Source organism: Streptomyces sp. NPDC058239, from assembly GCF_042882185.1.
Lineage (GTDB): Bacteria > Actinomycetota > Actinomycetes > Streptomycetales > Streptomycetaceae > Streptomyces.
This window is the reverse complement of the sequence record NZ_JBHVWS010000002.1, coordinates 293,400-351,070: the sequence shown is the minus strand read 5'-3', so window position 1 is coordinate 351,070 and position 57,671 is coordinate 293,400. Positions and strand designations below refer to the sequence as shown.

At 69.7% G+C, this 57,671-nt stretch carries 44 protein-coding genes (2 of these 44 cut by a window edge); 14 read left to right on the top strand and 30 right to left on the bottom strand.

Going from position 1 to position 57,671, the window contains the following annotated elements; translation table 11 throughout:
- From ACFVYE_RS04125 to ACFVYE_RS04100, 6 genes are all read right to left on the bottom strand, one after another.
- On the bottom strand, positions 1-2,581 hold the 5' portion of the coding sequence (locus tag ACFVYE_RS04125) for a S8 family serine peptidase (protein ID WP_389603965.1). It extends 1,181 nt beyond the left edge of the window; the window shows 2,581 of its 3,762 coding nt (coding positions 1-2,581); the start codon lies at positions 2,579-2,581; its stop codon lies beyond the left edge, outside the window.
- A 105-nt stretch (positions 2,582-2,686) separates the two neighbouring features.
- Positions 2,687-3,838 carry an XdhC family protein gene (locus tag ACFVYE_RS04120; protein ID WP_383968993.1) on the bottom strand — a complete coding sequence of 384 codons (1,152 nt, stop codon included), beginning with the start codon at positions 3,836-3,838 and terminating at the stop codon, positions 2,687-2,689.
- 56 nt (positions 3,839-3,894) lie between these two features.
- A complete protein-coding gene (locus tag ACFVYE_RS04115) occupies positions 3,895-5,346 on the bottom strand; it encodes an NCS2 family permease (RefSeq protein ID WP_389603963.1) in 1,452 nt (483 codons plus the stop codon).
- Positions 5,347-5,698: 352 nt separating this feature from the next.
- Positions 5,699-8,083 (bottom strand): xanthine dehydrogenase family protein molybdopterin-binding subunit, encoded by a 2,385-nt coding sequence (locus tag ACFVYE_RS04110; RefSeq protein WP_383968987.1) that lies wholly within the window; start codon positions 8,081-8,083, stop codon positions 5,699-5,701.
- Between the two features lie 2 nt (positions 8,084-8,085).
- The gene (locus ACFVYE_RS04105) at positions 8,086-8,679 is read right to left on the bottom strand and encodes a (2Fe-2S)-binding protein (protein ID WP_383968984.1); all 594 of its coding nucleotides are present in this window, start codon (positions 8,677-8,679) and stop codon (positions 8,086-8,088) included.
- Between the two features lie 2 nt (positions 8,680-8,681).
- Complete coding sequence (locus tag ACFVYE_RS04100; protein ID WP_389603960.1) at positions 8,682-9,572, bottom strand: FAD binding domain-containing protein; 891 nt, start codon at positions 9,570-9,572, stop codon at positions 8,682-8,684.
- Positions 9,573-9,831: 259 nt separating this feature from the next.
- Between ACFVYE_RS04100 and ACFVYE_RS04095 the strand changes: the two genes are divergently transcribed.
- Both ACFVYE_RS04095 and ACFVYE_RS04090 read left to right on the top strand, forming a co-directional pair.
- A complete protein-coding gene (locus ACFVYE_RS04095) occupies positions 9,832-11,580 on the top strand; it encodes a PucR family transcriptional regulator (RefSeq protein WP_389603958.1) in 1,749 nt (582 codons plus the stop codon).
- Between the two features lie 163 nt (positions 11,581-11,743).
- Positions 11,744-12,529, top strand: a complete 786-nt coding sequence (locus ACFVYE_RS04090) for a hypothetical protein (protein ID WP_382946952.1) — start codon at positions 11,744-11,746, stop codon at positions 12,527-12,529.
- 22 nt (positions 12,530-12,551) lie between these two features.
- Here the strand turns inward: ACFVYE_RS04090 and ACFVYE_RS04085 are convergent, their stop codons facing one another.
- Positions 12,552-13,328, bottom strand: a complete 777-nt coding sequence (locus tag ACFVYE_RS04085; protein ID WP_383968975.1) for a GntR family transcriptional regulator — start codon at positions 13,326-13,328, stop codon at positions 12,552-12,554.
- Positions 13,329-13,473: 145 nt separating this feature from the next.
- On the opposite strand from ACFVYE_RS04085, the gene ACFVYE_RS04080 reads away from it, so the two are divergent.
- Both ACFVYE_RS04080 and ACFVYE_RS04075 read left to right on the top strand, forming a co-directional pair.
- A complete protein-coding gene (locus ACFVYE_RS04080) occupies positions 13,474-14,322 on the top strand; it encodes a (2Fe-2S)-binding protein (RefSeq protein ID WP_383968973.1) in 849 nt (282 codons plus the stop codon).
- Positions 14,323-14,513: 191 nt separating this feature from the next.
- Positions 14,514-15,590 (top strand): DUF2637 domain-containing protein, encoded by a 1,077-nt coding sequence (locus ACFVYE_RS04075; RefSeq protein WP_383968970.1) that lies wholly within the window; start codon positions 14,514-14,516, stop codon positions 15,588-15,590.
- Between the two features lie 42 nt (positions 15,591-15,632).
- On the opposite strand, the gene ACFVYE_RS04070 is transcribed toward ACFVYE_RS04075, so the two are convergent.
- The gene (locus ACFVYE_RS04070; RefSeq protein ID WP_383968998.1) at positions 15,633-15,995 is read right to left on the bottom strand and encodes an ATP-binding protein; all 363 of its coding nucleotides are present in this window, start codon (positions 15,993-15,995) and stop codon (positions 15,633-15,635) included.
- A 341-nt stretch (positions 15,996-16,336) separates the two neighbouring features.
- Here ACFVYE_RS04070 and ACFVYE_RS04065 point away from each other — a divergent pair, with 341 nt between their 5' ends.
- Both ACFVYE_RS04065 and ACFVYE_RS04060 read left to right on the top strand, forming a co-directional pair.
- Complete coding sequence (locus ACFVYE_RS04065) at positions 16,337-16,729, top strand: ribonuclease domain-containing protein (protein WP_383968967.1); 393 nt, start codon at positions 16,337-16,339, stop codon at positions 16,727-16,729.
- 93 nt (positions 16,730-16,822) lie between these two features.
- Positions 16,823-17,209: a barstar family protein gene (locus tag ACFVYE_RS04060; RefSeq protein ID WP_383968964.1), complete on the top strand. Its 387-nt coding sequence runs from the start codon at positions 16,823-16,825 to the stop codon at positions 17,207-17,209.
- 98 nt (positions 17,210-17,307) lie between these two features.
- Here ACFVYE_RS04060 and ACFVYE_RS04055 read toward each other — a convergent pair whose 3' ends face one another.
- The gene (locus ACFVYE_RS04055) at positions 17,308-19,692 is read right to left on the bottom strand and encodes a M9 family metallopeptidase (protein ID WP_389603955.1); all 2,385 of its coding nucleotides are present in this window, start codon (positions 19,690-19,692) and stop codon (positions 17,308-17,310) included.
- A gap of 336 nt (positions 19,693-20,028) precedes the next feature.
- Here ACFVYE_RS04055 and ACFVYE_RS04050 point away from each other — a divergent pair, with 336 nt between their 5' ends.
- On the top strand, positions 20,029-21,501 hold the full coding sequence (locus ACFVYE_RS04050) for an aminopeptidase P family protein (RefSeq protein ID WP_383968959.1): 1,473 nt from the start codon (positions 20,029-20,031) through the stop codon (positions 21,499-21,501).
- A 96-nt stretch (positions 21,502-21,597) separates the two neighbouring features.
- Here the strand turns inward: ACFVYE_RS04050 and ACFVYE_RS04045 are convergent, their stop codons facing one another.
- The 7 genes from ACFVYE_RS04045 to ACFVYE_RS04015 form a co-directional block, all read right to left on the bottom strand.
- Entirely contained in the window at positions 21,598-22,326 is a 729-nt protein-coding gene (locus ACFVYE_RS04045; RefSeq protein ID WP_389603952.1) for a GntR family transcriptional regulator, read from the bottom strand.
- Between the two features lie 88 nt (positions 22,327-22,414).
- Positions 22,415-23,359 (bottom strand): ornithine cyclodeaminase family protein, encoded by a 945-nt coding sequence (locus ACFVYE_RS04040; RefSeq protein WP_383968954.1) that lies wholly within the window; start codon positions 23,357-23,359, stop codon positions 22,415-22,417.
- Complete coding sequence (locus ACFVYE_RS04035; RefSeq protein ID WP_383968951.1) at positions 23,356-24,357, bottom strand: proline racemase family protein; 1,002 nt, start codon at positions 24,355-24,357, stop codon at positions 23,356-23,358. Before ACFVYE_RS04035 ends, ACFVYE_RS04040 begins: the two co-directional genes overlap by 4 nt.
- A gap of 88 nt (positions 24,358-24,445) precedes the next feature.
- The gene (locus ACFVYE_RS04030; RefSeq protein ID WP_383968948.1) at positions 24,446-25,354 is read right to left on the bottom strand and encodes a dihydrodipicolinate synthase family protein; all 909 of its coding nucleotides are present in this window, start codon (positions 25,352-25,354) and stop codon (positions 24,446-24,448) included.
- Positions 25,355-25,474: 120 nt separating this feature from the next.
- Complete coding sequence (locus ACFVYE_RS04025; RefSeq protein WP_389603949.1) at positions 25,475-26,953, bottom strand: NAD(P)/FAD-dependent oxidoreductase; 1,479 nt, start codon at positions 26,951-26,953, stop codon at positions 25,475-25,477.
- Positions 26,934-27,260: a (2Fe-2S)-binding protein gene (locus ACFVYE_RS04020; protein ID WP_383968943.1), complete on the bottom strand. Its 327-nt coding sequence runs from the start codon at positions 27,258-27,260 to the stop codon at positions 26,934-26,936. Before ACFVYE_RS04020 ends, ACFVYE_RS04025 begins: the two co-directional genes overlap by 20 nt.
- Positions 27,261-27,297: 37 nt before the next feature.
- On the bottom strand, positions 27,298-28,458 hold the full coding sequence (locus ACFVYE_RS04015) for an NAD(P)/FAD-dependent oxidoreductase (RefSeq protein ID WP_389603947.1): 1,161 nt from the start codon (positions 28,456-28,458) through the stop codon (positions 27,298-27,300).
- 161 nt (positions 28,459-28,619) lie between these two features.
- Here ACFVYE_RS04015 and ACFVYE_RS04010 point away from each other — a divergent pair, with 161 nt between their 5' ends.
- Positions 28,620-31,733: an alpha-mannosidase gene (locus tag ACFVYE_RS04010; RefSeq protein WP_389603945.1), complete on the top strand. Its 3,114-nt coding sequence runs from the start codon at positions 28,620-28,622 to the stop codon at positions 31,731-31,733.
- Positions 31,734-31,792: 59 nt separating this feature from the next.
- On the opposite strand, the gene ACFVYE_RS04005 is transcribed toward ACFVYE_RS04010, so the two are convergent.
- From ACFVYE_RS04005 to ACFVYE_RS03995, 3 genes are all read right to left on the bottom strand, one after another.
- On the bottom strand, positions 31,793-33,535 hold the full coding sequence (locus ACFVYE_RS04005; protein ID WP_389603943.1) for a pyruvate dehydrogenase: 1,743 nt from the start codon (positions 33,533-33,535) through the stop codon (positions 31,793-31,795).
- Positions 33,536-33,600: 65 nt separating this feature from the next.
- Positions 33,601-35,217, bottom strand: coding sequence for a protein phosphatase 2C domain-containing protein (locus ACFVYE_RS04000; protein WP_389603941.1), 1,617 nt, complete (start codon positions 35,215-35,217; stop codon positions 33,601-33,603).
- A 127-nt stretch (positions 35,218-35,344) separates the two neighbouring features.
- A complete protein-coding gene (locus ACFVYE_RS03995) occupies positions 35,345-39,109 on the bottom strand; it encodes a S8 family serine peptidase (RefSeq protein WP_389603939.1) in 3,765 nt (1,254 codons plus the stop codon).
- A 210-nt stretch (positions 39,110-39,319) separates the two neighbouring features.
- Between ACFVYE_RS03995 and ACFVYE_RS03990 the strand changes: the two genes are divergently transcribed.
- The 3 genes from ACFVYE_RS03990 to ACFVYE_RS03980 all read left to right on the top strand — a co-directional run bounded on the left by ACFVYE_RS03990 (position 39,320) and on the right by ACFVYE_RS03980 (position 43,475).
- Positions 39,320-40,309, top strand: coding sequence for a helix-turn-helix domain-containing protein (locus tag ACFVYE_RS03990; protein ID WP_389603937.1), 990 nt, complete (start codon positions 39,320-39,322; stop codon positions 40,307-40,309).
- Positions 40,310-40,439: 130 nt separating this feature from the next.
- Positions 40,440-40,922, top strand: coding sequence for a DUF456 domain-containing protein (locus ACFVYE_RS03985; protein WP_383973885.1), 483 nt, complete (start codon positions 40,440-40,442; stop codon positions 40,920-40,922).
- Positions 40,923-41,090: 168 nt separating this feature from the next.
- Entirely contained in the window at positions 41,091-43,475 is a 2,385-nt protein-coding gene (locus tag ACFVYE_RS03980) for a glycoside hydrolase family 95-like protein (RefSeq protein ID WP_389603935.1), read from the top strand.
- A 331-nt stretch (positions 43,476-43,806) separates the two neighbouring features.
- Here the strand turns inward: ACFVYE_RS03980 and ACFVYE_RS03975 are convergent, their stop codons facing one another.
- On the bottom strand, positions 43,807-44,820 hold the full coding sequence (locus ACFVYE_RS03975; protein ID WP_389603933.1) for a GlxA family transcriptional regulator: 1,014 nt from the start codon (positions 44,818-44,820) through the stop codon (positions 43,807-43,809).
- Positions 44,821-44,966: 146 nt separating this feature from the next.
- Between ACFVYE_RS03975 and ACFVYE_RS03970 the strand changes: the two genes are divergently transcribed.
- A complete protein-coding gene (locus ACFVYE_RS03970; RefSeq protein ID WP_383973891.1) occupies positions 44,967-45,557 on the top strand; it encodes an isochorismatase family protein in 591 nt (196 codons plus the stop codon).
- Between the two features lie 188 nt (positions 45,558-45,745).
- Here the strand turns inward: ACFVYE_RS03970 and ACFVYE_RS03965 are convergent, their stop codons facing one another.
- Positions 45,746-47,170 (bottom strand): DNA-3-methyladenine glycosylase 2 family protein, encoded by a 1,425-nt coding sequence (locus ACFVYE_RS03965; protein ID WP_383973909.1) that lies wholly within the window; start codon positions 47,168-47,170, stop codon positions 45,746-45,748.
- A 70-nt stretch (positions 47,171-47,240) separates the two neighbouring features.
- Positions 47,241-48,416, bottom strand: coding sequence for a ribosome small subunit-dependent GTPase A (rsgA, locus tag ACFVYE_RS03960; RefSeq protein ID WP_383973893.1), 1,176 nt, complete (start codon positions 48,414-48,416; stop codon positions 47,241-47,243).
- Between the two features lie 375 nt (positions 48,417-48,791).
- Between rsgA and ACFVYE_RS03955 the strand changes: the two genes are divergently transcribed.
- Positions 48,792-49,292, top strand: coding sequence for a DUF5949 family protein (locus tag ACFVYE_RS03955; protein ID WP_383973895.1), 501 nt, complete (start codon positions 48,792-48,794; stop codon positions 49,290-49,292).
- Between the two features lie 159 nt (positions 49,293-49,451).
- On the opposite strand, the gene ACFVYE_RS03950 is transcribed toward ACFVYE_RS03955, so the two are convergent.
- The 5 genes from ACFVYE_RS03950 to ACFVYE_RS03930 form a co-directional block, all read right to left on the bottom strand.
- Positions 49,452-49,862, bottom strand: coding sequence for a rodlin (locus ACFVYE_RS03950; RefSeq protein WP_383973897.1), 411 nt, complete (start codon positions 49,860-49,862; stop codon positions 49,452-49,454).
- Between the two features lie 585 nt (positions 49,863-50,447).
- A complete protein-coding gene (locus tag ACFVYE_RS03945; RefSeq protein WP_383973898.1) occupies positions 50,448-50,858 on the bottom strand; it encodes a rodlin in 411 nt (136 codons plus the stop codon).
- A gap of 188 nt (positions 50,859-51,046) precedes the next feature.
- Entirely contained in the window at positions 51,047-51,337 is a 291-nt protein-coding gene (locus ACFVYE_RS03940) for a hypothetical protein (RefSeq protein ID WP_389603930.1), read from the bottom strand.
- Positions 51,338-51,581: 244 nt separating this feature from the next.
- Positions 51,582-51,815, bottom strand: a complete 234-nt coding sequence (locus ACFVYE_RS03935; RefSeq protein WP_383973902.1) for a chaplin — start codon at positions 51,813-51,815, stop codon at positions 51,582-51,584.
- A 294-nt stretch (positions 51,816-52,109) separates the two neighbouring features.
- On the bottom strand, positions 52,110-52,511 hold the full coding sequence (locus tag ACFVYE_RS03930) for a rodlin (protein WP_383973905.1): 402 nt from the start codon (positions 52,509-52,511) through the stop codon (positions 52,110-52,112).
- A 528-nt stretch (positions 52,512-53,039) separates the two neighbouring features.
- Here ACFVYE_RS03930 and ACFVYE_RS03925 point away from each other — a divergent pair.
- Positions 53,040-53,921, top strand: coding sequence for a chaplin (locus ACFVYE_RS03925; RefSeq protein ID WP_389603927.1), 882 nt, complete (start codon positions 53,040-53,042; stop codon positions 53,919-53,921).
- 102 nt (positions 53,922-54,023) lie between these two features.
- On the opposite strand, the gene ACFVYE_RS03920 is transcribed toward ACFVYE_RS03925, so the two are convergent.
- The 3 genes in view from ACFVYE_RS03920 to ACFVYE_RS03910 are tightly spaced (each overlapping or abutting the next) and all read right to left on the bottom strand, a layout consistent with a single transcriptional unit that may run on beyond the window.
- Positions 54,024-54,959 (bottom strand): dihydrodipicolinate synthase family protein, encoded by a 936-nt coding sequence (locus ACFVYE_RS03920; RefSeq protein WP_383962941.1) that lies wholly within the window; start codon positions 54,957-54,959, stop codon positions 54,024-54,026.
- Positions 54,956-55,963, bottom strand: coding sequence for an oligopeptide/dipeptide ABC transporter ATP-binding protein (locus ACFVYE_RS03915; RefSeq protein WP_389603925.1), 1,008 nt, complete (start codon positions 55,961-55,963; stop codon positions 54,956-54,958). Before ACFVYE_RS03915 ends, ACFVYE_RS03920 begins: the two co-directional genes overlap by 4 nt.
- Positions 55,960-57,671: the 3' portion of a dipeptide/oligopeptide/nickel ABC transporter permease/ATP-binding protein gene (locus ACFVYE_RS03910; protein WP_389603923.1), read on the bottom strand. The gene runs 256 nt beyond the window's last position; 1,712 of the gene's 1,968 nt are visible here — the last part of the coding sequence; the start codon falls outside the window, past its right edge; the stop codon is at positions 55,960-55,962. Before ACFVYE_RS03910 ends, ACFVYE_RS03915 begins: the two co-directional genes overlap by 4 nt.

Sequence of the window (57,671 nt, the reverse complement as noted above, 5' to 3'; positions counted from 1 at the left end):
CGCCGTCGCCGCCGTTGACGACGAACAGTGCCCCGGCGCCCGCGGCCACCGCGTTGGCGAGCCGGTCGGCGGGAGCGACCGCATCACTGCTGCGGATGACGACGGCCTTGCCCTTGACGTTCAGACCCTCGTAGTCGGCCACGGCGCCGTTGCCCGCGAAGACGCCGGCCAGTTTCTTCTCGCCGTCCTCGGCGATGGTCGCACCACCCTGCGGGAAGACCGGCACATCACGGCCCTCGGCAGACACATCCAGCTGCTTCTCGCCCTGCCGCCAGCGGGTCAGGAAGGAGAAGCTGCCCTGCGTGACCTTCTTGGTGGGGCTGGCCCACAGCTGGTCGTAGGTCAACGGGATCTGGTACGCGTCGCGCTGGACTGTGCCGTCCGGTGCGGTACGTGCCATGTCATATCGCAGCTGTCGGGTCTCGGTCTCCTTCGGCGTGCGCACACTGACCTTGCGGGCCTTGGACGCGTCGAGGGTGACCGTGGTCGCCTTGTCGAGGATCGTCTCGGGAGCCGCGAGGAAGGCCACGGCCTTCGAGTCGGGACGGTCACCGGCGATGTCGGCGGTCGTCCAGGCGCTGTAGTTGCCCGGCGGCAGCCGCAGCGTGCTCTCGCCCGACACCTGAACGATGCCCAGATTCGGGTCGCCGAGCTCGCCGATGACGACCAGGCCGTCCATCGGCTTGCCCTCGCGGTCACGGAGCTTGAGCGTCAGGTCGTACAGCTCCCGCTCCTTGTTCAGGGCGAAGCCGGTGTGCGCGACGACGGTGCCCGCCGCGTCCTTGGCGATGACCTGACCGGAGAACTGGGTGCCGCCGGCGACCTTCGACGGGTCCAGTGAAAGCACGGCCTCGGCGGTGGAACCGGCCGGGACGGTCAGCTGCTTCGTCGACAGGGTGTAGGCGTCGGCGTCCGTGTCGGTGGCCAGGTCGAGCGTGACGTCCTTCGTACCGGTGTTGCGGTACGTGATGGTCCGCTGGGTGACCGGGTCGGAGGCGGAGTGCGGCCAGTCGTAGGAGGCGACCGCGACGGAGCCGGTGGCCTCGATCGTGGTGTCGACCGCCGCCTTCACATCGAGCCGGCCGGTGCCCTGCTCGTACGGGGTGTACGCGTCGAGCTTCTTCGACGAGCTCATCAGCGCGTCCTTGATCCGCTGGCCGGACCAGTCGGGGTGACGCTGCTTCAGGATGGCTGCGGCTCCGGCGACATGCGGGGTCGCCATCGACGTACCCGACATCGTCCGGTACATCCCGCTGACGCCCGGGACCGCCTGCGAGGCTGCAGCGTTGATGTCCACGCCCGGTGCGGACAGATCGGGCTTCAGACCGTAGGACCTGACGAGCGGGCCCATCGAGGAGAAGTCCGCACGGTTGTCCTGCTTGTCGACGGCGGCGACGGTGAGTGCCTTCTCCGCCGAGCCGGGCGAGCCGATGGTGCCCGCGCCGTACGCGTTGCCCGCGGCGATCACGAACAGCGGCCCGCCGTCGGCGGAGAGTGCGTCGACGGCCTGGGACATCGGGTCGGAGCCGTCGTCCGGGATGCTGGAGCCGAGGCTCATGGAGACGACGTCGGCGCCTTCGGCCTTCGCCCACTCCATGGCTTCGATGATCCCGGAGTCCGCGCCGGAGCCCTCATTGCTGAGCACCTTGCCGACGATCAGGTCGGCGCCCGGGGCGACGCCCTTGTTGACGCCCTCCGAGGCGGCGCCGGAGCCCGCGATCGTGGAGGCGACGTGCGTGCCGTGGCCGTGCTTGTCGAGGACCTCCTCGCCAGGCACGAAGCTCTTGGTTTCGAGAATGCGGTCCTTGACGTCCGGGTGGGTCGCGTCGATTCCGGTGTCCAGGACCGCGACCTTGGAGCCCTTGCCGTCGTAGCCCTCGGCCCACGCCTGCGGGGCGTTGACCTGCGGCACGGAGTCCTTGAGGGCGGCCTCCACCCGGCCGTCGAGCCAGAGCTTGGCGATGCCGTTGTCCAGCGAACGGGCCGTGGAGGTACGGGCGATGTCGTTCCAGAAGGCCCGGGTGGTGTCCTTCTCGGCCTTCAGCGCGGCGCCGTGGATGCTCTCCAGAGTGCGGGTCTTCTTCGCACCACGAGGGGCGGCGGGCAGTGAACGGCCCTGGCTCGCCGCGTAGGTGGCGATCAGCGGAATGCCGTCCGACTTCCTGTCGTCGTACCCCATCTCGGCCAGAGCCGAGACATTGAACAGCCGACGGTCCAACTTGCCCGTCGCGAGAAGGGAGTTGGCTTCGTCGGGCAGGACGTACAGATCGTCACCGGCCTGCTGGACATGCACGCCGCCGACCGCTCCGTCGGGGCGGTCCACAGTAACGGTGTCCTGCTTGCCGACACCGTCCGAGTAGTGCACGACATCACCCGTGAGCAGGGTGATGTCGTACTCCTTGACGGGGGCGGCGGCCTGGCGGTCGACGGGCCTGGACTGACCGGCGGCGGCGGATGCGGAGCCCGCTGCGGGCAACAGTGCGCCACTCACCAGCGCGACCGAAGTCGCTATGAGCAGAGCCCTGCGTCCCGCACGAGCGGATCTCGCCCGGCCGGAAGCGGAGGAGGGTGTGAATGTCATGCAGCAGATCTAAAGGCAAAACCGAAGCTACGGTTGAGTTCACACCTGGCGTGAAGCCGCCGTGGCGGCAACCCGCCCACGGACAATGATGATTCGCGGGACGGTTCAGGCCACGGATGTGATCAATCCGGTCGACGGCCGGCCGCCCTCGTGGTGGATCGGAGTGTGTGCGCCCTTGAGCGGTACGCCGCTGCCGCCGCGCCGGTCGGCGACGATTTCGGCGGCGATCGACAGCGCGGTCTCCTCAGGGGTGCGGGCGCCGAGGTCGAGGCCGATCGGCGAGTGCAGCCTGGCCAGTTCCAGCTCCGTGACGCCGACGTGACGCAGCCGGTCGTTGCGCTCCAGATGGGTACGGCGCGAGCCCATCGCGCCGACGTACGCCACCGGCAGCCTCAACGCCAGTTCCAGCAGCGGAACATCGAACTTGGCGTCGTGGGTGAGGACGCACAGGACGGTGCGCGCGTCGACGTCGGTCGTCGCGAGATAACGGTGCGGCCAGTCGACGACCAGCTCGTCGGCCTGCGGGAAGCGGGCCTTCGTGGCGAAGACGGGGCGAGCGTCGCACAATGTGACGTGGTACCCGAGGAACTTTCCCGCACGGACCAGCGCCGAGGCGAAGTCGATGGCCCCGAAGACGATCATCCGGGGCGGCGGGACGCTCGATTCGACGAGCAGGGTGAGCGGTTGCCCGCAGCGCGAGCCCTCGGCGCCGATGGTGACGGAGCCGGTGCGGCCCGTGTCCAGCATCGCGCGGGCGTCGGCCGCAGCGGTGCGGTCCAGCTCCGGATGTCCGCCGAGCCCGCCCTCGTACGAGCCGTCGGGGTGGACGAGCAGGGGGCGGCCGAGTAGTTCCGCGGGCCCGTCGGTGATCCTGGCGACCGCCGCCGCCCGACCCCGTGCGGCGGCGGCGAGCGCGGCGGCGAACACCGTCCGTGCGAGGTCGTCCGCACGGACCGGTGTCACCAGGATGTCGATGACGCCGCCGCAGGTCAGTCCGACCGCGAAGGCATCCTCGTCGCTGTAGCCGAACTGTTCGCGCACTGTGATGCCGTCGTCCAGCGCCTGCCCGCACAGTTCGTACACCGCGCCCTCCACACACCCGCCGGAGACCGATCCGATCGCCGTGCCGTCGCGGTCGACGGCGAGGGCGGCTCCCGGCTGCCGGGGCGCGCTGCCGCCGACCGCCACAACAGTGGCCACGGCGAAGTCGCGTCCCTGCTCGACCCACCGGTTGAGCTCTTCGGCGATGTCCAGCATGACGTTCTCCTTCTACGGGTGTGCGGAGGGGCGGAAGAGGCTTGTGCGGGCAGGTCCTACTTGGCGCCGATCCAGCTCTCGATCGGGCTGAGCGCGAAGTACACGACGAACACGCCGGTCAGCACCCACATGAAGGCACCGACCTCACGGAACTTGCCCTGCGCCGCCTTGATCGCGGCGAAGGAGATCACTCCGGCGCCGACTCCCGCGGTGATGGAGTACGTGAACGGCATCAGGGCCACGGTCAGGAAGACCGGCACCGCGACGGAGCGGTCGCTCCAGTCGACATGGCGGGCGTTCTGCATCATCATCGCGCCGATGACGACCAGCGCGGCGGCGGCGATCGGCCCCGGCACGATCTGGGCGAGCGGGGTGAAGAACAGTCCGGCGGCGAAGAGCACACCGGTGACGACGGAGGACAGACCGGTGCGGGCCCCCTCGCCGACGCCGGTCGCCGACTCGATGAAGACGGTCTGGCCGGAGGCTCCGGAGACACCGCCGATCGCCCCGCCCGCGCCGTCGATGAACAGCGCCTTGGACAGGCCCGGCATCCGGCCCTTGCTGTCGGCGAGCCCGGCCTCCGTACCGACGCCGATGATGGTCGCCATCGCGTCGAAGAAGCCGGCCAGCACCAGGGTGAAGACGATCATGCCGACGGTCATGACGCCGATGTCGCCCCAGCCGCCGAACTCGACATGGCCGAAGAGCCCGAAGTCCGGTATCGAGACGGCGCTGCCCTGCAGTTCGGGTGCGCTGCCGCCCCATGCCTCGGGGCTGATGTCACCGACCGCGTTGACGACGACGGCGAGGATCGTGCCGACCACAATCCCGATCAGGATCGCCCCGGGCACATTGCGGGCCTGGAGCATGAAGATGAGCAGCAGGGTGACGCAGAAGAGCAGTACGGGCCAGCCGGAGAGCTGCCCGCCCACGCCGAGCGTGACCGGGGCGCCCTTGCCCACGAAACCGGCGTTGACCAGGCCGATCAGCGCGATGAACATGCCGATGCCGATGGTGATGCCGTGCTTCAGGGCCAGGGGTATCGCGTTCATGATGATCTCGCGCAGCCCGGTGACGACCAGCAGCACGATCACCACGCCGTACATCACACACATGCCCATGGCCTGCGGCCAGGTCATATGGGGTGCCACCTGGGTGGCGAGCACGCCGGAGACGGAGAGCCCCGCGGCGAGAGCGAGCGGCACCTTGCCGATGAATCCCATCAGCAGGGTGGAGACGGCTGCGGCGAGCGCGGTCGCCGTGATCAGCCCGGCGTGGCTGAGGCGGTGGCCCGCCGCGTCCGGGCCGGACAGCAGGAGCGGGTTGAGCAGAAGGATGTAACACATCGCCATGAAGGTGGTGATGCCACCGCGCACTTCACGTGCGACGGTGGAGCCACGGTCGGAGATGTGGAAGTACCGGTCGAGCCAGGATCTTCCGGCGGGGACGCGCGAGCCCGGGCCCGCATCCTCCGCACTGGTCCTGGGCTCCACTGACTGCTGGGTCATGATGCCTGACTCCCAAGGTTCACAGGGACACCCGCGATGAAGAATCGATATGCGGGATTTGGGATGACTGCGCTGGCGGCACGACCCGGGGGACGGCCCGAGGCGAACTGTTCATGCAGAGTGGAATGTGACATGTGACGTGTTGCATGCGGTGTCACCCGCACTGCTGGCACTGCGGTACTGCGGGTACTGCGGGTACTGCGGGTACTGCGTAGCACTGCCCTTTCGGTGTGTGGTGGACGCAATGGCCGTGAGCGGTACGGCACTTGCGTTTCTCCGGGCGGTGCGGGCGGCGGAAGTGTGACGTTCCTGGGAGGCGCGCACCGCCCGGAGAGTTCAGGAGGGCAGTGACTCAGGTGCCGGTGATGTGCTCGGGGCGTACCGGCGTCCTGTTGAGCTCCAGGCCCGTCGCGTTCCGGATCGCCGCGAGGACGGCCGGGGTCGACGAGAGGGTGGGGGCCTCACCGATGCCGCGGAGCCCGTACGGCGCGTGGTCGTCGGCGAGTTCGAGCACATCGACCGGGATCGTCGGGGTGTCGAGGATCGTGGGGATCAGATAGTCCGTGAAGGAGGGGTTGCGCACCTTCGCGGTCTTCGGGTCGACGATGATCTCCTCCATGACGGCGACGCCCAGGCCCTGGGTGGTACCGCCCTGGATCTGCCCTTCGACGGACAGCGGATTGAGGGCCTTGCCGACGTCCTGGGCGCAGGCCAGTTCGATCACCTTGACCAGGCCGAGTTCGGTGTCGACCTCCACGACCGCGCGATGGGCGGCGAAGGAGTACTGGACATGGCCGTTGCCCTGTCCGGTACGGAGGTCGAACGCCTCGGTGGGCCGGTGACGCCACTCCAGCTCGATGTCGACCGCCTCGTCCTCCAGTACGTCGACCAGATCGGCCAGCACCTCGCCGCCGTCGGTGACGACCTTGCCGCCCTCCAGGAGCAGTTCGGCGGTGGCCCAGGCGGGGTGGTACGTACCGAACTTGCGGCGGCCCATCTCCAGGACCTTCTCGCGGACGGCCTCGCAGGAGTGCTTCACGGCGCCGCCGGTGACATACGTCTGCCGGGAGGCGGAGGTGGAGCCGGCCGAGCCGACCTGGGTGTCGGCCGGGTGAATGGTGACCTGGGCGACGCCGAGTTCGGTACGGGCGATCTGGGCGTGGACGGTGACGCCGCCCTGCCCGACCTCGGCCATCGCGGTGTGTACGGTCGCGACAGGTTCGCCGCCGATGACCTCCATGCGCACCCGGGCGGTGGAGTAGTCGTCGAAGCCCTCGGAGAAGCCGACGTTCTTGAGGCCGACCGCGTAGCCGATGCCGCGTACCACGCCTTCGCCGTGGGTGGTGTTGGACAGTCCGCCGGGCAGGGCCCGTACATCGGCCTGCTCGCCGGCCACCTCCCACTGGCGCTCGGGCGGCAGCGGCCTGGCCTTGACCCGGCGCAGCAGCTCGGCGACCGGGGCGGGCGAGTCGACGACCTGTCCGGTCGGCAGGAGGGTGCCCTGCTCCATGGCGTTGAGCTGCCTGAACTCGACCGGGTCCATGGAGAGTTCGGCGGCGAGCCTGTCCATCTGGGCCTCGTAGGCGAAGCATGCCTGGACCGCGCCGAAGCCGCGCATGGCGCCGCACGGCGGATTGTTGGTGTAGAGCGCGATGGCCTCGATGTCGACGTCGTCGATGACGTAGGGGCCGACGCTGAGCGAGGAGGCGTTGCCGACGACGGCCGGAGAAGCGGAGGCGTAAGCTCCGCCGTCCAGTACGATGCGACATTTCATATGGGTCAGCTTGCCGTCGCGGGTGGCTCCGTGCTCGTACCAGAGCTTGGCGGGGTGACGGTGCACATGCCCGAAGAAGGACTCGAACCGGTTGTAGACGATCTTGACCGGCTTGCCGGTGCGCAGGGCGAGCAGGCAGGCGTGGATCTGCATCGACAGGTCCTCACGGCCGCCGAAGGCGCCGCCGACGCCGGAGAGCGTCATGCGGACCTTGTCCTCGGGCAAGCCGAGGACGGGGGCGATCTGGCGCAGGTCCGAGTGCAGCCACTGGGTGGCGACGTACAGGTCGACGCCGCCGTCCTCGGCGGGCACGGCCAGACCGGACTCGGGGCCGAGGAAGGCCTGGTCCTGCATGCCGAAGACGTACTCCCCGCTCACGATCACATCGGCGCGGGCCGCCGCCGCGTCCGCGTCGCCGCGGACGATGGGCTGGCGGTGGACGATGTTCGGGTGCGGGACGTGCCCGGCGTGGTGGTCGCCCCGTCCCTCGTGGACGAGGATCGCGTCGGGGGCGGTGGCGGACGCCTCGTCGGTGATGACGGGCAGCTCGCGGTAGTCGATCTTGATCTTCGCGGCGGCGCGGCGGGCCGTCTCCGGGTGGTCGGCGGCGACGAGCGCCACCGGTTCGCCGTGGTGACGGACCTTGCCATGGGCGAGGACCGGGGTGTCCTGAATCTCGAGCCCGTAGTTCTTCACCGAGGTCGGCAGGTCGTCGTAGGTGAGTACGGCGTGGACGCCGGACGTGGCGAGCGCTTCCGAAGTGTCGATGGAGACGATCTCCGCGTGCGCGACCGTGGAGCGCAGCGTGTGGCCCCAGAGCATGTCCTCGTGCCACATGTCGGAGGAGTACGCGAACTCGCCGGTGACCTTCAGGATGCCGTCGGGGCGCAGTGTGGACTCACCGATGCCGCCCTTGGTGCGGGTGCCCTGGTTGATGCTGGCGGGGTTGCCGGTAACGCCCATCGTCAGACCGTTTCTTCCGCGCGGGCGGCCGCGAGGCGGACCGCGTCGAGGATCTTCTCGTAGCCGGTGCAGCGGCAGAGGTTGCCGGAGAGCGCCTCGCGGATGTCCGCGTCGGACGGTTCCGGGTTGCGCTCCAGCAGCTCGTCGGCGGCGACCAGCAGACCGGGGGTGCAGAAGCCGCACTGGACGGCGCCCGCGTCGATGAACGCCTGCTGGATCGGGGAGAGTTCACCGGTGTCCCGGGTCTCCTCGCCGGCCGGCTTGGCCTCCCACTGCCGGGCCTTGTCGAGTGCGGTGCCACAGGCGCCGGAGGCACAGCCGCTGCCGGGGTGTGCCTGGGAGCGGTGGGCGGCGAAGTCGGCGAGACCTTCTACAGTGACGACCTCGCGGCCCTCCACCTGGCCCGCGGCGACCAGACAGGAGCAGACCGGGACACCGTCCAGACGGACCGTGCAGGAACCGCACTCGCCCTGCTCGCAGGCGTTCTTCGAGCCGGGCAGGCCCATCCGCTCACGCAGCACATAGAGGAGGGACTCGCCCTCCCAGACGTCGTCCGCCTCGTGCCTGCGGCCGTTGACCGTGAAATTGACGCGCATGATCAGGCAGCTCCTTCGGTGCTGCGGCCGTTGCCGCGGTACGACTCCCAGGTCCAGCCGAGGGTGCGGCGGGCCATGATCCCGACCGCGTGCCTGCGATAGCTCGCGGTGCCGCGTACATCGTCGATCGGGTTGCAGGCGCCGGCGGCGAGGTCGGCGAACTGCTTGGCGACGGACGGGGTGATGATCGCGCGGCTGTCCCAGAATCCGCCCTCTTCGAGCGCGGCGTTCAGGAATTCCTCGGCCTCCTTCGCCCGTACGGGGGTGGGGGCGGCCGAGCCGATGCCGGTGCGGACCGTGCGGGTCTCGGGGTGCAGTGCCAGGCCGAAGGCGCAGACCGCGATGACCATCGCGTTGCGGGTGCCGACCTTGGAGTACTGCTGGGGCCCGTCGGCCTTCTTGATGTGCACGGCCCGGATCAGCTCGTCCGGGGCGAGGGCGTTGCGCTTGACGCCGGTGTAGAAGGCGTCGATCGGGATCATCCTGGTCCCGCGTACGGATTCGGCCTCGACCTCGGCGCCCGCGGCGAGCAGCGCCGGGTGGGCGTCTCCGGCGGGCGACGCGGTGCCCAGGTTGCCGCCGACGCCGCCGCGGTTGCGGATCTGCGGCGAGGCGACGGTGTGCGAGGCGAGCGCCAGTCCGGGCAGCTCGGCGCGCAGATGCTCCATGATGTGGCTGTACGGGACGGAGGCGCCGAGCCGTACGTTCTCCTGGCCCACCTCCCATTCGGACAGCTCTCCGATGCGGTTCAGGTCCAGGAGGTACTCGGGCCGCCGGTGGTCGAAGTTGATCTCGACCATCACATCGGTGCCACCCGCGATGGGCACAGCCGTCGGGTGCTCGGCCTTGGCGGCGAGCGCCTCCTCCCAGCTGGCGGGGCGAAGGAAGTCCATGAGTGGCTCTCTTCTTCTCAATCGGGTCGTTCGCTGGGGCTGGGGACGGCCGGCCCTCGACTGGTCGTTCATGTGTTGTTAACGCCGTGTGGGGCCCAGTACACAAGCCGTGCTCCACCCGGTGCAGTCACCGAAACCATGAAGGAGTTGGCCGGTCGATCTCCTCGTCTTGTAGATTCGAACGAATGGCGGGGGTCGGTGACCTCACCGCAATACCCAGTTTTCACCCGCACCAACGAAAGAGATCGGCGGCGACGAGATGCGGCTGCGCGCACTGCTGGAGACCGACGCGCTGGGCCTGCGGCTGCTCGGCGGCGAGGACGAGCTGGACCGGTCCGTCCGCGGCGTGATGACCACCGACCTGCGGGATCCCAGCCGCTATCTGTCGGGCGGAGAGCTGGTCCTGACGGGCCTGGCCTGGCGCCGGGACGAGACGGACTCGGAGCCGTTCGTACGGATCCTGGCGGGCGCTGGGGTCGCCGGGCTCGCGGCGGGCGAGGCGGAGCTCGGCGACATCCCCGGCGATCTGGTCGAGGCATGCGCGCGGCACCGGCTGCCGCTCTTCGCCGTCCATGAGACCGTCGCATTCGCAACGGTCACCGAGCATGTGGTGCGCCAGGTGTCCGGCGAGCGTGCGGGCGATCTGGCCGCGGTCGTGGACCGGCACCGCAGGCTCATGACCTCGGGCCCGTCGGGCGGTGGCCCCGAGGTGGTCCTCGATCTGCTCGGCTCCGACCTCGACCTGCATGCCTGGGTGCTCTCCCCCACTGGCCGGCAGATCGCGGGCGCCGGTGACGCACCGCTGGCCGGACCGGTCGGCGCGGCGCTCGCCTGCCACCATCTGGCCGCCACCCGCACCGGCCGCCGGGCCCCGCACCGGGCCACGGTCGGCGGCACCACGTATTCGCTCTTCCCGATCCGGAACGCCGGGCGGGGCACAGTCCCCGCCTCCCGCGATGTGCGCGAGTCGGTGCTCTCCGACTGGCTGCTCGCGGTCGAGGCGGACGCGAGCGACTGGCCGCCCGCCCGGCTGGATCTGCTCCAGGGCGTCACCCAGCTGATCGCGGTCGAACGGGACCGGCGCGACGCGGCCCGTACGGTACGCCGCAGGCTCGCCCAGGAAGTCCTTGAACTGGTCCAGACGGGCGCCCCGCCGGCCGAGATCGCCGCCAGGCTGCGGGTCGCCGCCCCGGTGCTGCTCCCCGGTCTCGGGACCGCGCCGCACTGGCAGGTCGTGGTGGCGCGGGTCGAATGGGGTGTCGCCGAGGGCTCCACCACGGCAGGCGCCCCGGCCGGCAGCTCCGGCTCCGCCGTCGCGGGCGGCCCGGTCGCCCAGGCGCTGCTGGAGGAGATCCTCGTCGACCCCGCGGTCACCGGCCCCGACTCCGCGGACCGGATCGCGGTCGCCCACACGGGCGACGAGGCCGTCGCCCTCGTACCCCTGCCCGCCGCCACCGCGCCCGCACCGGACCACGGCTCCGGCCCGGACACGGCACCCGCCGACGAGGGCCCCGCGCTGCACGCCGATGTGCTGCTCGCCGCCGTCCGCGAACCGCTCTCCGCCGGTCTCGCCGACGACGGCCGGCTGACACTGGGTGTCAGCGCGGCCGTGCACTCCCCCGAGGGTCTGCGCGGCGCCCTGGAGGAAGCCCGGCACGCCCGCCGGGTGGCGGCGGCCCGCCCCGGCAGGGTCTGCGCGGCCGGGCACCACGAGCTGGCCTCGCACGTACTGCTGCTGCCGTTCGTCCCCGACGACGTGCGCCGCGCGTTCACCGCACGGCTGCTCGACCCGCTGCGCGACTACGACCGGCGCCACCGCGCGGAGCTGATCCCGACGCTGGAGGCGTTCCTGGACTGCGACGGTTCCTGGACCCGCTGCGCGTCCCGGCTCCATCTGCACGTCAACACGTTGCGCTACCGGGTCGGGCGAATCGAGCAGTTGACGGGGCGTGACCTTTCGCGCCTGGAGGACAAGCTCGATTTCTTCCTCGCCCTGCGTATGAGCTGACTTCCGGGCCCTGCCACGGCTCCCGGCGGGCCCTGGCGTTTGTGAAATCTTTCACCTGACATTGACCCGACCCCTTGGCCCGGCGTGCCATTCCGTGCTGAGATGCGGCCAGACTCAACAGCTCAATGGCGCGCTCGGGGAGGGCAATGTGGCGCATACCGCCATGTCTGGTTCCGGAACGACAGCAGATGACGATCCGCCGCTCCAGACAGCGGTATGGCGGCTGCGGTCACGCGCCTGCTGGACGGACGCCGCCGCGCTGCTGGAACACGACGCCGCCACCGACCCGGCAGCGGCACTCCAGCGCACCGCCCTGCTGACCGAGCGGTGCCTGTACACCGGGCAGGGCTGGACCGACGCCGAGGACGCCCTGCGCACCGCCGAGGCGCTGGCCCACGACGACGCCGAACGCGGCGCAGCCGCCTGTGAGCGGGGCCATCTGGCATACGCGTCGACGCTTCTCGGCGTACGGGACCGGGCCGACGAGGCCAGCGTCGCCCTGAGCCGGGCCGCCGCACTTCTCGCCCCGTCAGCGCCGGGACGCCCGCTGCTGGACTTCCGCCGGGGCCTGATCGCGCAGAACATCGCCGACTCGCCGGAGGCCGCGCGTGCCGCGTACCGCAGGGCCCACGCCGGTGCCACCGCCCAGGGCGACGCGCTGCTGCTCTCCTCGACCTGGCGCCATCTCGCCCTGCTCGCCCTGCGCGAGGGCGAACTGGCGGAGGCGCGGCACGGTTTCGCCGAGTCCCTGCGGATAAGGGAGGAGCTGGGCTATCTGATCGGTACGGCTCCGGCCCTCATCGCACTGGCGGACTCCGAGCCGGAGCCGGAGGCGGCGACCCGGCTGCGCGCCGAGGCGGGCAGGCTCTTCCGGCTGCTCGGGGGCGTTCCGACATGGCTGGCTCCGCACCTGGACCCGCCGCCCCCGGAGACGGCCGAGGCGAACTGAGCCCCGGAGGGCCGGTGTGACGTCAGCTCTCGGCGCCGGTGAAGTGTTCCCGTACGAGCGACTGCACGACAGTCAGGTCCTGGGCGATGAGCGCGTCGAGCAGGGCGGTGTGTTCGGTGGCGTCGGCGAGCAGGTCGGCGCGGCGGGTGGCGGGGGTGTTTCCCAGGGGCCACTGGGAGCGGCGGTGCAGGTCGTCGGCGACCATCACCAACTGCTCGTTGCCGCAGAGCGCGAGGACCGCGCCGTGGAAGGCCCGGTCGGACTCGGCGTAATTCGCCCGGTCGCCCACGGCTGCCGCCGCAACCGTGGCGTCGGCCAGCGGGCGCAGGGCGCACCAGCGGGCCGGGGGGACGGTACGGGCCAGCCGCAGCATGACGGGGACCTCGATCAGGGCCCGTACCTCGGCCAGCTCGGCCAGCTCGCGCGGGCCCCGCCGGGACACCCGGAAACCGCGGTTCGGTACGACCTCGACGGCGCCCTCGATGGCCAGCTGCTGCATCGCCTCGCGCACGGGGGTTGCGGAGACCCCGAAGCGGGCGCCGAGAGCCGGGGCGGAGTAGACCTGCCCCGGAACCAGCTGACCGTCGACCAGCGCGGCGCGCAGGGCGTCGAGGATCTGGCCGCGTACGGAGTGCCGCTGCACAGCCGGCCGCGGGGCGGGCGGCTCGCTGTGGGTGTGCTCGCCACGTACCTGCTCGCCACGTGCCTGCTCGGGCACGCGTACGGACGCCGGGGTCGTCGCGGACGCGACGGACGCGTACGGCGGCCGCGCCTGCTCACGCGCTCTGCTCTGCTCCACTCGGACCTCCTCGGCCTGCCGTGGGCGCGGCTCGCGTGCGCCATGCCCCTGTGCACGATAGGCGGCGCAGGCCGCAGTTCAAACATCGATCCATTCGGGTAAGGTAAGGCTTACCTGCAAACGACCGCGATTCGGTGGGCCCTGCATGACACTCGCCACTCTGCTTCCCGGCACCACCGCGTCCGCCGTGACGGGCGCGTACGCACGTCTGGCCGAGGTCTTCCCCGGGCTCCGCGCAGAGGTACTGGAGGACGGCAAGGCCACCCCTCGCGGTGCCGGCTGGGTGGGTGCGGACGAGCTCGCGGCGGGTGGTGCCTCGCTCGACGCCTTCCTCGCCTGGGACCACGCGCAGGTGCTGCGGGACTACGGGCAGCAGCCCCGGCCCGATGTGGTCGCCAGCTTCGGGCTGCACCGGTACGCCTGGCCCGCCTGCCTGCTGGTGACGGTGCCGTGGTTCCTGCACCGGCGGGTGCCCCGGATCCCCGTCGGGGATGTGGCGTTCCAGCGGGCGCTGGGCCATCTGACCGTCCGCATAACGGAATTCGCCTGCCTTCCGGACGATCCGGCGGCCGGACTGCCGGGCGCCCGGGTGGTCCCGGACGAGGCGGCGCTGCGGGCCGAGGTACTCGCCGCGGTGGCCGACCACATCGGTCCGGTGCTGGACGGCTTCGGACCGCGGATGCGGCGCGGCAGGCGGGCGTTGTGGGGCATGGCGACGGATGAGGTCGTCGAGGGCCTCTGGTACATCGCCCACCTGCTCGGCGAGGAGCGGCGCGCGATGACCGAGCTGGAGGCGCTCCTGCCGGGCACCACGAAGCCGTACGTCGGCTCGGCGGGCTTCCGTGAACTGACCGGACCGAACGGCGAGTCGCTGCCCACCCGCGACCGGGCGAGCTGCTGTCTCTTCTACACGCTGCGCCCCGAGGACACCTGCGTCACCTGCCCGCGCACCTGTGACGCCGAGCGGGTACGGAAACTGACGCCCACTCACTGATCCACTCCGCTCGTACGAGTAGTACTATTCGAACGCAGATCACTGGCCGTGTACGGATATTCGATCAGATCCCGGCTATCCGTATGCCCTGCCAACCCAATGGCGTTCTCTTGCCCCGAAACCCCCTGAGCGTGACGGGGTTTCGGCAATCATGGCGCCCGAAATGCCCTACGCGATGCAAGGGACCGCGCATGAGACTGACCGACATATCGCTGAATTGGCTGCTTCCGGGCGCCGTGCTGCTCGTGGGGGTCCTGGCGGCGGTGGCGGTGGTCGCACGCGGCAAGCGCGCCGCCGACAATTCCGCGGCCGACGACAGCTGGGAGCGCAGCGAGGAGCGTCGCAGACGTAAGGAGGCGCTGTATGCCACCGCCTCGTACGTCCTGCTGTTCTGCTGTGCAGCGGTCGCTGCCGCCCTCTCCTTCCATGGGCTCGTCGGCTTCGGCGAGCAGAACCTCGGCCTCTCCGGGGGCTGGGAGTATCTCGTTCCGTTCGGCCTCGACGGGGCCGCGATGTTCTGTTCCGTACTCGCGGTGCGCGAGGCCAGCCACGGTGACGCGGCGCTCGGATCGCGGCTGCTCGTATGGACGTTCGCCGGCGCCGCCGCCTGGTTCAACTGGGTGCACGCGCCGCGCGGTATCGACCACGCGGGCGCCCCGCACTTCTTCGCTGGGATGTCGCTCTCGGCAGCCGTGCTCTTCGACCGGGCACTGAAGCAGACCCGCCGGGCCGCGCTGCGCGAACAGGGCCTGGTGCCCCGTCCGCTGCCGCAGATCCGGATCGTACGGTGGCTGCGCGCCCCCCGGGAGACCTTCGGCGCCTGGTCGCTGATGCTGCTGGAGGGCGTACGCACCCTGGACGAAGCGGTCGACGAGGTACGTGAGGACCGGCGGGAGAAGGAGCAGAACCGTCTGCGCAGGAAGGACCAGGAGAAGCTGGACCGGGCCCACATCAAGGCGCTGAACCGGCAGAACCGGGCCTGGCGCCGGGTCGGCCGGGGTGGCACCCAGGTGGACGTTCAGGCCATCGCTCCCGCGACCGGCTCCGCGCAGTCCGTCGTGGAGCCCGCCATATCCGAGCCGGGACAACTGCCCTTGCGCCCCCGGCCGTCCCTGCAGGCCGTGACGGGTCCGAGCTCCAGCGCCTCGGACCGGAACTCCAATGATCCGATCACCGTCGACCTCACCGCCGAGGACGACACCCAGGCACTGCCCCGGCTCGATTCGCTGGAGCGGAAACTGAAGGACCTGGAGCAGCAGTTCGGCTGATCCGGCACACAAGGCCCTGATGGCCCGGTCCCTTCCGGGCTCTCAGGGCTTTTCGCCGTCCAGCTCGAACCAGACGACCTTGCCGAGCGCGTGTGCGTCGACCCCCCAGGCGTCCGCGAGGCTCTGCACCAGGATCAGCCCTCGGCCATGCGTACCGTCGTCGGCGTTCGGTACGTACGACAGAGGCATTCCGGATACGAAGTCCCGGACCTCCACCCGTAGTTTCGCGGGTGCCACGCTCACCGTGACGACCGCGCCGTGCCTGGTATGGATCAGCGCATTGGTCACCAGCTCACTGAGCAGGAGCTCCGCCACCTCGGCCGGCTCGGCCCGCCACCGGTATCGCAGGAACTCCCGCAAGGAACAACGCACTTCGCTCACGGCCGCCAGATCTGTGTGGGCCAGTCTGCGATGCAGCCGGACCGGCTGCTGCCCCTGTGCCCCCGGCTCGTGCGCCGCCCCGTCCGCCATGGAATCGGCATCTCCCTGACGCTCCATCGTTTCCCCCGCCCGCACAGTGAATCGCCCCCTTCTCGACTTCTCGATTTCTCGTCGCCTGGGGATGCATGCCCCACAGACGGGCCGCCACGCTTGTCGACTCATCAATAAGTGAACAGAGAACGGGCGGCACGGCCCGGAGCGGCGGACACATCGATGTCACATTTCTGCCTCTCCGGTTAACTTCCAAAAAATTCACACCGGTTGACGTTGACGGGACCATGTCTACGCGCGTCATCATGGTGGCTATGCGAATCCCCCCACGGATCACCACGCTCGGTGGCGCTGCCGCCCTCCTGTCCGTCCTCTTCGTCGGCGGCCCGGTCACCACGGCCGCAACGGCCGCCACCGCCTCGGTCGGCAGCATCTGTTACTCGGCGCTGCCTGCCCAGGCGCACGACACCCTCGACCTGATCGACGCGGGCGGCCCGTTCCCCTACTCGCAGGACGGAGCCGTCTTCCAGAACCGTGAAGGCGTCCTGCCCGGCCAGAGCACCGGCTACTACCACGAGTACACGGTCATCACCCCCGGCTCCCCCACCCGGGGCGCGCGTCGGATCGTCACGGGTGAAGAGGTGCAGGAGGACTACTACACCAGCGACCACTACGCCACGTTCGACCTGATCGACCAGGGCTGCTGAAGCCCGGCCCTCCGAGCCGATCCGCGCCGTAGCCCCCCACCTGCGGCGCGGATCACGGACCGCCGGAAGCGACCGGACTTGTACCCTCCCCCCATGACCGTGACCTATGTGATCGACGGCTCCCGGGTCACCGGCCTGGAGGAGTTCTGGAAAGTGATCGGCGAGGCCGTGAACGGCCCGGGCGGATACTTCGGCCGCAACTTCGACGCCCTCGCGGACTGTCTCGGCGGCGGGATGGGCACTCCGGACGACGGTGACTTCGTCTTCGAGTGGCGGGACCACGCTCTCTCCGCCCGGGCCCTGGGCCATGCGGAGACCGCGCGCTATTTGCGGCAGAGCCTGGACCGGGCCCACCCCAGCAACCGGGCGGCGCTCCTCCACCGGCTCGACAAGGCCCTCGCGGGGCGCGGACCGACGCTCTTCGAGCAGCTCGTGGAGATCCTGCGGAACGACGGGCCGGGCACCTTGCGGCTTTCGTGAGCCCCGGGCCGTGTCCGGCGGACGCGGCCCGGAGGGCGGCACCGGCCGGCCGAGCGGGGTCATCACTCGGCCGGCCGATACCATGGGGGTCGTAGGGATCAGAACTCAGTGGTGACCTTGGCGCCGTCGAACTTCTCAGTGCCGTAGAGGCTGATGAAGTGGTAGCCCGGCGCCGGGTTGTTGACGGTCAGGGTGTGCTCGTTGCCCGCCCCGACGGACTTGTCGGTGTAGACCTCGGTGGTCGCCCACTCCTTCGCGCTGTAGTAGAGGTCGGCGTCACCCGTGCCGCCGGAGGCGGTGATCTTCAACTGGGTGGTGCCGGCCGGAATGACGACGGCCAGGTAGGCGTAGTCGCCCTTGACGGCCTTCAGCGCGCTGCGCATGCAGTTCCGGCCCAGCAGCCTGGTGTCGGTGTCCTTGCACTCAGTGATCTCACCGGGCGGGTTGGTGGACCCGCTGCCGCAGGCGCCGGCCGCGCAGGCGGCCAGCCAGGTGTCCCAGTCGGCGTCGTAACGGCTGCCGATGGTCGACGTGAGCAGGGTGCGGGCGCCGTCCCAGTCGCCCTTGCGGTAGAGGCCGAGCAGGGTGTCGACGTCGGAGCGGTGGGATTCGAGCATGTAACGGACGGCCAGGTAGCCCCAGTTGTACACGCGGGTCTGGTCGGCGTTCTCGTAGGTGGTGTCGAACAGGGTGCTCAGGCGGTAGGTGCGGTTCGCAGCCTGGGCGATGGCGGCCTCGTAGTCGAGCTTGCGGTACGAGTAGGAGACGAACTCCGCGAAGCCCTCGACCCACCAGACGGTCGGCGTGGTCATTCCGGCGGCGAAGTCGCCGTACATGTTGAAGCGGCCGTCGAGGTAGTGCGTGTACTCGTGGTTGAGGTTCCAGATCTGGAAGTCGGGACGGGCCCACTCGGCCTCGTAGGCGATGAACCGCGGCTGGTTGCCCTCGGCCTTGGGGTCGCCCTCCAGGTACATGCCGCCGTTGTTGGTGTCGATGCCGAAGATCACTCCGGCGTAGGTCTGGTAGTCGGCGCTGGAGTCGAAGGCCACGACCTCGATGGTCTTGTTGTTGTCGTCGGCGACGGCGCCGTTGTCCCGGGCCACCTCGTGGAAGTAGGCGTCCTGGTTGCGCAGGCTGGTGCAGCTGGCTTCGAGCTCCTCCGCGGTCATGTCCTGCGCCCGGATGGTGATGCTGTCGCTACAGGTGTGCTTCACCGGCAGGACGGCCTTCTCGAGACGCTCCGCGAGGTTGCAGGCGTCGTACTTCGCGCAGTTGTCCTTGTCGTAGGCGTCGACCATCTTGGCCAGGTTGACCCAGAGCGGGGCGGTGGGGCCGTCGATGGAGCTCTTGCCCATCAGGTCGATCGCCGGCGGGCTCGCCTTGTCGCGCAGCGAGTCCTCCTTGAGGAAGCGGCCGAGCTCGAGCCCCGCGTTGGCGGCCAGGAACGAATTCTTGGTGCCCAGCAGGTCGAGGTGGTTCGCGGCGAAGTCGCGCAGCGAGGTCAGCACACTGGAATCGGCCTCGATGGCGCTGATGAACTCCGGCACCTGGTGACCGCGGAACATGACCGTGTACACGCTGTTCACGGCGTTGACCATGTACCACGAGTCGTTGTACGACTCGTCGTAGTCGGCCAGCATCTTCTTGACGATGTTCAGGTAGCGGGCGTTCTCCACGGCGCTGTCGATCAGGACGATCGCCTCGGACAGGCTCTCGCCGTTGGCGTCGGTGACGTCGAAGGCGTGCGAGGAGCCGAAGAAGCCGTCGAGCGCGCCCTGGATGGCGGTGCGCAGGCGCGGCCCGTACTCCCCGACAGTGTCGGGGTCGTAGTACTGCACGTAGTAGCCGGCCCGGAGGAAGAGGATCAGCTGCGGCATGCCGGTGCTGCCGTCGCCCGGATAGGAGGCCGACGCGTCGCGCATCGCATTGGCGATGGTGACCATCTGGTCCTCACGGAAGGCGTTGTAGCCGTCCTGGCCCTGGATACGGAACAGGGTGTTGACACAGTCGGTGGTCGCAGCCTTGACCTTCTCGACCAGGGCGCTTCCGGTGTTGTTGGTGAAATCGGTGACGTTGCACTCGGCAGCGGCCGTACCGAGCTTCTTGGCGCGGCGCTTCTCTGCCTTCATCGAAGGTGCCTGGTGGCTCGGAAGCGCGGTGGACGGGTCGTCGTAGTCCCGCTTGAGCGCGTCCTTGGACGCGGACACCGGCGGCAGGTCGGCGGCCTTGAGCGGCTTTCGTTCGACGTGAGCGGCATCGTCGGCGGGTGCCGTCAGCGCCTCGGCGGTGGGGCCGCCGGGGTCCTCGGTCCGGGGCTCCGCCCGCTTCTGGGCGACGTCCGAGAGGTGGGGGGTCACGGTCGACGCGGCGGGGCGTTGCTCGACGGCCTGGCTCGGTGCCGTGAACAGGCCCACGCCCAGGCATGCTGCCAGGACCACAGTGGACAATCCGGTTATCTTTTGCCGAACCCTCAGGTTCTTCACGTGCCGCCTCCAGCGGAGTGGTGACCGCGCGACAGGGCGCGGTTGTGGGGGAATGCAAGAGGTCGGTGCCGGACCGGATCCGAACTGCACTCACGTTGTGACATGAGCACGGCTCCTTTCCCCTTGCGCGCTGTACAATGGCACATGTCACATGTTCTTCGGAACCCCTCTCACGCACATTCATCTGCGCGACAACTTCTCGTCGCAGCAACGGATATGACACGCGGCCCCGAACGCACCGGCCGCCACCACCGGTTTCCCGACCACCGCACCACCGTGTCCCCGGAGAGCCGGAATTCCGGCCCCGACCCCGGTCCCACAGAGCCTCGAGGAGCAATGCCCGTGTCCCATTCCTTCTCCGCGCCCCGCACCGGCAGCCACGATCTGCCGGTGTCACCCGCCCTGGACGCCTTCATGGGCACCGGGTGGGCCAAGTCCCCGCTGCCGACGGACCTTCGTGTCCCCTCCATCGACGCCACCCCCGCCCGCCGGGCCCGGCTGGCCGCCCGCTTCCCGGGCGAACGCCTGGTCATCCCGGCGGGTGCGCTGTCAGTCCGCTCCAACGACACGGACCATCGCTTCCGGCCGCACACCGGCTATGCCTGGCTCACCGGCCTCACCGGCGAGGACCAGGCCGGACACGTCCTCGTCCTCGAACCCGACGGCGACGAGCGGCACGAGGCGGTGCTGTATCTGCGGCCTCGGTCACCTCGCACCGGCCGCGAGTTCTACCGCGACCGCAGATACGGGGAGTTCTGGGTCGGGCGCAGACCCGACCTGGAGGAGGCCGCCCGGATGACCGGCATCCGCTGTGCGCACCTGGACGCCTGGGAGAAGCTTCTGACCGGGCCACAGCCACCAGTACGGGCGCTGGGAGGGGTGGACCCTGCTGTCGACGAACTACTGCGTTCCTGCCGCTCGTTCCAGCGCCGACGGTCGGCGCCGGCAGGACTGGAAGCGGTGCTCAGCGAGCTCCGACTGATCAAGGACCCATGGGAGACAGGGCAGTTGCAGCAGGCCGTGGATGCGACGGTGACAGGATTCGAGGATGTGGTGCGGAGCCTTCCGCAGGCGCTGCGGCACCCGCGGGGTGAGCGTTGGATCGAGGGCGTCTTCGATCTGCGGGCCCGGCTGGAGGGGAACGGTCCGGGCTACTCCACGATCGCCGCAGCCGGGGCGCACGCCTGTGTCCTGCACTGGATCCGCAATGACGGCCCGCTGGAACGCGACCAGTTGCTGCTATTGGACGCCGGGGTGGAGACCGATTCGCTCTACACGGCCGACATCACCCGCACCCTGCCACTGTCCGGCCGCTTCTCCTCCGCACAGCGCAGCGTCTACGAGCTGGTGCTCGCCGCGCAGGAAGCGGGCATCGCGGCCCTGCGCCCCGGGGCACGATTTCGTGACTTCCACCTGGCGGCCATGCGGGTCATCGCCGAAGGGCTCTACGGATGGGGCGTGTTGCAGATGTCCGCCGATGAGGCGCTCGACGCCGACAACGGCTTCTACCGCCGGTACACCCTCTGCAGCAGCGGTCACATGCTCGGCATGGATCTTCACGACTGCGCCCAGGCGCGCGCCGACCGATATCTGGACGGGCGCCTGGAAGTCGGCCAGGTACTGACCGTGGAACCGGGGCTCTATCTCCAGCCCGACGACGAGACGCTGCCCCGGTCGCTGCGCGGAATCGGGGTGCGGATAGAGGACGACCTCGTGATCACCGCCGACGGCGCACGCCTCATGTCGTCCGCACTGCCGCGCACCGCCGACGGAATCGAGGAGTGGATGGCCGCCCTGCTGGACGGTTGAACCGGACGGCCCACACAACCGGCCCCCCGCGCGGGGGCGGGGGGCGGCCGGTGGAGGACGGAGTGCCGCTCGGGACTCCGGGACGAAACCGGTGGCTCAGGCCTCTGCGACCGGCAGCGACGCCCTTCTGCCCCGGGGGCCTCCGGCGCCGGCGTCGTCGCCGTCCTCCTCGGCCCATATCGACCTGACATGTGACATGTGGGCCAGCATGCAGGCCTCGGCACGCTGGGCGTCTCCGGCGATCACGAGGTCGAGCAGTTGGACATGCTCCTCGGCCGATGCGGTCAGCTGCCCCGTTGCGTCGAGCCGGTTCAGCCCGAAGAGGCGCGATCGCTTGCGCAGGTTGCCGACTTCCTCCACCAGCCTGCGGTTGCCCGCCAGACCGAGCAGTTCGAGATGGAAGCGGCGGTCGGCCTCCAGATAGCCGATGATGTCGTGCTCGGCGGCAGCAGCGACGATCGCCAGGGCAAGCGGCCGAAGTGCCTGCAACTCGCTGACCTTGCCCATCCGGGCAATGCGGCCGACGGTGGGTACCTCGATCATGGCGCGGAGTTCGGTGAAGTCGTCGAGGTCCTGGTCGGTCAACTCGGTTATCCGGAAGCCCTTGTTGCGAACCGCTTCGACCAGGCCCTCACGCGCCAGGTCGAGCATGGCCTCGCGGACCGGGGTGGCGGACACCCCGAATTCGGCAGCGAGCGCGGGCGCGGAGTAGATCATGCCCGGACGGAGGTCCCCGGCGATCAGGGCCGCCCTGAGGGCGTTCGCCACCTGGTCGCGCAAGTGCTCTTGCGCCGAGATGACATTGAGCGTCGACAGGCGGGCCATGTTTGTTCCTCCAACGCCGTGCGGGCCCTCAGAATACAATGTCACGTTTCCGCTCGGGCCTGTCGCTGCTGACCTGTGGACAACTCGGTCAGGGCGCCGCCCTCCGGTACACCGCCGCGGCGACCGCGAGGTCCTCCCAGCCCATTCCGACGCTTTTGAAGAACCGGGGGCGCACGAATGCAGCCGGCTTCTCACCGAGGATCCGATCGGTCACCAGGTCGGCGAGATTGCCGGCGATGTCCTCGGCTCCGAAGGCTCCTTCCGCCGCCGGAATCAGCAGATCGCCCGCCTCCGACAGGGCTGCCGCCCTCGATTCGACGATCACGGTGGAGCGTGACACCAGAGCCGTGTCGACCTCCCGGGCGTTCGGGGTGTGCGAGCCGACCGCGACGACTGTCGCGCCGTCCGGCACGAGGGTGCCGTCGAACAGCGGAGTGGCGGATGTGGTGCAGCAGAGCACCAGATCGGCGGTGGCGACCTGCTCGGCCCCGTGCGCCTCACCCGCACGGGCGTCCATGCCGAGTTGCCGGGCGTGCTCGACCAGTGCGGCGACCCGGCGCGGGGTACGGCCGATCACGGTGACACGTTCGACGTGCCGTTCCGCGAGCACCGCGGCCAGGTGTCCGTAGGCCTGGGGGCCGGTTCCGAAGAGCACCAGGTGGCGCAGGACGGGCGGGGTGAGATGGCGGATCGCGAGTGCCGACACGGCCGGTGTGCGCAGTGTGGTGAGCGCGGCCCCGTCGAGCAGGGCGAGCGGCAGCAGGGTGAGGCCGTCGAGCAGCAGATAGCTTCCGGTGATCCGGGGCAGGCCGCGTGCCGGGTTGCCGGGGGCGACTCCGGCGATCTTCACTCCCGTCACCTGCTGGGTGGTGGCTGGCATGATCAGAAGTTCCCCGCCGGGCACTGTGACATGGTGCCGGGCCGGGGAGGTCTCCGGATCGAGTCCCCCGCTCAGCGCCGCCTCCAGGGCGTCCACGGCTCCGGTCGGTCCCAGGGCCTCGATGTCGCCGGCGCCGAGCAGGGGCAGGTTCACAGCAGGAATCCTTCGGGGAAGGGGTCGGACGGGTTCAGGAAGAATTGTGCGGTACCGGTGATCCAGGCGCGGCCGGTGACGGTGGGGACGACGGCGGGCAGCCCGCCCACGGTGGTCTTCTCGATGAGACGCCCGGTGAACGAGGTTCCGATGAACGACTCGTTCACGAAGTCGGTGTCCAGGCCCAATTCACCACGGGCGTGCAGCTGGGCCATGCGCGCCGATGTGCCGGTTCCGCAGGGCGACCGGTCGAACCAGCCGGGGTGGATGGCCATCGCGTGTCGGGAGTGGCGGGCATCGGAACCGGGTGCGATGAACTGCACATGCTTGAGGCCGTGAATGTCCGGGTCCTCCGGGTGGACGGGCCGGTCGACGGCGTTGACCGCGTCCATCAGGGCGAGTCCGGCCGCCAGGATGTCGTCCTTGCGTGCCCGGTCGAAGGGCAGCCCGAGGTCGGCCAGATCCACCATCGCATAGAAGTTGCCGCCGTAGGCGAGGTCGTGGCGCACCGGTCCGTAGCCGGGTACGTCCACCGTCCGGTCGAGTGCGACGCTGAATGCGGGAACGTTGGTCAGGGTGACGGCGGCGGCCGCTCCGTCCCTCACCTGGACATCGACGCTGACGAGTCCGGCCGGGGTGTCCAGCCGTACGGTGGTGACGGGTTCGGTGACCTCGACCATGCCGGTCTCCACCAGAACGGTCGCGACCCCGATGGTGCCGTGCCCGCACATCGGCAGAAACCCGGAGACCTCTATATAGAGGACGCCGAAGTCCGCGTCGGGCCGGGTGGGCGGCTGGAGGATCGCGCCGCTCATGGCGGCGTGGCCGCGCGGTTCGTACATGAGCAGCGTGCGCACGGCGTCCCGGTGCTCCTGGAAGTACCTGCGCCGTTCGGCCATCGTGGCACCGGGAATGGTGCCGATGCCGCCGGTGATGACGCGGGTGGGCATGCCCTCGGTGTGTGAGTCGACCGCATGGAAGATGTGACGTGTCTGCAAGGCTCCCCCTGGTTCGTCAGTTCGTCGTGAACAACATGAAGAACGGCTGGGTCGGGCACTGTCCGGACGTACAACGGCCGAGCCGTGCTCAGCCGAGGCCCCCGGCCAGTGCCTTCTCCGTCGCGGCACGTACGGCTGCCTCGTCGTCGGCGGGCAGGGGAAGGCGTGGCGGACGGGTACGGCCGCCGTGGCGTCCGACAACGTCCATGGACGCCTTGATGGCCTGGACGAACTCCGGCTTCGAGTCCCACCGCAGCAGAGGATGCAGCTCGCGGTACAGCGGCAGGGCAGCTGCCATGTCACCTGTCACAGCAGCCCGGTACAGCTCGACACAGCAGGACGGCAGCATGTTCGGACAGCCGGCGATCCAGCCGACGGCCCCGGCGAGTGCCAGTTCCAGCAGTACGTCGTCGGCGCCCACCAGCAGGTCGAGGCCGGGCGCCTGTTCGGCGATCTCGTAGGCCCTTCGGACATCGCCGCTGAACTCCTTGACCGCCACGATGCTGCCCTCCTGGTGGAGAGCGGCGAGCAGGCTCGGTGTCAGATCCACCTTGGTGTCGTACGGGTTGTTGTACGCGACGACCGGAACCCCGACTTCGGCCACAGCGGCGTAGTGGGCTCGGACCGCCGCGTCCTCGCAGCGGTATCCGTTGGGCGGCAGGAGCAGCACGGAGCCGGCGCCCGCCTCTGCGGCCTGTTCCGCCCAGCGCCGCGACTCCGCGCTGCCGTAGGCGGAGACGCCCGGCATGACGCGGCTGCCGTCGCCTGCCGCCTCGACAGCGACCCGGACCACCTGCTCGCGTTCGCTGTCGGTCAGGGTCTGGTACTCCCCCAGTGACCCGTTGGGCACCACACCGTCGCAACCCTCCGCGATGAGCTGTTGGACATGCGTGGCATAGGCGTCGTAGTCGATCGTGCAGTCGTCGCGCAATGTGAGCGGGGTGGCGACCATGACCCCGTGCCAGGGACGGATACGCGGGTGGGTGTTCGTCTGCATCGTGGCTCCTTGAGAGGTGTGACATGTCGCGGTTCGGCGGAGGCGTGGGCAGCGTCCGGCGGCGCGAAGTACCGAGGCGCGGCCGAGGCGTGTCGGGGAGTGTCGGGAGTGGCTGCGGGTCTATCCGGGGTCGGCCAGGTCGGCGAGCGTGGACAGCCTTACCGGGCAGGCCAGCGGGCGCCGGTCGGGGCCGTCCGGCTCTTCACCGGCGCCGCGTCCGCTGCCGTGCGTGTCGGCCAGTTCACGGACGGCGAATCCGCAGGTCCGGCCCTGGCACCAGCCCATCCCGGCCCGGGTGAGCAGTTTGACGGTCCTGGTGTCACCGGCTCCGAGTTCCTCGCACGCGCTGCGGATCCGGCCCGCGGTGACTTCTTCGCAACGGCAGACCTCCGTGTCGCCGGTCAGCCATTCGCTCCACCCCGCCACCGGCCGGTGCACGGCACCCATCAACGCGGAAAAGGCCCGCAGACGGCGTCGGGAACGACGCAGAGCGACTGCTCTGCGCGCCGCTGCCCGCTGCACACCGCCCCGTATCTCGCGAATGACCGATAGTGCGGCCAACTCTCCTTCACAAAGTGCGAGTTCGACGCCACCGACACCGCCGGTCTCGCCCGCTGCCCAGACCCCCGGCACGGTGGTCCTGAGCTGCTCGTCGACGGTGACCGCATGCGTGCCGTCCGCGCATGCGCGCGTACCGCAGCCCACCGCCACGGCGAGTTCCAGCTGAGGAACGAGCCCGTGTCCGACGGCAAGCACATCGCAGGCGATCTTGCGGCCGGTCCCCGGCACGGGGCGCCACCGGCGGTCCACCCGGCTGACGGTCACCGCCTCCACCCGGTCGTCGCCGTGCACGTCGGTGACGGCCCGGTGAGTCAGCATTCGAACTCCGGCGCCGGTCAGTGCCACTCCGTACCGGACTCCTTCGGCCATCTTGCCGGGGTTGGCGGCCAGCACCCGGGGAGCGCGCGCGTAGGCCCCGTAACCGGACGCCTCGATGAGTGCGGGAACCCTCGCACCGGCGCGCGTCAGCGAGAGGGCGACGGCCTGCAGAAGCGGGCCGCTCCCCGCGACCACGATCCGCCGGCCGGGCAGCACCAGGCCGGACTTGAGCATGGCCTGGGCGCCGGCCGCGCTCACCACGCCCGGGAGCGTCCAGCCCGGGAAGGGAAGTTGACGTTCATGGGCGCCCGTCGCCAGCAGCAGTCGGCGGGCCCGGACAGCGGAACGCTGTTCCCCTTCGACTCCGGTGACGGCGTGCAGGATCCAGTCGCCGTCACCGGCTCGTTCGACCGTCCACACCTGATGGTTGGAGAGATGGCGGATCGCGCCGGAGTCGCGGTGCGCGGCAAGTCGTGCGGAGAGTCCGGCGAAGACGGGCCAGCCGTGGTGGAGGGCGCCGGGCCGGGTCGCGCCGAGCCCGCCGGGCGGGTTTCGGTAGTACTGCCCACCGGGCGTGACGGCCGAGTCCAGCAGAACCACGTCGAGCCCGTGATCGGCCGCGGTGACGGCGGCGGCCAGGCCGGCCGGTCCCGCGCCCACCACGACGAGTCCGGCGCAGTCCGCGTCCCGTGGGCGGCGTTCATCTGTCGAGTGCGGCATGCCCGTCGCCCTCCTGTGTGGTGACGGCGTCGCCGGGGCGGGCGGGAAGCAGGCATGCGCGCTGGTTCGGCCGGCCGTTGACCGTGGCCAGGCAGTCGTAGCAGGCACCGATGCCGCAGAAGGCTCCCCGCGGCCGGCCGTGGATCCGAGTGGTGCGCCAGGTAAGGATGCCCGCCGACCAGAGGGCCGCGGCGATGCTCTGGCCCGGCAGTCCACGGATCGGGCGCCCGTCGAGGGTCAGCTGGAATTCCGGTTCGGGCCGGGCCGCGACGAGCTCGGCCGGGGTACGTGCACGGGTACGTCTCACAAGGTCCTCTCCTGGGGCACACGAGCCCCCTCCGCAGTCATGTGACATGGCACGTGGTGCCGAACCGGTCCGGGGCGAACGGTCCGAGATCGAGCACCGGCTGCCGCCCGGTGATCGCGTCGACGATCAGCAGTCCGGTCACGGGGGCCAGCCCGATCCCGGCTCCTTCATGGCCGCAGGCGTGGAAGAGCCCTGGCACCCGGGGGTCCGGGCCGATCGCCGGCAGATGATCGGGCAAGTAGGGACGGAACCCGTGGTAGGCGCGCATCACCCGCACATCCGCCAGTACGGGAAAAAGAGCGGCGGCCTGGGCGGCCAGCCGGGCGATCGCCGGAACCGACAAGGTCCGGTCGAAGCCGACCCGTTCGCGGCTGGCCCCGATCAGCACCGGCCCCGACGGGGTTCCCTCCACCACGGGCGAGGTCTGCAGCGCCGCGGACCCGCTCGACACATCCGCCACGTACTCCGCGGCATAGACCTTGTGCCGGATCAGCCGCGGCAACGGCTCGGTGACGAGCACGAACCCCCTGCGCGGCAGGACCGGCAGGTCCACCCCGGCCATTGCGGCCAGGTCACCGCCCCAGGTGCCCGCCGCGTTGACGACCATCGGGGCGCGCAGTTCACTCCGTGCGGTGCGCACCCCGCGTACCGCACCCTTCCGGTCCCTGAGTATCCCGACGACTTCCTCCCCCGGGCACAGGCGTGCCCCGGAGCGGCCGGCTGCCCGCAACAACTCGGCTGCCGCCAGCGCTGGTTGAACCTGAGCGTCCTGCGGGTAGTGGAAGCCTCCGGCAAGGTGCGGTGCGAGGTGAGGCTCGGCATCGCGGAGCCGGTCGGATGTGACGTGGTACGCCTCGACTCCGGCTCCTCGCTGGTCGGCGGCCGTCGTGGACAGGGTGGTCAGGGAGTCCTCGGACGCCGCCACGACCAGGCCGCCCTTGATCTCGTACTCGATGTCCGAAGAAAGTTCTTCCGACAGTTCGCGCCACAAGGAGGCGGAGAGCAGGGCCAGTTCCAGTTCGGGTCCTGGCAATTTGTCGGAGACCAGGAGGTTGCCCTCCCCGGCTCCGGTGGTGCCTCCGGCGACCGGCCCTCGGTCGACGACGGCTACGGACAGTCCGGACCGGGAGGCGTAGTAGGCGCAGGCGGCACCGACCACTCCGGCCCCGACGATGACGACATCCAGGGGCTGTCTCATGAACACGACAGTAATATGTCACATTGTTTTGGAGCCGCCAAGGGTGTGTGCAGGGCCAGTTGATCAACCATCACCCCGTCGCGCCGCTCGCAGGGGTGCCGGTTCCGTCGCCGGGGAAGTGGAGCCATGAACACCCCGAGGCGCCGACCCGAGGAGCCGTGATGCACGACGACCGCACATTGGTGGAGGACCGCCTCGAAAGGGCCCTGCACCAGTTCATCCGCCCAGCCCAGTACCCGGCCCGGACCCCGCTTGCCCTCTCCATCAGGCACATCCCCGGCGAACCCGTACCGGTGACCGAGGTGCTGGAGGGAACCTACGAGCCGTTCAGTGCAGGTACAAAGTGGGGGAAGCCGTGGTCCACCAGCTGGTTCCGGCTGGAGGGGACGGTGCCCGAGGACTGGGCGGGGCGGCGCGTCGAGGTGGTGGTCGACCCCGGCTTCTCCGGCCAGGGGCCCGGATTCCAGGCCGAGGGCATGCTGTACGACACCACAGGCGTTCCGCTCAAGGGCATCCATCCGCGAAATCGGCATCTGACGGTCGCGTCCCCGGCCGCCGGCGGTGAACCGGTCTCGTTGCTTCTGGAGGCGGCGGCCAACCCGGCGGTTCTGGAGCACGGCTTCGCGCCGACGCCGCTCGGGGACGTGCTCACGGCGGGTGACCGGCCCCTCTACCGGTTCGCCTCCGCGGACCTCGCCGTGCTGGACGAGGAGGTCTGGCATCTGGTTCTGGACATCGAGGTGCTCTCCGAGCTGATGCGGGAACTGCCCGTCGACCGGTCGCGGCGGCACGAGATCCTGCGGGCGCTGGAGCGCATGCTCGATGCACTGGATCTGCACGATGTGGCGGGCACGGCGCGAGCCGGCCGGGGCCGGCTCACCGAGGTGCTGTCCCGGCCGGCGTCGGCGAGCGCACACCGGATCTCGGCCGCCGGGCATGCGCACATCGACTCGGCGTGGCTGTGGCCGCTGCGCGAGACGGTGCGCAAGGCCTCGCGCACCTTCGCCAATGTCACCGCGCTGGCCCAGGACTATCCGGAGCTGGTCTTCGCCGCGTCGCAGGCCCAGCAGTACGCCTGGGTGAAGGAGCATCAGCCGCACATCTGGGAGCGGATCAAGCAGGCCGTGGCGGACGGGCAGTGGGTGCCCGTGGGGTCGATGTGGGTGGAGTCCGATGCAAATATGCCGGGCGGTGAGGCTCTTGCCCGGCAGATCGTGCACGGCAAGCGGTTCTTCGAGCAGGAGCTGGGGGTGGAGACGGAGGAGATCTGGCTGCCGGACTCTTTCGGCTGCACGGCCGCCTTCCCACAGCTGGCGCGACTGGCAGGGGTGAAATGGTTCCTTACGCAGAAGCTGTCCTGGAACCAGAGCAATAAAATGCCACATCACACCTTCTGGTGGGAGGGCATCGACGGGACCAGGGTCTTCACTCATTTCCCGCCCGTGGACACCTACAACGCGCAGTTCCATGGCCGCGAACTGGCCCATGCGGAAAGAAACTTCGCCGAGAAGGGGCTGGCGAACCGCTCCCTCGTCCCGTTCGGCTGGGGTGACGGCGGGGGCGGCCCGACCCGCGAGATGCTGGAGAAGGCACGCAGGCTCAGGGATCTGGAGGGTTCGCCCAGGGTCGAGATCGAGAGGCCGTCGGCGTTCTTCGCGGCGGCCGAGGAGGAGTACGGGCCGCAGGCACCGGTCTGGTCCGGTGAGCTGTATCTGGAGCTGCACCGGGCCACGTACACCACCCAGGCCAAGACCAAGCAGGGCAACCGGCGCAGCGAACACCTGCTCCGTGAGGCCGAGTTGTGGGCCACCGCGGCGGCGCTGCGGACTCCCGGCCACCGTTATCCGTACGAGGCGCTGGACCGGCTGTGGAAGACGGTGCTGCTGCATCAGTTCCATGACATCCTGCCGGGCTCGTCGATCGCCTGGGTGCACCGGGAGGCCCACGAGACATACGAACGGGTACGGGAGGAGCTGGCCGATCTGGTGGCGGACGCGGTGGCGGCACTGGGTGGGGCCGAGGGTCTCGTGGCGCTCAACTCATCGCCGTACCACAGGAGTCAGGTGGTCGAGCTGGACGCCGAGGCGAGCGCGTTGCTGCCCTCGGGCGCGCATGTGCAGCCGCTGGGCGACGGGCGTACGGCGGTGCTGGCCGAGACACCCGGGCTGGGCGCGGGTCTGCTGGACGGTTCGGCGGTTCGGGAGCACGCCGTCACGGTGACCGGTTCGGCGGACGAGGGTTTCGTATTCGACAACGGGCTGCTGCGGGTCGTGGTCGACGGCGACGGGTTGATCGCCGCCGTCCGCGATCTCGGCGCGGGGCGGGATGTCCTCGCCCCCGGTCATCGGGCCAACCTCCTCCAGTTGCATCCGGATCACCCCAATCACTGGGACGCCTGGGACATCGACCGTCACTACCGCCGCACCCGCACGGATCTCGCCGACGCCGACTCCGTCGAACTGGTCGAGGAGGGGCCGTTGCGGGCCGCCGTCCGTGTGCTGCGGTCGTTCGGGGCGTCGCACATCGTGCAGGAGATCCGGCTGACCGCGGGCAGTCGGCGGATCGACATCGACACCGAGGTGGACTGGCGGGAGTCGGAGAAGGTCCTCAAGGTGTCGTTCCCGCTCGATGTGCACGCCGAACGGTCCACGGCCGAAATCCAGTTCGGGCACATTCACCGCCCCACGCACGACAACACCAGTTGGGACGCGGCCCGTTTCGAGATCTGCGCCCATCGCTGGCTGCGGGTCGCCGAGCCGGGGTACGGCGTCACATTGCTCAACGACTCGACGTACGGGCACGAGGTGACCCGGACCCCGCACGGTTCGGGCCTGGGCACGACCGTACGGCTGACGCTGCTGCGCGCCCCGCACAGCCCGGACCCGGAGACCGACCTCGGCAGGCATCGGTTCAGGTACGCGCTGGCGCCGGGCGGTGAGGTCACGGATGCGGTACGGGAGGGGCTGGCGCTCAATCTGCCGTTGCGGGCGGCCGTTGCGCCGGCCCTGCCGTCTCTGATCAGCACCGGGCATCCGGGGGTCACGGTGGAGTCGGTCAAGCTCGCCGAGGACCGCAGCGGCGATGTGATCGTGCGGCTGTACGAGTCGGCGGGCGGGCGCGCCGACACGACACTGCGGGTCGGATTCCCCGTCGTACGGGCCCGGATCACCGACCTGCTGGAACGGCCGCTGCACGAGGCGGACACCGATGAGCACGGTCTCGTACTGTCGCTGCGGCCGTTCCAGATCCTGACGGTCCGCCTGACCCCTGCATGAGGTCCAGGCCGGCCCCGGCATGAAGTCCCGGCCCGTCCTGCCCCGCTGCCCGGCTTCGTTCAGGGGCGGGGCACGTTCCGCAGGTTGGAGCGGGCCATCTGGACCATCCGGCCGACTCCGCCGTCCAGCACGATCTTGCTCGCGGAGAGCGCGAAGCCGGTCACCATCTCTGCGCTGATCTTCGGCGGGATGGAGAGCGCGTTGGGGTCGGTGACGACATCGACGAGCGCCGGGCCCTTGTGCTTGAAGGCGTCCTTGAGGGCGCTTTCGAGCTGCTTGGGCTTCTCGACCCGTACGCCGTAGGCCCCGGCGGCCCTGGCGATCGCCGCGAAGTCCGGGTTCTTGTTGGTCGTACCGAACGAGGGCAGGCCGGCGACCAGCATCTCCAACTCGACCATGCCGAGCGAGGAGTTGTTGAACAGTACGACCTTCACCGGCAGGTCGTACTGCACCAGGGTGAGGAAGTCGCCCATCAGCATGGTGAATCCGCCGTCGCCGGACATCGACACCACCTGCCGGTTCCGGTCGATGAACTGGGCGCCGATGGCCTGCGGCAGCGCGTTGGCCATCGAGCCGTGGCTGAACGAACCGATGACGCGGCGTTTGCCGTTGGGCGACAGATAGCGGGCGGCCCAGACATTGCACATGCCGGTGTCGACGGTGAACACGGCGTCGTCGTCCGCCAGATCGTCCAGCACCGAGGCGACGTACTCCGGGTGGATCGGGATGTGCTTCTCGACCTTGCGGGTGTACGCCTTGACCACGCCCTCCAGCGCGTCGGCGTGTTTCTTCAGCATGCGGTCGAGGAACTTGCGGTCGGTCTTGGTCCTGACCCGCGGGGTCAGGCAGCGCAGCGTCTCGCGGACATCGCCCCAGACCGCCAGATCCAGCTTGGAGCGGCGGCCGAGGTGCTCGGGGCGCACATCGACCTGGACGATCTTGACGTCGCTGGGGAGGAAGGCGTTGTACGGGAAGTCGGTGCCGAGCAGGATGAGGAGATCGCACTCGTTGGTCGCCTCGTAGGCAGCGCCGTAGCCGAGCAGTCCGCTCATGCCGACGTCGTACGGGTTGTCGTACTGGATCCATTCCTTGCCACGCAGCGCGTGCCCGACCGGGGCCTTCACCCGCTCGGCGAACTCCATCACCTCGGTGTGGGCACCCGCCGTGCCGCTGCCGCAGAACAATGTCACCCGCTTCGCCTCGTCCACCATCCGGCAGAGCTTCTCGATCTCCTCGTCACCGGGCCGTACCGTCGGCCGCGAGGTGACGAGGGCGTGCTCGATCGACTTCTCCGGGGCCGGCTGCGATGCGATGTCACCCGGCATCGAGACGACGCTGACGCCGCCTCGGCCGATCGCATGCTGAATGGCCGTCTGGAGCAGACGCGGCATCTGCTGCGGGTTGGAGATCATCTCGTTGTAGTGGCTGCACTCCTGGAAGAGCAGCTCCGGATGGGTCTCCTGGAAATAGCCGAGACCGATCTCGCTCGATGGGATGTGCGAGGCGAGCGCGAGAACGGGTGCCATGGAGCGGTGGGCGTCGTAGAGGCCGTTGATGAGATGCAGATTGCCGGGGCCGCAGGATCCGGCGCAGGCCGCCAGCGAGCCGGTGATCTGGGCCTCGGCTCCGGCGGCGAACGCGGCGGTCTCCTCGTGCCTGACCTGGATCCAGTCGATGGCCGAGTTGCGGCGGATGGCGTCGACGACCGGGTTGAGGCTGTCGCCGACGACGCCGTACATACGCTTGACGCCCGCCCGGGCGAGGATGTCGACGAACTGCTCCGACACGTTCTGCTTGGCCATGGGTGCGTACCCTTTCCACGCTTCGGCTTCCGGACTCCGCATCCATCAACCCATGGCGCGCGCGGTTACGCCTCCCAGACGCCGACACTCGTACGGTCGTCGGAGTACCCCTTCACCCTGAGCTGGGTGTCCGCGAGGAAAGTGACGAGCCCGGGTGCCTGGTCAGGGGTCCAGCGTTCGGCGAGCTCCTGGGCGAGCGCGGGCTCGCCGCGCAGGGGTTCGGCGAGGCCGCTGCTGCACAGCAGCAGGGTGTCCCCCGGCCGGGCCACCGACGCCCGGAACCGGAACCGCTCGGCGGGCGGGGCGAGCGGGCCGTCGACAAACAGGGACGGGGGCGTGGCGATGCCCGGATCCATGGTGAGGTTGTCTCCGTCGGGGCCGCTCCCGGGAGATGGGGAGCCGAATCCGACCGCGGCTTCGCCGCTGACGTCACCGGCTTCCGGAACCTCCGGTTCGAGGTCCTGCCAGACGCCGTCGCGCAGCCGGAGGAGCCCACCGGCGCCGGCGCCGAAGAAGACCCTGGTACGGCAGTCCGGGTCCGCCGACAGCAGGAGGCAGCGCAGGCCCGCCGTGTACTGCTGCGGTTCGAGTCCCAGCTCGGCGGCGCGGGCGCGCAGCTTGCCGTAGCTGCGGTCGGTGAGGCGGTGCAGGCCGGATTTGAGGTCGCCACGGCGGCCGGCCCTTATGTCCTCGGAGAGCCGGACATGGGAGCGGCCGACGGCACCGCCGATCCAGCGGCAGGCGTCGGCCGCCGCCAGATGCGCCCGCTCGGTCGCGCGGGCCCCGGTGGCGACGGCCACCAGGACGAGCGCGCTCCTGTCGGTGCCGAAGCGCACGGTGAGCAGCGCATCGCGGCGGGGCTCGCCCCGGAACCGTGCGGAGTCCCCTCGCACGGAGGCGGCGCGCAGGGTGTACGTGCCGTATTCGGCGCCGTCGAGCACGGTGTCGGCGACGAGACCGTCGAGTTCTCGGGGGACGGTGGCGGGCAGAGCGGTGGGCTCGGCCTCGTAGGTGGGCGGCCGGTCACCCACATGGCCGATCACGGGGCGGAGTGGGGCGGGTGTGGGTGCGGGTACGCGTTCAGGCTCGGGTGCAGGTGCAGGTGCCTGTGCGGTGCCGGGGGTTTGCCGGGCGGCGGATTCCTCGCCGCCCGGCCGCCGGGGCAGCGGCGGCGCGGACGCCCCATCGGCGATGAACGGCTCGGGCGCAAGCTCCGGCCCCCACGGCAGGTCCGGCCCCGACGGCAGGTCAGCGGCGGCCGGAGGACCGGCCGGAACCGGCGGTGCGGCGAAGGTGCGCGGCTGCGACGGGCCGGCCGGGGACGCACCCGGGGCGCGTACGGGCGCAACCGGCGGCTCCCACGGAGCACGCACCCGCACCGACTCGGGTACCACGGGCGCGGACGGCGGCGGCGCGACCGGCGGAGGCGGAGGCGCGGACGGCGGCGGCCCCGCCGACGTGCCCGGCACCACCGCCGAAGGCGGAAGCAGTAGCCCAGCTCCCTCCCCCGCTCCGTCGAATCCCCCGTGCCCGCCCGGACCCACCGCGTCCGACGCCGAGTCGAAGCGGTCGTCGAGGCTGTCGGCCGCGTTGCTCGCCCCGGTGTCCCTGGCGGTCTCGTCGTACAGCCTGCGCCACCAGTCGTCCTCGTGGGCGGCGGGCCTCTCCCCCTGCTGGCTCATGCCCTTATTGTCCACCGCACGGGCCTTACGAAAACGGGTCATCCGGAAAAAGTGGCCATGAAAAAAGGTCCGCCGGGCGGCCCCACCCCCCACGGGAAGGACGCCCGGCGGACCGGTCAGGACGTGATCAACGCACGGCGTACGCGTCGTTCACGGTCTGGATGACGGAGTTGCCGTTGGCGTCCGTCAGTTCGGTCTTCAGGGTGACCGGCTTGCCGGCCGCGCCCGCGTGGTTCACGGTCGCGGTCCAGTGGCCCCCCTGCTGTGCGGTGGTGGCCTGGGTCCAGGTCTCGCCACCGTCGTACGAGTAGGAGACCTTGGCTGCGACCAGCTTGCCGGGCGTGTAGCCCGCGTGACCGGTGACGCTCAGGCCGATCGTCCGGCCGTCCTTCGCCGGAAGGGTCTTGAGTCCGTCGGTCTCCAGGTCGTAGCCCGGGAAGAGCAGCGGGATCCCCTGCGAGTACACGTTCTCGTCCCGCTTCGAGCGGAACTTCCAGGTGGTCTCGGTGCTGGTGGACCGCTTCCACACGGCGGCGGGCTGACCGAACTTGGCGGTGGTCATGGTGAGTTCGTACGCGGCGTCCTCGGCCGGGACGGTGAACACCCCGGACGGCCAGCCGGACTCACCGAGCACTTCACCACCGCTGGTCAGCCGCATGTTGCCGACGTCTCCGAAGGAGCCCTGGAGACCGGCGTGCTCGGTGTCGCTCCAGAAGCCCGGGGCGACGCCGATCAGGTTGTCCTGACGCTCGGCGGCGAGCTGGACCTTGCCCGCGGCGTCACGCGGCGCGGCCGGGACCGGGATGCCCCGGTACCAGTTCTCCGTACGCTCGGAGCCTGCCGTGTACGTACGGGGCTGGTCGACCATGTACTCGCCCCAGGGGAAGCTGGAGGAGAGATACCGCTCCCAGCCGGTGTCGCCCGCCGAGTAGTACTCGGTGCGCTTGCCGGGGACGGCGACGGTGTCGAAGCCACCTGAGTAACTCCCGCCGTACGGGCGGTTGATGATCATCGTGTCGATGTAGTCGGCCGCGACGCCCATCGCCTCGTACGTGGCGGTGGACTTGCCGAGCTTGCTGTCACGGACCTTGTAGGTACGGTCCGAGGTGACGGGGCCGGCCTCGGGGAACGCGAGGTTGTAGACGAACGGGCTGGCAGCGGTGGCCTTCCAGCTCAGCTTCACGGGGCCGTCGGCCAGGGCTGCCTTCAGGGCGTCGGCCTCGCTCGACTCGATACCGAGAGAGGGCAGCGGCGCCGAACCGTAGCCGACGGACGGCTTCCAGGGGCCCGCGGACGGCCGGTACGCGATGACCGCCTTTGCGCCCGCGGCCTTGGCGTTCCGCGCCTGAGGGGCCATCGCCCCGTCATCGGCGACCTTGACCAGGGCTATCTTGCCCGAGACACCGGCGGTCTTCAGCTCGTCGGAGGTGCCGGTGCCCGCGTCGACGAGTGCGGCCTCCCCGGTACCGTCGAGGTTGACGGAGCCGCTGCTCGCCACCGTCGGGTGCAGTGCGGCGCCGCCGACGACCGACAGCTTCTCGATCTGCGGGGCGTACGCGCGCCAGAGGCTGGCGAACTCGAAGTCGCCGTCGCTCGCCTTGCCCTGCACGTCTGCCAGATAGTTCATGCCGGTGGCGGTGCCGGTGATGGAACCGGAGTGCAGCCAGACATCGTCCCAGCTGCGGCCGAAGGAGAGCGTCGTGGAGCGGCTCTCGGACGCGCGGTCCTCCGTCTTCACCTGGATCCGGTGGGCCTTGCGGGCGTCCAGGACCAGGGTGGTGTCCTTGGTGACGTTCAGCTGCGGCCTGGCCAGGTAGCCGACGGACTCGACCATCCGGCCGGTGGCGTCCTTCAGGTCCGGCGACGTGATGAAGCTGGAGACGAAGTACGCACCGGGGCGCACCTGGTAGACCTGGTCGGTGGCACCGTCGTTGAAGCGTCGCTCACCACTGGCGGTGTCGGTGCCGATGACGTCCAGCGAGGAGGAGCCCGCGGCGGGCTTGCCGGTGCGGTCGACGAGCTTGACGCGCAGGGTGACGGTCTCCGGTCCGACGTACATCGAGAACGGGGTGGAGACCTTGACGCCGTCGGGCCCGGTGGCGAGCACGCGTCCGGTGACATCGCCGTACTGGGCGGCTTTCAGCTTCGCGGTCGGGTCGATGTGCAGGGGGACCTCGACGGTGGCTCCGGCCGGAACGGTGACGGTGCTCGCGTCGAGCTTCGCGACCGAGGAGCGGACGTCGGAGCCGTCGTTGCCGGTGACGCCCTGGACCTTAAGCGACAGCTTCACCGGCTTGGTGCCGGAGTTGGTGTACGGGATGTCGACCGTGGTGCGGTCGCTCTTGTCCTGCGGCCAGTTGAAGGTGCCGCCCTGGACGGCGGGGGCGCCGACGACGGCGGTGTCGATGGCGGCCTTGACATCGAGGCGGCCGCCGCCGGTCTCGCGTACGTCGCCGGGGATGTCGCTCTTCGCGGAGGACACGAGAGCGGCCTTGATCTGCTGTGCGGTCCAGTCCGGGTGGCGCTGCTTCACGATGGCGGCCGCGCCCGCGACATGCGGGGTGGCCATCGACGTACCGGACATCGTCCGGTACGCGTACACCCCGCGGCCACCGGCCGCTGCGGCCGAGATGCCGACGCCGGGGGCGGAGATCTCGGGCTTGAGGGTGTGCGAGCCGATCACGGGTCCGCGGCTGGAGAACTGGGCCGTGGAGTCGTCGCGGTCGACGGCGCCGACGGTCAGCACACTGGGGGCGCAGCCCGGCGAGGAGACCGTGTTCAGCGTCGGGCCGGAGTTGCCCGCCGCGATCACGAACAGGGTGTCCTTGCTCTGGGCGAGTTCCTCGGCGGCGACGCTCATCGGGTCGGTGCAGTCGGTCGGCGTCGGGCTGCCGAGGCTCATGGAGACGACGTCGGCCTTCTGGTCGACGGCCCACTGCATACCGGCGATGATCCAGGACTCGGCGCCGGAGCCGCTGTCGTTGAGTACCTTGCCCGCGAGCAGGTCGGCGCCGGGGGCGACGCCCTTCTTCTTGCCGTCACTGGCCGCGCCGGAGCCGCCCACGGTGGAGATGGTGTGGGTGCCGTGGCCCTGCCGGTCGTCGGTGGTGTCGGAGTCGGTGAAGTTCTCCGAGGCGGCGATCCGGCCCTTGAGGTCGGGGTGTTCGGCGTCTACACCGGTGTCGAGCACGGCGACCTTGGTGCCCTTGCCGTCGTATCCGGCGGCCCAGGCGAGGTCGGCGCCGATCTGCTTGGTCGACTTGTCGAGGGTGGCCTGAACCTTGCGGTCGAGCCAGAGCTTCTTCAGACCGGAGGCCGAACGGGAACGGGTGTTGGTGACGTCCGACCAGAAGTCGGCGGCCTTCTCCTTGTCCGCCTTGAGCGCGACGCCGTCGATCGCGTCGAGTTCGAGTCCGCGCTTGGCGCCGCGCGGGGTGGCGGGCGCGGAGCGGGCCGTGTCCTTGCCGTAGACCGCGATCAGCGGCAGCGACTTGGTGCTCGCGTCGTCGTAGCCCTGGCGGATGAGTCCGGTGACGTTGAAGAGTTCCTCGTCGACCGTGCCCGCGGCCAGCGCGTCGGCGGCGGTGTCGGGGTAGACGTAGAGGTCCTTGCCGGACTGCCTGGTCTGCACGAGGGGGACGGTGCCGTCCTCGCGCGGCAGTGCGGTGACCGATGCGTCCCCCGAACTGTCCGTGCTCACCAGGACCTTGTCGCCGGTGACCAGGGTGACGGTGACCGGCTTGCCTTCCTTGGCGCCGGTGGCCGCACTGCCGGTCAGTGGTCTCTTCGCGGTCGTGTCGTCCTGCGGCGCTGCCGCGGACGGTGCGATCGCGGTGACGGCCAGGACGGCGGCGGTGGCCGCTCCCAGTGCCGTACGCGATATCGGACGCATCGCTCTCCCCAAGTGAAACCGGAATGTCTCTGAACAAACCGCGGCATTCCGGAGGTTGTCGGTACTGCGGTGGCGCCACATTGGCAGAGCGACGGGCGATAAAGGGATGATGTACACGGCGGGTTTACGCCGTGGCCGCTTTCCGCCACGACCGGGCGCCCGAAGACAGCGACATCGTGCGGAATCAATGCGTCCGGGAGGGGTCCGAGGATGCTGGGAGCCATAGGTCTCGACGAGATACAGGAGTCGGCGTACCGCGCGCTCGTGGCGGTGGGAGCCGCGGAGGTCTCCGATCTCGCGCACCGGCTGGCACTTCCCGAGTCGGACACCGAACGGGCGTTGCGCCGGCTGGAGCAGCATGGGCTGGCCGCCCAGTCGTGGGCCCGTACGGGCCGTTGGGTGGCCGCGCCGCCGGGGGTGGCGCTGGGTGCGCTGCTGACCCAGCAGCGCCATGAGCTGGAGCAGGCGGAGCTGGCGGCGGCGCTGCTCGCCGAGGAGTACCGGGCGGAGGCCACCGATTCGGCCGTGCACGATCTGGTCGAGGTGGTCACGGGCGCGAGCGCGGTGGCGCACCGTTTCCACCAGTTGCAGCTGGGCGCGACGAGTGAGGTGTGCGCCCTGGTCACCGGAAAGCCGATCGCGGTCACCGGGATGGAGAACGAGTCCGAGGAGCAGGCCGCCACGCGCGGGGTGTCGTTCCGGGTGGTGGTCGAGCGCGAGGTGCTGGCGCTGCCGTCCGGGATCACGGAACTGTCGGCCGCGCTGAGCCGTGACGAGCAGTGCCGCGTCGTCGACCGGGTGCCCACCAAGCTGGTCATCGCCGACACGGCCCTGGCGATGGTGCCGCTGACCGGACGGGGCGCCGAGCCTGCGGCACTGGTGGTTCATGCCTCCGGGCTGCTGGAGTCGCTGATGGGGCTCTTCGAGGCGGTGTGGCGCGATGCCATGCCGCTCAGGCTCGGCGAGAGCGACCGGCTGGAGGAGGAGTCCACCGGGCCCGATGCGACGGACCTGGAGATTCTTTCGCTGCTGCTGGCCGGGCTGACGGATGCGAGCGTGGCGAAGCAACTGGAGCTGGGGCTGCGGACCGTACAGCGACGGGTGAAGGGTCTGATGGAGCTGACCGGGGTGTCGACCCGGCTGCAGCTGGGCTGGCACGCGTACGAGCGGGGCTGGGTGGCCCGGACGCCACGGACCTGAACGCGGCGCCCGCCGGATACCCCGGTCCCGGTGTCCCCGTCGCTTCGTCACGGCTCTGAGCTGCACCGACGTCCCCCTCCCCGAGCCACGCTGACGGGCGGGACCGGCCGGACTCCGGCAGGCTGGTCAGATGGGAGTGTGGCAGCTCGTCGCCGTCGGCCTGGTGATGCTTCTCGGCCTGGTCGGCGTGCTGGTGCCGGGGGCGCCGGGGCAGGCGATCGTCTGGGCCGCCGTGCTGTGGTGGGCGTTGACCGACACGACTCCGGCCGCCTGGGCGGTACTCATGGGTGCCACCGCGCTGCTTCTGCTGAACCAGGCGCTGAAGCCGTTGCTGCCGCCGCGCCGCCCCCGTGAGTCCGGTGCGCCGCGCAAGACTCTGATGCTGGGCGGGGCCGGCGCGATCGTGGGTTTCTTCGTGGTGCCGGTGGTGGGCGGGATCGTCGGTTATGTGGGGGCGGTCTACGGGGCGGAGCGGCTGCGGCTCGGCAGCCACGGGGCGGGGTGGGCATCGGTTCGCTCGGTGATGCGGGCGACGGGCTATTCCGTTCTCGTCGAGCTCTACGCATGTCTGCTGGTGACGGGGGCCTGGCTGAGCGCGGTGATCTGGGTCTGACCTCCGCACCCCCTCCTTCCTGACCATCTGGGTGGATGCTGTCCAGATAGAGAGAAACACATCCGATCTCTCTCGCTCTATTGACGCAAGGATGCCCCGTGCCTACTTTCCCTGAAGGAATAGCTCGGATGAATTGATGTGCCTGCGTACGAGTCGCCAGGAGACGCCTTGCCCACAGAACCGGACCCTTCCCGCCCGTCCCGGAACGAAGCCCCGTCCCCTTCCCGAAGAAGTGTTCTCGCCACCGGCACCGCGATCGGCGGCGCACTCGTGGTGGGCGGTGCGTCCGTCCCCGCCCAGGCAGCCGCCCCGGCCGCCCCTGGACCCGCCGCCTGGGCCCCTGTCACCGTGCACTCCCCCGACGACAGCTGGCGCACGGTCCTGGACGACGCCGACCTGCTCTGGCAGAAGCTGCCGAAGACCTGGTACGAGGGCCCGTATCTGGGCAACGGCCGCCTCGGCTCCGGCATCTACGCCGAGCCCGGTGCCACCACCACGGCCGTCCGATTCAACGTCCAGCACTCCGAGGTCCAGGACCACCGCCCCGAGTTCGGCTCCCTCTTCGGCCTCGCCCGCCTCCCGATCGGCCACTTCACTCTGGAACCGGCCGGCACCATCACGGGCATCGAGTGGTGGATGCGGCTGCGCACCGCGGAACTCGAAGGCACCGTCACCACGACCGCGGGCACCCTGAAGCTCCGCGCCTTCGTCCACTCCTCCAGCGATCTGCTCGCCGTGGAGGTCACCCCGAGCGCGGGCGAGCAGGACTTCCGCTGGGTCTTTCACCCGGCCGACGCGATCAGCCCGCGTGCCGCTTTCAAGCCCCTCCCGGACGGCTACACCGGCAACCCGCCCGCGGTGACCGAAGAGCACGGCGGGATCACCGCCGCCGTCCAGCCGCTGCTGGCGGGCGGTCAGCACGTCACCGCCTGGCAGGAGCGCAGCAGGGGAACGAGCCGCACCCTGTACGCCACCGTCACGCACTCCCACCCGGGGACGACGGCCCGTGACCGTGCGCTGCGTGCCGTCAAGACCGCTTCCGCGCTGCCGTACGGTCTGCTCGCCGCGCCTCATCGCACCTGGTGGGACCGGTTCTACCGGAAGAGCTTCCTGTCCCTGCCCGACGCCCGGCTGCAGCGCTTCTACTGGATCCAGCTGTACAAGACGGCTTCGGCGGCCCGCAGGGACGCGCCCGTGATGGCCACCTCCGGCCCCTGGCTGGAGCCCACTCCGTGGCCGAACACCTGGTGGAACCTCAACGTCCAGCTGGAGTACTGGCTGATCCACGGCTCCAATCACCTGGAACTGGACGCCGTCACCCGCGCCCTGAGTGAATTCAGGGACCAGCTCTCCCGCGAGGTCGCGGCCCCCTACCGGGCGGATTCCGCCGGCATGCCCCGTACCACCGACCCCCAACTGGTCAACGGCGCATCGGTCACCGACGGCGGCTACGGGGTCGGCATCCCCGGCCAGGACCCGCCCACCCCCGAGGTCGGCAATCTGACCTGGGCGCTGCACAACGTATGGCTCTCCTACCGCCACACCATGGACGAGTCGATCCTGCGCGACACGCTCTTCCCGCTGCTGCGCAAGGCCGTCAACTACTACCTGCACTTCCTGACGCCCGGCGCGGACGGCAAGCTGCATCTCCCGGCGACGTTCTCCCCCGAGTACGGCGTCAACGCCCCAGACTGCAACTACGACCTGATGCTGCTGCGCTGGGGCTGCCGCACCCTGCTGGACTCGGCGGAGCAGCTCGGCAACAACGACCCGCTGACCGCCCGCTGGCAGGAGGTTCTGGCCAGGCTCGCGCCGTACCCGGTCGACGCCAACGGCTTCATGATCGGCGCCGGGGTGCCGTTCGCGAAGTCGCACCGCCACTACTCGCACATGCTCGCGGTCTACCCGCTGTACGAGCTGACAGGGGCTACGCCCGATGAGCGCGCCCTGATCGAGAAGTCCCTCGCCCACTGGGTGGGCTTCGAAGGCGCTCTGCAGGGCTACACCTTCACCGGCGCCGCGTCGATGTCCGCGCTGCTCGGCAAGGGCGAGGACGCGCTGAAGTATCTCGGCCAGCTGATGAGCCGCTTCATCCAGGCGAACACCATGTACAAGGAGTCGGGCCCGGTCATCGAGACCCCGCTCTCGGCGGCCCAGTCGCTGCACGACATGGTGTGCCAGTCGTGGGGCGGCACGATCAGGGTCTTCCCTGCGCTGCCCGCCGCCTGGCGGGAGATGACCGTCCATGACTTCCGTACGCAGGGGGCGTTCCTGCTCAGTGCGGTACGCGAAGAGGGACGGACCCGCTGGGTGCGGGTGACCAGCGAGGCGGGCGCGCCCTGCGTCGTACGCCATGGCATCGAGGGTGCCATCGAGATCCGCGACCGGCACGGACGCCCGCTGAGTCACGAGGAGTTGGCCGACGGTGCGATACGCATCCGCCTGCGCAAGGGCGACTCGGCGCTGATCACGGCGAAGGGCGACCGCCCGGACCTGACCGTCCGCCCGGTCACGGCGAACGAGCCCGCGCCACGCTGGGGCCTGCCTGCCTGAGCCCCGGCCCGAAGTGATGGGACCGGTGTCCGGTACGTCGGACGATGCAAGTGACGGGTACGCGTGTGAGGCCGACTCGCTGACCGGATTCAGCGAGGCCGAGCACGCGTACCTCAGCACCCGACGGCTGGGGCGGCCGGCCACCGTCGGCCCGAACGGCCGGCCTTGCAGTGGCATGCCGTTGATCAGAGGCCGTGATGTGCGACGCGGTTGCTCAGGGAGCGGACGCGAGCCTCGGGGGTGCCGGTCAGAACGTCGGCGTCCCGGCGCTGCACGACGGAGGAGACGATCTCGAATGCCTGACGGGTCGTTCGCGACCCCGACGTCGCGGTCAGGGGGTCCAAGAACAAGCCTGGTCGGGGATGGTCCGAAACCTGCGCCGGTACTCGGTCGGTGTTGTGTCGAGTCTCCGCCTGAATGCCCTGACCAGGGTGTCGACGGTGCCGAACCCGCACGTGGAAGCGACACGTTCGAGGGTGGCATCGGTGGATTCGAGCTGGTTGCGTGCCATCTCGACCCGGGCCGATTCGATGTAGGCATGCGGGGTCGTGCCGAGCTCATTCTTGAAGATCCGGGTGAGCTGACGGTCGCTGACGTGGGCGCATTCGGCGAGGTCTGCGACGGTGAGCGGTTCGCCGATGTTGCGCATGATGTAGTGGCGGAGATCTTCGATGCGCCGTGTCGTGGAGACCTGTTCCAGGGGAACGCTGAACTGGCTCTGTCCGCTTGGCCGTTTCAGGTACATCACGAGCTGTCGGGCGACACGCAGTGCGATTGCCTCGCCGAGATCATCGGCGATGAGGGCGAGGGACAGGTCGAGGCAGGCGCTGATCCCTGCGCCGGTCCACACATCGCCTTCGCGGATGAAGATCGGGTCGGCGTCGACCTCGACCTCCGGATGGTCGGCGGCGAGCTGCTGCGCGGTCGACCAGTGGGTGGTGGCTCGCTTGCCGTCGAGAAGTCCGGCCGCGGCGAGGATGTGTGCTCCGACGCAGACGGATGCGACCCTTCGAGTCCGGCCGGCGAGTTGTTTCACTCGGCGCACCACGGAGGGGGCGGCAAGCGGGTGCACCCGGCGATGGCTGTCCATCTCGACCGCTCCGGGCACGAGGAGGGTGTCAATGCTCCTCGTGGACAGATCTTCGAAGGTGATGTCGGGGAGGACGCGGACTCCGGCGGCGGTGGTGACGGGGTCCATGGTCTCGGCGGCCAGGACCACGTCATAGCCCGCCGCTTCGTCCGTCTCACGTCGTGCGAGGAAGAACACCTCTGGTGGTCCAGTGACGTCGAGCAGGTCGACGCCTTCGAAGAGGACGATGACGATCAGTCGTTCGACGGTGCTCAAGAGGCTCCCCACGGCCGGCAAAGCGATGTCGGTATCTGCATGTTAGATGACATTGCCGACACGCCGGGGTGGGTCATAGCGTCCTGAGTGCAGCTCACCGAGCCGGTGGGCTGCCTTCCCGACGCGAGAACCTCAGGCGGTACCCCATGCCCAGAACGACGTTGCGTCAGCTCAACGGCCTCGACGACACGCCCGCGAAGCTCGCCGATTCGACCCTGATCCTCATCGATTACCAGAACACCTACACAACCGGCGTGATGGAGTTGGACGGCTGGCAGTCCGCGCTCGACGCCGCCGCCCAGCTCCTGGCACGGGCCCGCCGGGCGGGCACGAAGGTCATCCATGTCATCAACGACGGCGGCGAAGGCACCCCCTACGACATCCGGGCCGAGATCGGCCGGATCCACCCGGGTGTCGCGCCGATCGAGGGCGAGCCCGTCGTCGTCAAGCAGACCCCCAACGCCTTCATCGGTACCGACCTGGACCAGCACGTCGACGCCGCGGGCCGGAGCAACCTCGTGATCGCCGGGTTCATGACGCACATGTGCGTGGCGTTCACCGCTCAGGGTGCCTTCCTGCGAGGCAACCGGCCCACTGTCGTGGCCGATGCCAGTGCCACGCGTTCGCTGGCGGTCGCGGGCGCCGAGCTGGATGCCTGCCAGGTGCACTACAGCGCCCTCGCCACCGTCGCCGACCTGTACGGGGTCGTCGTTCCGTCTCAGCAGGAGATCGTCTGATGAAGCTGCTGGGTTCCGTCGTCGCGCCGGGCACTGCCACTGTTCTCGCGGCCACGGCCATCGGAACGCCGTCACCGACGGCGCCATGCCCCCCATGACCCTCCATCTGCGCGACCAGCACATGAGCCTGCGCGACATGGCCGCGGACCCGACCCATCACCAAGGACACCGAGAAGGGTCGGCACCCCTCACCCGCCACCGTCCTGCGCATGCTGCGCGACCACGCCGGACGCAACGCCGCAACCATTGAGAAGGACAGCCCCTGACAGGCTCAGGTGCCGTACGGCGTACGAACGCCAGGGCCGCCACCGCTCCGCCTCGGGCCTCCCGTCCGGATCCACATCGGGGTCGCCGAGCGCACGCATCCTGATGAGCGCCGCGGCTGCCGGACCGATCCCCGGCAGCCGCAGCAGCGCCTGCTCGGCCTCGTCGCGGTCGGCCCCGGCGTCGAGCCGTACGTCCCCGTCGGCGAGCGCGGTCGCCAGAGCCCGCAGCGCCGGGTCGTCCACCGCACCGGCCAGCACCCCCGGCTCGGGAAACGCATGCGTGAGCCCGCCGCAGGGGACGTCGAGGACCTTCCCGTACCTCTCGACGAGCGACTCGGCTCCGGCCCTGCCCACCAGCGTCCGTACGGCGAACTCCTCCGGATCCGCGGCACCCGGCGAGCGCAGCCCCGGGCGGGCGGCGACACTCGGTGCGAGTCGCGGATCGGTGCCGAGCCGCTCGTCGACGGCGTACGGATCGGCGTCCAGGTCGAAGAGGCGCCGCAGCCGCTGCACGGCCGTCGTCAGATCCCGCAGGTCCGTGAGGTGGATCCGGGCGTCCAGCCAGGACCCGGCGGACCGCTCGTCGACGGCCACGATGCCCGTGCCGTACGGGAGCCGCAGGGTACGCCGGTAGGTACGCGCGCCGAGATCCCCGCTGATCTCCTCGATCCGGGCAACCGTCTCGCCCGCCAGGAGATCGAAGACCTCGCGGGCCGCGTACGGCCCCCGGTGGGCGAGCCGCAGCGGGATCCCGGTGGTGCGCGCCTCCCGTACCGCCGCTCCCAGCCCCGTCCCGGCCTCGGCGCGCAGTGCGCTCGGCGTACGGGCGTAGATCTGTCGGATCGTGTCATTGAACTGCCGCACGCTGGCGAAGCCGGACGCGAAGGCGATCTCGGTCACGGGCAGCCCGGTCGTCTGGAGCAGCACCCGCGCGGTGTGGGCCCGCTGGGCGCGGGCGAGCGCGACGGGTCCGGCGCCCAGTTCCGCGTTGAGCTGCCGCTGCACCTGCCGTGAGCTGTAGCCGAGCCGGTGAGCGAGACCGGGCACGCCCTCCCGGTCGACGACGCCGTCGCCGATCATCCGCATGGCTCGGCCGACGACATCGGCCCGGACATTCCAGTCGGCGGAGCCGGGCACGGCGTCCGGGCGGCAGCGTCGGCACGCCCGGAAGCCGTTGCCCTGGGCGGCGGCCGCGGTCGGGTAGAAGCGGACGTTCTTCCGCTTGGGGGTGACGGCGGGGCAGCTCGGCCGGCAGTAGATGCCGGTCGTTTCGACGGCGAAGAAGAACTCCCCGTCGAAACGGGCGTCACGGCTGCTCACCGCCTCGTACCTGGTCTGTTCGTCCATCACACCGTCCAGTGTGCGGCACCTCCGGGTACCGCACTGGCGGTATTCGGACGCCGACCAGGGGTGCGGCCTACCGCAGCCGGCCCCGCTTCGCGTCCATGCCCGCCCGGCCCTCGGCCCCTCTGCGCTTCCATTCACGCAGCATTTCGGACCGTACCCGGGCATCGGTCTTGGCGACGATGCGCTGGTTCTCGCGCAGCAGCTTGCGGAAGCTGTCGAGGCGCCGCTCGGACAGCGAACCGTCCTCGATCGCGGCGAGTACCGCACAGCCGGGCTCCGACTCATGGGCGCAGTCGTGGAACCGGCACTGCTCGGCCAGCTCCTCGATCTCGGAGAAGACCTGGCCGACGCCGGCCTCCGCGTCCCAGAGCCCGACCCCGCGCAGTCCGGGGGTGTCGATCAGTACGCCCCCGGAGGGCAGGACCAGCAGATTGCGCGTCGTGGTGGTGTGCCGGCCCTTGCCGTCGACGTCACGGGCGGCCTGTACGTCCATCACGTCGTCGCCGAGCAGTGTGTTGGCAAGGGTCGACTTGCCCGCACCGGACACTCCGAGCAGCACACTCGTGCCGCCCGCGACGATGGCGCCGAAGACGTCGATCCCTTCCCCGGTGGCGGAGCTGACGGGCAGCACCTGTACACCGGGCGCGATGGCCTCGATGTCCTGGACGAGGTACGACAGCGTGGTCGTGTCCGGCACCAGATCGGCCTTGGTCAGCACCACGATCGGCTGGGCGGCGCCGTCCGCGGCGGACGCCCCGTCGCGCAGCAGCGCGTCGCCACTGGAGCTGGACATGGCCAGCGCGAGGAAGCGCTCCACCCGCCCCAGGTCGAGCTCCACTGCGAGCGAGACGCAGATGGCGATGTGGTCGACGTTGGTGGCCAGCACCTGCCCCTCGGAGCGCTGCGACGACGTCGAGCGGACGAAAGCCGTACGCCGCGGCAGCAGCGTCCGTACGAACTGCGGGTCGCCGTCGGGGTCGACGGCGACCCAGTCGCCCGTGCAGACGATCCGCATCGGATCACGCGGGACGACGAAGGCGGTGTCGGCCCGGAGCGTCCCGTGCGGGGTGACGACATCGCACTGCCCGCGGTCCACCCGCACCACGCGTCCGGGCAGCAGACCCTGTCCGGCGTACGGAGCGAACTCGGCGGCCCAGCCGTCGTCCCAGCCGTATGGGGACAGCGGATGCGACGCGGACGAGCCCTGAAGAGAAGAAGCGAAGGACGAAGAAGACGGGAAAGACAAGGGAAACCCTTCGAAGGGTGGCCCCGGCAACGCGCACACAGACGCGGGGAGTTACGGAAAGGTCAGCCGGCGACCACGGGGGTGGGAACGATGATCTTGTGGTTGTGGGCAACGCCCACCGCAGCGACAGTCATCAATGTCCTCACCTCCTGGTTCGAGCACGGGGCCGACACCGGCGGTTCTTGTCCGCCGTCCGGAACGCTGCACACGATAGCCCGCGACCGTCGGGTGACGTCAACACATTTGATCCACGGGATCCGGAAGCCCCGCCCCGGGGCGCTTCACCACCGCATTCATCGGAGATATCAGTGGATCTCCCTCGATCAGGTGATACACATGCACAACGACCGTTCTCGGGCCGTTATGGTGCCGAGCATGACCTCACCCCAGGCCGCCACCGGCACGTTCACCCAAGCCCAGTTGGGCACGATCACGCTGATCGGGTGGAGCGGCGAACACCCCGATGGCGGCGACGACGTCGCCTTCCTTCTCGTCTACTCACTGGGCGACGGGACGGACGGCCCGGCCGCCGGTGAGGCCGCCATGCGCGTGGCCCTGGACCGCAGTGGCCTGACGGTCGGCGCCGGTCCGGTCCACGCCGCCGAGACCCCGGGCCTCCCGGTGAAGCTGCTCGTCCAGGCCGGCCAGGCGGTCCTGACGCTTCCTCATTTCACCGCGCAGTACCCCGCACCGCCCGAGTGGCTGGCGGCGGCCCACGAGCGGGGCGAGGTGCACGCGATGTTCGCCACCCGTCCGTGGCCCCAGGGCACGCCGGGCCGGCCGGTCAGCGAGGAGCTGCTTCGATCGTTCGCAGGCGACGAAGAGGTCGTCATGACCTCCGCGCACTGCGTCCTTCCGGTACGCAGCCTGGGCTGAGCCGCCCCGTATGCCAGACGCCCACCGCCCCCGTGGAACGGTGGGCGTCATCATGTGTGGAGCCCTGGGGCTGTGCCCCGGATACTGCCCGGTGGTGCCGTACGCCGAAGTGCGGGCGATTGCCGGGCGGATCCCCGAGTCGCCCGCACTTCAGGGGTCTCAGCTGTTGCCGACCCCATTGCCCGCGAGCACCGGGATGTCGTCCACGAGGTGCGACAGCGCCTCGTCGCCCTTGGCCTGGGTGGAGTTTTCGGCGCACTGCTGGTTCTGCGGCGAGGACAGCACGTTGGCGTCCTGAACCGCGACCGGCACCGGCACACCGACGAGCGAACCGGCGTTGGCCTTGAGCGGCAGGCCGACGCAGGCCTTGTTCAGCGTGCCCTGGACGAGCTGGAACTGCGGGCTGCCGTCACCCTGCGTCACGCTGTTGCCGAACTCGCTCACGGTTTCGTTGCCGTTGACCGACGTGGTCCCTTGGTCATCACCGATCGCCATGGCCGCGGGGGCCGCGGCGGCAGACAGACCGACCAAGGACACGGCCACTGCCGCGCCGGCCATCATCTTCTTCATCACGCTTCACCTTTCGGAGCGTCCCGTTGTGGAACGCATTGATCAACCTGCTACGGAAGCGCCGGTTCCGCAGCACCACTCAATTGGGTTCGATCCGGTGCGAGTTCGAAGCCGCGCCTTCACCCGTCGACGTCTTCTTCGGAGATACGGGCCGCCGGAACGCGACTTCCCCCACAAGGTCGATGGGGCTGCGCGGACGGCGCCGGCTCCGGGCCGCCGCGGGCCGCCTGCCATTCGGCGAGCAGCCGATCGTAGATGGGTGTGACGTCCTGCGCGTGCCGCTGCCGGCCGCTGGGGCGTTGGCTGTCGTACTGGTCCATGAACAGCCCCTACCCGGTGCGACGGGTGACGTCTGCCGTCACTACGGCAACCGGCCCAGTGCGCCCGCCCCTTCGAGGGGTCGGCGGCGCCCCGGACGCACGACATGGGGCCGCCGCATCCGGGCCGCCGAAGAACAGCCGCCACGTGGATGCGCCGGCCCCACGGGTGTTTCACACACTGCGGGCAGGCGCACTCGAAGCCGCCCGTGGCGCTGTCCTCCACGAGTTCGAGGAATCAGCGACGAGCGACCGGAGCCTCACGGTTCTAGTTGTTGCCGGTGCCGTTGCCGGACAGGACCGGAATACCGCTCAGGATGTGCGACAGAGCCTCATCACCCTTGGCCTGGGTGGAATTCTCCGTGCACTGCTGGTTCTGCGGCGAGGCCAGGACGTTGATCTCCTGGACCGAGACCGGAACGGCGCCGAGGACCGAACCGACGTTGGCCTTGGCCGGCAGGGCGACGCAAGGCTTGTTGAGCGAGCCCTGGATGAGCGCGAACTGCGGGCTCCAGTCACCGTGGGTGGCGGAGTTGCCGTACGACTGGACAGTGTCGTTGCCGTTGGACGACGTCGTACCACCGTCGTTGCCGACGGCCATGGCCTGCGGAGCGATCGCGGCGGAGACGCCGACGATCGAAGCAGCGACGGCTGCCGAGGCCATAAACTTCTTGATCATGAAAAAGCCCTTCTGGGGTCTTCTGTTGCCCGCCTGTCCGGAGCGCTCTGGTCAACCCAGGACGGCGGGGACGGTTGTGCCGATTCACTCGGACGATGCTTCTGCAGTCCGGTTGTTTGCCGAATGCACAGCACCTGGAGGAATGCGAAATGCTGCCGATGAGCGGGGAACTGCCGTGGCGCGACGGATCAGCCGCCGAGCGGCAGGCCGCCCATCAGCGGGGCCGCGCCCTTGGCCGCACCGGTGGCCTGGCCTGCCAGCTTGGTGACGGTGCCGTTCTTCTGCACCGAACCGGCGGCGCCGCCGGCCGTGTCGACGATCGGGTCGACAGCCTGCGGGGCGCTTTCCACGACCTGGTTGACGCCGCCGTCGAGGCTGAAGTTGGGGGCCGTGGCGGTGGTAACGGCGAAGGCGGGAGCAGCCGTTCCGAGAGCAACCACGGAACCGGCAACGAACGCAGCGGTCTTCGCGTACTTCACTTTCAGGTTCCCTTCTGCAGCGGCATCTGTTCCGGTCGCATATCCGCGCCGCACAAGCCTTCTTTAGCTGTGACTTCTGCCGCTTTCACCCTGGGTAACGATGTGGTTGCGACACGGCAACTGGACAGAGTCACCTTTTCTCCGGGACCACTCGACCGACCAACGGAAACGGGAAAGGCCCCGGCACGCATCGGATGCGTGCCGGGGCCTTCCGGTCATGGCGTTCGGCTGGGCCGACCGGAGATCAGCTGTTGGCGCAGGAGTTGCCGAAGGCGGGGTTGAGCAGCGCGATCACGTTCACGGTGTTGCCACAGAGGTTGACCGGAACGTGGACCGGAACCTGGATGACGTTGCCGGACACCACGCCCGGAGAGTTGGCGGCGCCGCCCTCGGCACCTGCGTCGGCGAAGGCGGGGGCGGCAGCACCCATCGCCATCAGGGTTCCGGCGGCGATGGCGGCAACCTTGGTGTACTTCACTTTTTTTCCCTTTCTTTGACGGAGTCCGGAGCGGCCACGTCTTTCGTGCCGCACGAGCGCGGTCCTGATCACTCGTAACTCCGCCGCTGCAATTCGTAACGATGTAAGACCGTAGGCGAAACTCTTTGAGAAGAAGATTCCCGAAAAACCGCCCGAATGACGCAGTATCGTTCACTCGATGTTACGGGCGCGATCATCGGACAATCCGATGTACCGGTACCGGGAAAGGCGTCAGCGGGCCCGAGCCGCACGGAGGAGGAATGCCGACGGCCCGGGCCTGCCATTTCGGCTGGATCAGCTGTTGCCGGTACCATTCCCGGAGAGCACCGGGATGTTGTCCAGGATGTGCGACAGCGCCTCGTCGCCCTTGGCCTGGGTGGAGTTCTCCGTGCACTGCTGGTTCTGCGGCGAGGACAGCACGTTGACGTCCTGGACCGCGACCGGGACCAGGCCCGCGAGCGAGCCGACGTTGGCCTTGGCCGGCAGGCCGATGCACGGCTTGTTCAGGCTGCCCTGGACCAGGCCGAACTGCGGGCTGCCGTCACCACGGGTCTCGGAGTTGCCGAACGACTGCGAGGCTCCGCTGCCGTTGACCGAGGTCGTACCGCTGTCGTCGCCGATCGCCATGGCCTGCGTCGCGCCCAGACCGAGGATGGAGGCGGCAACGGCACCCGTAGCCAGAACCTTCTTGATCACGATTAACCCTTCTTGTACCGAATGCCCCGTACTGGAGCCCCCTGCCCAACTCGTGACCGGGCGTTTGGTTCTCTCCATTCACCCGATTGCCAAGGTGCACGGACAGCAGTACGAAGAAACACCACGGGGCCGAAGGAGTATTCAGTGGCTCCAGTCTTCCCCGAGGAATCAACGGCCCGGGGTCCATGCAGACTTGAGCACCTGCACGCGACGATCAACGTCAGCGTGAGCGCGCATAAGTAATCCGTTCGAGCGGTCACGAAATTCCCACGAACTTTCAAGTTTCCTCAACAATTCCTCCTCGTTATGACTTCTATCAAGCGTGCAGCTTGGGCGTTCACCGAGCAGAAACTAGGACTTATCACATGAAGAACGCTTCTTCGTGGTCTCTCCGCCTTTGCGCAATCGCCGCTTGCCGACTCACGTGGGAAGACCCCCCGGGGTGGCGTCCCCGGCGCAATCTGCATCGCCTGATGAATAAACCGCGAGCCTTCTGCTCGCACGGAATGTCCTAAGAAAGGGCAACCAATGCGAAAAGCCTTGAGTAAGAGCGTGCTGATCATGGCGGCGGCGTCAGGCATTCTGACCGCGGCAGGCGGGTACGCGTTCGCGGACGCGTCGGCCGATGGCGCCGCCATCGGTTCGCCGGGCGTCGGCTCGGGCAACGCCGTGCAGGTGCCGGTGCACGTTCCCGTCAATGTGTGCGGCAACACGGTCAATGTGGTCGGTCTGCTGAATCCCGCGTTCGGCAATGAGTGCGAGAACGAGGGCGGGGCCGGGAACGGCGGCGGGGGTGCGAGCGCCGAGGGCGTCGCGACCGACTCTCCCGGTGTGTTGTCCGGAAACCTCATCCAGGCCCCCGTGGACGTCCCGGTCAACGCCTGCGGCAACAGTGCCGACATCGTCGGTGCCCTGAACCCGGCGTTCGGCAACGAGTGCTCGAACGCGAGCGGGCCGGACGACGAGCCGCCGGTGGTCGAACCTCCCGTGGTCGAACCGCCGGTCGTCGAACCGCCGGTCGTCGAACCGCCGGTGGTCGAACCCCCCGTCGTCGAACCGCCGGTCGTCGAACCTCCCGTGGTCGAACCCCCCGTCGTCGAACCGCCGGTCGTCGAACCTCCCGTGGTCGAACCCCCCGTGGTCACACCCCCAGTGGTCACACCCCCGGTGGTCGAACCCCCGGTGGTCACGCCCCCAGTAGTCGAACCCCCCGTAGTCGCACCCCCGGTGGCCACGTCCGTCGTCGGTGAGCCCCTGACCAACAGCGTGGCCGATGGGGCGCCGTCGAGCAGCGGCTCGCAGCTGGCCCACACCGGTGCCGCTGATCTCGGAATGGCTGCGGGCGCGAGCGCCGCGCTGCTGCTCGGTGGCGCGGTACTGATGCGCCGGGTCCGCCGCTCGCAGAGCTGATCCACGAATCAGTCGGCCGGGAGACGAACAGGTCCGGTCGGACAGCCGATGCTGTCCGACCGGACCTGTTGTGCGTACGGAACTCGACCGGTGGGCCCCGGCTCAGGCTCGGGAGAGCCCAGCGCGGTCCAGGCAGGCCGCGATCACGGCAGTCTCAGCCGCGTCCAGACGACGCATCGGCGGGCTCATCGCATTGGTGGCGATGAGCCCGCGCACCATGAGGGCCGTCTTGAACGCGCCGAGGCCCGCGGCGGTGGCGGACACCGTGCCGGGACGGGCCGCACGAACGATGTCGAAGAGCGCGACGAGACGGTCCTGTTCGCAGCCGGCGGTAGCCCAGTCGCCGCGTACCGCGGCCTCGTGGAGACGTACGTACCCGTGCGGATCCACATTGCCGAGCCCGGGGACGGAGCCGTCCGCACCGACGAGCATCATCGCGTCGACGACCAGTTCGTGCCCGGTGAGGACAGAGAACTCCGGCAGTTCACGGGCCCCGATGACCAGGCGTCGGAACGAACCGTCGTCGCCGCTGGAGTCCTTCACTCCGGCCAGCACACCGTCCGCGGCGAGCGGCAGCAGCAGTTCCGGTTCGAGCTTGCTGTGCACGCAGACCGGCACGTCGTACGCGAGGACCGGCAGGTCGAGGGCGGCGGAGACATCGCGGAAGTGACGGTCGATCTCGGTGTCGTGCGTGCGCGTGTAGAACGGGGCGGTGACGACGACGGCGTCGGCGCCGAGGCCCGCGGCGGCGCGGGCCCGCTCGATCGCCCGGTTGGTGGTGGTCTCGATCGCTCCGACGAGGACCGGCACCTGGCCGGCCGAGGCACCCGTGATGACCTCGACGACCTCGTCCTGTTGGCCGGGTGTCAGATAGGCCGTCTCACCCGAGCTGCCGAGTGCGAACAGACCGCCGACACCGCCGTCGAGCAGATACCCCACAACCCGCTCCAGGGAAGGCCGGTCGATCTCACCGTCCGCGGTGAGCGGGGTGACGACGGGCGGGATCACTCCGCAGTAGCGGGGATTCCGGGCGGTCATGCGGTGCTCCTTGCGGACGGTACGGGGGCTGGGTCCCCGGCGGGGGACGCGGGGCTCTGGGGGTGGACGCAGTGCCAGCGGTGCTCGCCCTGGCCGAAGGTCTCCGCCGGAAAGACCGTGGCGCAGACCTCGTCCGCCTTCCAGCAGCGGGTGCGGAACGGGCAGCCGGAGGGCGGGTTGGTCGCCGAGGGCACCGGTCCGGTGAGCACGATGCGTTCGGTGGACTCCAGCAGGCTGGGGGTCGCGGAGAGCAATGCCTCGGTGTAGGGGTGCACGGGGGCGCCCGCCACATCGGCCGCACGCCCTTCCTCGACGATCCGGCCCAGGTAGAGCACGGCGAGACGGTCGGCGAGGTAGCGCACGGTCTGGATGTCGTGCGAGATGAACACCATGCCGAGGCCCAGACGTTCACGCAGGTCGACCAGGAGGTTGAGGACCTGGGCCCGGACGGAGACGTCGAGGGCGGAGGTCGGTTCGTCGGCAACGATCAGTTCCGGTTCCAGGGCCAGGGCGCGGGCGATGGCGACGCGCTGGCGCTGGCCGCCGGAGAGCTGTCCGGGGAGTGCGGCGAGGGTGTGGCCGGGCAGGCCGACCAGGTCGAGGAGTTCCTCGACGCGTGCCTCGCGCTCTGCCCGGGTGCCCCGCCTGTGCACATCGAGGGGGTCGCGGAGGATCTGGCGGACGGTGAGCCGGGGGTTGAGGGCGGTGGAGGGGTCCTGGAATACGACGCCGACGGCGGAGCCGAAGTCGTCGCGGCGCTGCGCGGCGGACATCTCCCAGAGATCGCGGCCGTGGAAGCGGACCTCACCCTCGGTGGGCTTCTGCAGGCCGGTCAGCACCCGGGCGAGGGTGGACTTGCCGCAGCCGGACTCGCCGACCAGACCGACGATCTCGCCGCGCTCGACCTTCAGGGTGGCATCGGTGAGGGCGTGCACGGCGTCGCGGCGGAAGAGTCCGCCGCTGCGTGCCTTGTGGCGTACATGGACGCCGTCGATCCTGATCACAGGGCGCTCCCTTCCAGCTGTACGGCCTTCGCCGGGTGGTGGCAGGCGAAGCCGTGGTCGTTCATGGTGCCGCGCGCGGTGAGTTCGGGTGCGGTGGTGCGGCACAGCTCGGTGGCGGCCGTGCAGCGCGAGGCGAACCGGCAGCCCGTGCCGAAGCCCTGCGGCGCGGGGACGATGCCGCGGATCTGGTGCAGCCGGTCGGCGCCGGCCTCCAGGGAGACGACCGAGCCGAGCAAGCCGCGGCTGTAGTGGTGGATGGGGTCGGTGAGTACGGAACGGGTGTCGCCGATCTCGGCGAGGTGGCCCGCGTACATCACGGCGACGCGGTGCGCGAGGTCGCCGACGAGCGCGAGGTCGTGCGAGACGAGAACCATCGCGAAGCCGAGTTCGTCGCGCAGCCCGACGAGGAGTTCGACGACCTGGGCCTGGACGGTGACGTCGAGGGCGGTGGTCGGTTCGTCGGCGATGAGCAGGCGGGGGTCGCGGGACAGGGCCATGGCGATCAGAACGCGCTGGCGCTGGCCGCCGGAGAGCTCGTGGGGGTAGCTGCGCAGGGTGCGTTCGGGTGCGAGGCCGACGAGTTCGAGGAGTTCGGCCGGGGTCTTCGTACCGCCGCGCGAGGTGAGTTGCTTCAACTGCGTGCCGACCAGTACGGACGGGTTGAGGGAGGAGAGCGCGTCCTGGTAGACCATCGCGATCTCCGGCCCCATCAGGGCGCGACGTTCCTTCGACGGGAGCCTCAGCAGGTCCCGGCCGCGGTACAGGATCTCGCCGCCGACCTCTGCATTGCGGGCGAGCAGGCCCATGACGGCGAGGCTGGTGATGGACTTGCCGCAGCCGGACTCGCCGACCAGGCCGAGGGTTTCGCCCTCGTGGACGGTGAAGTTCAGCGAGTCGACGACGGGGATCTGTCCGTAACGGTCGGGGAAGCGGATCGCCAGGTCCCGTACGACGAGCAGTTCGGCGGCGTCCTCCCGTACCGGAGTGATGGACGGCTCGGTGGCGTTGATGCGGTCGGCGAGTTCGGTGAGGGCGGCGTCGATGTCGGCGGTGGAGGCTGCCTCGACCGGGTCGGGTGCGGTGGCCGTGGTGGGGCCGGCACCGGCTCTGGCGCTCTTGGACGCCGCCGAGGCGTCGGTGAGTCCCTCGGACAGGATGTTGAGCGCGAGGACGGTGATCAGCAGCGCGAGGCCGGGGAAGAACGTGGCCCACCAGCCGCCTGCGAGGAGGATCTGCCGGCCGTAGGCGAGGACGCTGCCCCAGCTGGGGTCGGGGTCCTGCACTCCGGCGCCGATGAAGGAGAGACCGGCCTCGAAGATGATCGCCTCGGCGACCATGACGGTGGCGAACACCATGACCGGGGCCATGCAGTTGACGGCGACGTGGCGGAGCACGATGTAGCCGCGACGGGCACCGATGACCTTCTCGGCGGCGACGTAGTCCTCGCCGTACTGGGCCAGCACATTGGCGCGGACCACGCGGGCCAGCGACGGGGTGTAGACGAACGCGATGGTGAAGATGATCACCGGGATGCTGGTGCCGAAGACCGCGACGAGCACGGCGGCCAGCGCGATCGGCGGGAACGACATCACTACGTCGAGGGTGCGCATCACGGACTCGTCGCCGAGTTTGCGCGAGGTGGCGGCGACCGAGCCGAGCAGCGCACCGGCGACCAGTGCCACGCCGGTCGCGCCGAGGCCGATGATCA

What these genes read in the sequence shown, in the direction of transcription:
- ACFVYE_RS04115 (WP_389603963.1), bottom strand. Translation starts at nt 5,346, where the DNA reads ATGACCCAGCAGTCAGTGGAGCCCAGGACCAGTGCGGAGGATGCGGGC.
- ACFVYE_RS04030 (WP_383968948.1), bottom strand. Translation starts at nt 25,354, where the DNA reads ATGCAGACGAACACCCACCCGCGTATCCGTCCCTGGCACGGGGTCATG.
- ACFVYE_RS03985 (WP_383973885.1), top strand. Translation starts at nt 40,440, where the DNA reads ATGGGAGTGTGGCAGCTCGTCGCCGTCGGCCTGGTGATGCTTCTCGGC.
- ACFVYE_RS04010 (WP_389603945.1), top strand. Translation starts at nt 28,620, where the DNA reads ATGCACGACGACCGCACATTGGTGGAGGACCGCCTCGAAAGGGCCCTG.
- ACFVYE_RS04110 (WP_383968987.1), bottom strand. Translation starts at nt 8,083, where the DNA reads ATGGGCGTTACCGGCAACCCCGCCAGCATCAACCAGGGCACCCGCACC.
- ACFVYE_RS03945 (WP_383973898.1), bottom strand. Translation starts at nt 50,858, where the DNA reads ATGATCAAGAAGTTTATGGCCTCGGCAGCCGTCGCTGCTTCGATCGTC.
- ACFVYE_RS03950 (WP_383973897.1), bottom strand. Translation starts at nt 49,862, where the DNA reads ATGAAGAAGATGATGGCCGGCGCGGCAGTGGCCGTGTCCTTGGTCGGT.
- ACFVYE_RS04095 (WP_389603958.1), top strand. Translation starts at nt 9,832, where the DNA reads ATGCGGCTGCGCGCACTGCTGGAGACCGACGCGCTGGGCCTGCGGCTG.
- ACFVYE_RS04025 (WP_389603949.1), bottom strand. Translation starts at nt 26,953, where the DNA reads ATGCCGCACTCGACAGATGAACGCCGCCCACGGGACGCGGACTGCGCC.
- ACFVYE_RS03920 (WP_383962941.1), bottom strand. Translation starts at nt 54,959, where the DNA reads ATGACCGCCCGGAATCCCCGCTACTGCGGAGTGATCCCGCCCGTCGTC.
- ACFVYE_RS03990 (WP_389603937.1), top strand. Translation starts at nt 39,320, where the DNA reads ATGCTGGGAGCCATAGGTCTCGACGAGATACAGGAGTCGGCGTACCGC.
- ACFVYE_RS04000 (WP_389603941.1), bottom strand. Translation starts at nt 35,217, where the DNA reads ATGAGCCAGCAGGGGGAGAGGCCCGCCGCCCACGAGGACGACTGGTGG.
- ACFVYE_RS04045 (WP_389603952.1), bottom strand. Translation starts at nt 22,326, where the DNA reads ATGGCCCGCCTGTCGACGCTCAATGTCATCTCGGCGCAAGAGCACTTG.
- ACFVYE_RS03970 (WP_383973891.1), top strand. Translation starts at nt 44,967, where the DNA reads ATGCCCAGAACGACGTTGCGTCAGCTCAACGGCCTCGACGACACGCCC.
- ACFVYE_RS04100 (WP_389603960.1), bottom strand. Translation starts at nt 9,572, where the DNA reads ATGGACTTCCTTCGCCCCGCCAGCTGGGAGGAGGCGCTCGCCGCCAAG.
- ACFVYE_RS03965 (WP_383973909.1), bottom strand. Translation starts at nt 47,170, where the DNA reads ATGGACGAACAGACCAGGTACGAGGCGGTGAGCAGCCGTGACGCCCGT.
- ACFVYE_RS04080 (WP_383968973.1), top strand. Translation starts at nt 13,474, where the DNA reads ATGACACTCGCCACTCTGCTTCCCGGCACCACCGCGTCCGCCGTGACG.
- ACFVYE_RS03955 (WP_383973895.1), top strand. Translation starts at nt 48,792, where the DNA reads ATGACCTCACCCCAGGCCGCCACCGGCACGTTCACCCAAGCCCAGTTG.
- ACFVYE_RS04065 (WP_383968967.1), top strand. Translation starts at nt 16,337, where the DNA reads ATGCGAATCCCCCCACGGATCACCACGCTCGGTGGCGCTGCCGCCCTC.
- ACFVYE_RS03995 (WP_389603939.1), bottom strand. Translation starts at nt 39,109, where the DNA reads ATGCGTCCGATATCGCGTACGGCACTGGGAGCGGCCACCGCCGCCGTC.
- ACFVYE_RS04050 (WP_383968959.1), top strand. Translation starts at nt 20,029, where the DNA reads ATGCCCGTGTCCCATTCCTTCTCCGCGCCCCGCACCGGCAGCCACGAT.
- ACFVYE_RS04075 (WP_383968970.1), top strand. Translation starts at nt 14,514, where the DNA reads ATGAGACTGACCGACATATCGCTGAATTGGCTGCTTCCGGGCGCCGTG.
- ACFVYE_RS04005 (WP_389603943.1), bottom strand. Translation starts at nt 33,535, where the DNA reads ATGGCCAAGCAGAACGTGTCGGAGCAGTTCGTCGACATCCTCGCCCGG.
- ACFVYE_RS03925 (WP_389603927.1), top strand. Translation starts at nt 53,040, where the DNA reads ATGCGAAAAGCCTTGAGTAAGAGCGTGCTGATCATGGCGGCGGCGTCA.
- ACFVYE_RS04090 (WP_382946952.1), top strand. Translation starts at nt 11,744, where the DNA reads ATGTCTGGTTCCGGAACGACAGCAGATGACGATCCGCCGCTCCAGACA.
- ACFVYE_RS04105 (WP_383968984.1), bottom strand. Translation starts at nt 8,679, where the DNA reads ATGCGCGTCAATTTCACGGTCAACGGCCGCAGGCACGAGGCGGACGAC.
- ACFVYE_RS04060 (WP_383968964.1), top strand. Translation starts at nt 16,823, where the DNA reads ATGACCGTGACCTATGTGATCGACGGCTCCCGGGTCACCGGCCTGGAG.
- ACFVYE_RS04120 (WP_383968993.1), bottom strand. Translation starts at nt 3,838, where the DNA reads ATGCTGGACATCGCCGAAGAGCTCAACCGGTGGGTCGAGCAGGGACGC.
- ACFVYE_RS04015 (WP_389603947.1), bottom strand. Translation starts at nt 28,458, where the DNA reads ATGAGACAGCCCCTGGATGTCGTCATCGTCGGGGCCGGAGTGGTCGGT.